Below are 46,721 nucleotides of genomic sequence, written 5' to 3'. Positions count from 1 at the left end.
GTGTTCTGCGGTGTGCTCTCCCTATCGGGGGTGGTCCCCGGGCCGGGGCTTCGGGGGGGCGGGGCGCGCGGTTCCCCGCGCCCCTCACGGGCGCGGGGAACCGCGCGTTCAGGCGTGCAGCCCGGGTGCCTCGGTGATGTCCAGGTACACCTGGTCCGCCTGCGGCCAGCGCTCGGTGATCCGCTCCCGGATGCGCACACAGGCCAGCTCGACGTCCTCGCTGTCGATCCCGGGCGCGAGGTCGACACGGACGGCCACGAGCACCGAGTCCATGCCGAGCCGCATCGTCAGCAGCGACGCCACGTTGTCGATCTCCGCCTCCGACTTCAGCAGGGCGTGGATCTCCTCGCTCAGCTCCGGGTCCACGGCCTCGCCGATCAGCCGGTCCCGGGCCTCCCGCGACAGCCGGTACGCCACGTACACCAGCAGCACCCCGATGCCGACGGACGCCGCCGCCTCCCACGCCACGTTTCCGGTGACCATGTGCAGGATCATCCCGACGCCGGCCAGCACCACACCCAGCACGGCCGTCGCGTCCTCGGCGATCACCGTGCGCAGCGCCGGGTCCGCGACCCGGCCCCGCTGCCGGTGCGCCTGGTACAGCGCCCGCACCAGGGACGTGCCCTCGGCCACCAGGGCGACACCGAGCACCACAAGACCGGCCACGTACCCCTGGTGCGAGTCCTTCGGCTCCGACCGGAGGGCGTGCAGCCCCTGGTAGACGGAGAAGCAGCCGCCCATCACGAAGATCCCCACCGCGGCGAGCAGCGCCCAGAAGTAGCGCTCCTTGCCGTAGCCGAACGGGTGCCGTGCGTCCGGCGGGCGCCGGCTGCGCCGCAGCGCGACCAGCAGGAACACCTCGTTCAGGCTGTCCGCGACCGAGTGCGCGGCCTCGGAGAGCAGTGCGGGGGACGCGGCCAGGAACCCGGCGGCCCCCTTGGCCGCCGCGATCACCAGATTGGCCGCCAGGGCGACCAGGACCGTGATCCGGGTCCTGCCGTCCCGGTCCTGCCCACCGCTTCCTGTCCGCTGTGCTGTCACACCTTCACCGTCCCCTCGTGCGATCCACTGCGCCTCCGGGTACCCGGCCGGGTGCGCCTTGCAACCGGGGCGGGACACCGTGTCACCCGGTGGTTTGTCCGGTGGGCGCGGGGGAAGCCGGTGGCCCGTGCGGTGCCCATCGGGTGTCTGCCGGGTGCTACGGCCCGGTTTGCGCGGATCTCCTCAGTGGTACCGCTGACCGGCGCGGCCCCGGGCCGCGCGGGCCGCGGACGTGGAACGACCGGAAGGCGGGGCGATGAGCGAGGACGTACCAGGCGCGGCGGGGGCCGGGACGGTGACGACCCGGGTGCCCGCGCGGCTCGACCGGCTGCCGTGGTCGCGGTGGCACTGGATGATCGTGATCGGCCTCGGCACGGTGTGGATCCTCGACGGCCTGGAGGTCACGGTCGTCGGCTCCATCGCCAGCCGGCTCTCCGAGGACGGCAGCGGACTGGCCGTCACCGACGCCCAGGTCACCGGGATCGCCGCCGCCCTGTACGTGGCGGGGGCCTGCTCCGGCGCGCTGTTCTTCGGCCGGCTCACCGACCGCTTCGGCCGCAAGAGGCTGTTCCTGGTCACGCTCGCCGTCTATCTGGCGGCGACCGCGCTGACCGCGGTGTCCTTCTCGGCCTGGTGGTTCTTCCTCTTCCGCTTCCTGACCGGCTTCGGCATCGGCGGTGAGTACGCGGCCATCAACTCCGCGATCGACGAACTGATCCCCAGCAGGTACCGGGGCCGCGTCGACCTCATCATCAACGGCAGCTACTGGCTGGGCGCGATGGGCGGCGCGCTGCTGTCCGTGCTCGCCCTGGACACCAGCATCTTCCCGGCGGACGTGGGCTGGCGCCTCTCCTTCGGTCTCGGTGTCGTCCTCGGCCTGGTGATCCTCCTGGTGCGGCGCCATGTGCCGGAGAGCCCGCGGTGGATGCTGATGCACGGCAGGTCCGAGGAGGCGGAACGGCTCGTCGACGACGTGGAGCACGAGGTCGAACGGGAGACCGGGCGCGGACTGCCCGACGCGCGGGGTGAGATGAGGATCCGGCAGCGCGGTTCCGTCGGTTTCGGCGAGATCGCCCGCACCGTCTTCCGCCGCTACCCGCGGCGCGCGACCCTCGGGTTCGCGCTCTTCATCGGGCAGGCGTTCCTCTACAACGCCATCACCTTCGGCTTCGGTTCGATCCTGGTGCGCTTCTTCGGGGTGTCCAGCGGCATGACCGGTTACTATTTCGCGGTCATCGCGGCCGGCAACTTCCTCGGCCCGCTGCTGCTCGGGCGCCTCTTCGACACCTGGGGACGCCGGCCGATGATCGCCGGCACCTACATCCTCTCGGCGCTGCTGCTGTTCGTCACCGCCGCGCTCTTCGGTGCCGGGGTCCTGAACGCGACCACCATGACGCTGTGCTGGTGCGTGGTGCTCTTCTTCGCCTCGGCGGGCGCCAGTTCGGCGTACCTGACGGTCAGCGAGATCTTCCCGATGGAGACCCGGGCCATGTCGATCGCCTTCTTCTACGCCATCGGCACGGCCGCGGGCGGCATCGCCGGTCCGCTCGTGTTCGCCGGACTGACCGAGAGCGGTGTCGTCTCGGACGCGGTGCTCGCCTTCTCCGTCGGCGCCGCCCTGATGCTGGCGGCCGGCCTGGTGGCGGTGTTCTTCGCGGTCGCGGCGGAGGGCCGCTCCCTGGAGGACATCGCCACCCCGCTGTCGGCGGAGGCTGCCACGGCAAAGGTCTGACCGGACGCGCCACCGGTCGCCTCGTGTCGCGACCGGAAACGGCCGCGACACGAGGAGGTGGGCTCAGTACTCGTAGGCGCCCACGTCGAATGGCGCGGACCGCTGCTTCCTGTCGGCGTCGATCGTCGGCGCGTTCCGGTCGGTGGCACCGCCGATCGCGGTGCTGCCCGCCTTCAGATGCAGGTCGCCCGCCTGGTAGTTCACGAAGTGGTTGGCGTAGGCGGTGCCGACCTCGATGTTGTTGGAGTGCTGGGCGTCGGCCGCGGCGGCGGTGTTGAACTTGTGCGCCAGGTTGTTGCGGACGACGTCGCCGGTCGGCGGGGTGCCGTCCTTCTGGTTGGTGAGGCGGATCTCGCTGTCCGCGGCCGGGTAGCGCGGCACGACGGTGTTGTTGACGATCCGGCTGTTGTTCATCCCGTACAGGCCCATGGCGAGGCCGACCTCGACCTGGACGACGTTGTTCTCGATGGTCCAGTTGTTGTACGGACCGTCGAAGGCGCTCAGGCCCTGGATGGTGTACTTGTCGTTGTACTGGAACGGGACCTTGGTGTAGCGCGTGCCCATGCGGCTGATGAAGACGTTGCCCCGCAGCACCACGTCGGAGACCGGTGTGAAGCTGCCGTCACCGCGGTAGCTCTGGAACATGTCCCGGTGCGGCGGGTCGCTCTCCGTGCCGGCGGGCACCACCGCGTAGCTGTTGACCGCGGTGTTGTACTCGATCAGACAGCCGCTCACCTTGCAGCGGTAGGCGTCCTCCCAGAAGTGCTCGACCTTGTTGCCCCTGACCACCGCCCCGGTGGCCCCGGCGCCCGCGGTCGACGTGCGCTCCAGCATCACACCGTTGCGGACGTTGCGGATCTGGTTGTCGAGCACCTGGTTGTTGGCGCCGACGACCAGGACCCCGGTGCCGCTGCGGTTCACCCAGTCGTTGTTGTACCAGGTGTCCGCCGCCGTATCGCTCGCCGCGCGGACCTGGGAGCCGCGCAGGACGTCGTTGGTGGCGCCGGAGTCGAACTGCACCAGGTTGCCCGTGGTGTAGGTGCCGTCCGCCTCCTGCGGCGAGACCAGCACGCCGTCCACCGTCCAGCGGGTGGCGCCGGACGCGAACCGCAGGGTCTTGAAGCGGGGTGTCGCGCCGGGCGCGGCCTTGATGGTCCGGCTGCCCGAGGAGATGCCGCCGGTGACGACGGCGTTGCCGTAGTTGCCGCTGAGCAGGTACACGACGTCGCCCGAGGCGTAGGTCCGGCCCTGGGCGAAGATGTCCTGGAAGGTCTTCCAGGGCTGCGCGGACGTACCGGGGTTGGCGGACGAACCGCCCACCGGGTCCACGTAGTAGTTGGTGGCGGCGGCCGCGTCGGGCGAGGCCCCGGCCGCGAGGGCCGAGTGGCCGCCCGGCAGGGCGAACAGGAGCAGGACGCAGACCAGGAGCGCCGGCAGGCGGACCCCTCTGCGGGTGACCAGGGGAACGGACACGACTGAACCTCGGCTCGGAGTGGGGGAGTTGGCGGGTCGTGCTGCGCTTCGCCGAGGAGTGTGGGCCCAAGTCATTCCTTGAGTCAACAGATTCATTGGAATGAATCATTGGATCCCGGCCCCGGGCGCGGCTGATGACGACCGGTAGGGTCGACCGTGTGACAGCGAACCCGGGGGACGTGACCGTGGCGGAGGCCGACGGGCCGCGGAGTCCCGCCGGTTCGGCGGCCAGGGGCCACAAGACCCGCCGGCTCGCGGACGAACTGCGCCGCGGCATCGCCGAGTTGCGCTGGCCCGCCGGAAAACTGCCCACCGAACAGGAGTTGGCGCGCGACCAGCAGGTCAGCCTCAACACCGTGCGCCGCGCCGTCGACCTCCTCGTCCAGGAGGGTCTGGTCTACCGGCGGCAGGGATCGGGGACGTACGTCTCGGAGCCGCGGACCACGGAGACCGGGTACGCGGTCGGGGTCGTCGTGCCGTCGCTGACGTACTACTACCCGAGGGTCGTCGCCGGCATCGAGCGGCGGCTCGCCCTGCGCGGCTCCCGGATGCTGCTGCGCAGCACCGACTGGGACCCGGGGCGCGAACAGGAGGCCGTGGAGGAGCTGATCCGCGCGGAGGCGTCCGGGCTGATTCTCGTCCCCTCGCTCCGCGACGGCGGTACACCCTTCTGGCCCGCGGAACCGGACCGGCTCGACGTGCCCGTCGTACTCGTCGAGCGCGGCCTCGAACTGCCCGCGACCCTCCACGAGTTCGTCTGCTCCCACCATGCGGCGGGCGCGCTGACGGCCCTCGAACACCTGCTGCGCCTCGGGCACACCCGGATCGGCTACATGGAGCGCACGAGCCCGCACACCGCCCCGCAGATCCGCGCGGGGCTGGCCGCGGGGCTGGAGCGGGCCGCGCAGGCCCCGGGCGGGGCCGTCACGGCGTCACTGCCGCGCTGGACGGCCCCGGACGCCGACGGGTTCCTCGACCGTGTGCTGGACCACGGTGTGACGGCCGTGCTGTGCTTCGCCGACCGTGAGGCGTCCCTCCTGATCCATGCCGCCCGGCGGCGCCGCCTCGACGTGCCCGGCGACCTCTCCGTGATCGGCTACGACGACGAGGTCGCCGATCTGTGCGAGGTGCCGCTCACCGCGGTGTCCCCGCCGAAGGCCGAGATCGGAGCGCGCGCGGTGGACGTCCTGGCCGCGCGGATCGCCGAGCCGGAGTCGCCGCGCCGCCAGGAGGCCCTGGTGCCCCGCCTGGTGGTGCGCGACTCCACGGGACCGGCACCCCGGCGCGGCTGAACGGGCGTCACCCCTCCCCGCCGGGCTCCGGCGCGAGCGGTCGGTCCTCCTCCGGGGGCAGCAGCCTGAGCGCGGACATCCACACGGTCAGCGGGTTCACCCGCTCCGGGTGGCGCCGGGTCATCTCGTCGAAGTACCCCCGCCGGGTCGGCCGCCCGGCGAGGACCTCCTCGGCGGCGTCGAGGTACGCCCGGGTCTCGGCGATGTCGGAGGGGGCGTCGGGCCGGGTCGGGTCGCGGTGGCCCGCCACGACACGGGCGGGGTCGAGGTCCGCGACGACGTCCAGGGCGTGCCGCCAGGCGTCGATCCCGCCGTCCGCCGCCTCGGCGAGGTACTGGTGCACGTTGTTGTAGACCACGTCGCCCGCCGCCACCAGCCCGATCGAGGGGGCGTACAGCACGGAGGTGTCGTCCATGTCGCTGTGCCCGGCCTCGACGGGCAGCAGCACGTGCCCGTCGACCTCGAAGCCCTCCTTCGGCGCGGTGTCGAGCTCGACGGGCGCCGCGGCGAGCTGCTCCGGGAACGCGGCCGGCCACAGCCCGGTCGCGTGCCCGTCCGGGGCGGCGGCCCTGATCGCGTCGATCGTGCCCCGGGTGGCGAGGACCCGTACCCCGGGGAAGCGCTCGACCAGCGGCCGGGTGCCGAGCCAGTGGTCACCGTGGCCGTGGGTGACGTAGATGAACGACAGCCGCTTGCCGAAGCCCTCCACCCAGTCACCGAGGGCCGCCGCCTGGGCCAGGGTGATCGGCGGGTCCACCAGGGCGGCCTCGGTCGGGCCGTGGATCAGCGTGTGCGCCAGCGGGGACCACGCCCCCGGTGTGCCGTCGGGCAGGCGGAGCGCGGCGGGTGCGACCGGCGTCATGCCCGACACATGGACGTCGTAGAGGAGAGTGCTCATGTCGATGACAGAAGCATAAGTTTTTTACTTATGTCAATCGGTGCACGGAGTGCTGCGACCGCGTTACGGTGAAAGAAGTAAGCCAATAACACCTACAAGGGGATCGATCATGACTACCTACACGGGAAGCGGGGACGAGAGCCTGCGGCGGACGGACTACCGTCCGTCCTGGCTCGACAGGCTGGCCGCCGACGTCACCATGGAGGCGTCCGTCCTGAACGGGATCGTCGAGGGCCCGGAGGCGGTGCGCGCCATCCTCGGGTTCGCCCGCACGCTGTACGACTACCAGGAGTTCCTGTACGTCGGCGAGTACGGCGAGCGCGGTTTCGTCGAGGACTACGTCTCGCGGGTGCGCGACGAGCCGATCGGCAGTGTGGTCGTGGTCCGGTACGACGACGCGGGCGAGGTCCGCCGCATCGTGATCAACCACCGTCCGCTGAAGGCGGTGCTCCTGTGGTCCCGTCTGATGGGCGAGCACTTCGCGGGCACCGAGTACGAGAAGTACTTCCTGACCCCCGAGCTGCTGAAGGAACTCCCCTGACGGCAGGGGGAGTCGGGGGCGGGGGCCGCAGACCGTCCGGCGGCCCCCGCGACGCGTCCGTATGTCACCAGCAGCCGTGGAGGGCCGGTCTGCGGGTGGCGAGGGTGACGACACGGCTCGCGCCGTGCGCGCCGGACACATCGGCCCGCAGGGTGACCGGGTGCCGGTCGGTCAGGTCGACCGCCGGATCGGTGTCGAGCGCGCGGACCGCCGTGGCGTCGAGCGTCACGGTGACGGAGGTGCCCGTCTGCGTCGGGTCGCTGACGGCGACCGTCAACGTGTCGCGCCGGGCGCGCACCAGGACCGAGCACGGGGCGTCCACGGTGACCGGGCCCGCGCTCCCCGCGTCGAAGAAGTTGGCGGCGAGGACGCGCTCGGACTCGTCCACCACCGCCTGGACCCGCGCGGTGTTGGCCAGGACGCGGGGCGCGCGATGACGTACGGCCGCGTCGTGGCCGGCGCCGGGCAGCAGGACGTAGCTGTAGCCGGCCCCCTCCGGGTCGGTGCCGTGGTCGAACCAGAGCGTGAGGTAGGGGCGGGTCACCTCCTCGGTGCTGCTGCCGGTGTTGATGTCGTGCCAGGTGCCGGTACGGGCCTCCCGAAGCGCGTGGACCGTGGCGCCCTCGGGGAAGAGATAGGCGCCGACGCCGTCGATCGCGACGGAGCGCGCCCGCGGGAACGCCCTGCTCCAGCCGGGCGTCGCAGGCTGGCGCCGGCCGTCCACGACGAGCGGCCGGGTGCCGGCCGCCCCCAGGTTGCGGTTGTCGACGATCGTCTCGATCGGCACCCCGTCGGTCGCCTCGATGCCCGCGCCCAGGCAGACGATCGAATCACCCAGGCAGAACCACGACTTTTTCGCCCTGAGGGTGCTCGACAGACCGCGCACGTCCTGGCCCAGGGAGGCGTACGTGCCGTCGGTGGCGCCGCCCGCCCAGGTCGCGGCGGGACGCGGCGCGCCCCAGGCGCCGCCCTCCCCGTCGGAGAGCCGCTTGGTGGACACGGTCGTGCCCGGCAGCCGGTACGGGTCGACGGTGGGCCAGAAACCGTCCGAGTACTGGTCGTTGTCGTGGCCGGCGCCCCACCAGTAGGTCATGCCGTTGCTGGTGTGCCAGCCTCGCAGGTTCTCCCCGTTGCCGTTCTCGTAGTACGTGGTGCGGGCCGAGCACATGCTGACGGCGGCGGCCCAGCCGGGGCGCCGGTGCACCGCCCGGTCCATGGCGAACAGCCGGTGCCCGACCGGCTCCGCCGCCGGTTCGACGGTCCTGTCGGCCAGCAGGGCCTGGGCGCGGGCGAGTTCGGGGACGCCGACACCCGGGTCCGACAGATAGGGGAGCGAGGTCAGTGACGCCTCGCGGGTGATCCAGCCCTTGACCGTCGCCTTCCACGCGGCCGACTGCGTGGCGCCGCCCATGCCGGAGGCGGCCAGGCGCAGGATGTCGGAGATGAGGGCGTGCCCGCGGGTGTGGTCGCTCTGCGCCACCGGGTTGCCGCCCTGGAGTCCGCGGCTGATGGCCCGGCCCGACACCCCGTCCATGGCGATGCCGTTGTAGACGAACGGCGCGTAGGCGCGGGTGACCGAGTCCAGGACGTTCGCCACCTGCGGGTCGGTGACCGCCCAGGGCGAGTCGGCGAACAGGGCGAACAGCCAGCTGAAGTCGCCCAGCATGACCTCGCCGTACGTACCCGTGTACGGGATGTCGGTGTGCTGGATGAACGAGCCGTCGGCGTAGAGCCCGTCCCCGGTGGTGACGTAGGGGAAGATCGGCGACAGGGCACCGGACGCCAGGGCGACCTTCGCGGCGTCCCTGCCCACCACACCCCGCAGGGCGATGACCTTGCACAGGTCCGCCCGGTTGGCCCCCGTGCTGTTGCCGCTGTACGACGCCACCGCCGAGTCGGGCACGAAGTGGTCGATCGCCGCGCAGTAGGCCGCCACCTGCGCCGCACTGAGGTGCGGGTACACCAGGACGCAGGCGTCCAGCAGGGACTTGGGGGCACCGATCTGCCAGTCCCACCAGTTGTCGTAGGTCGCGGTGGACGCCGTGTAGGCGTGGCCGCCCAGATGGTCGAGGCCGGCGGCCACCTGCGCGGCGAGCGTGGCGTCGGCGGTCACGCCGGTGCCGGGCTGGGCGTGGGCCAGCGCCATCGTCCTGAGCCGGACACAGCTCTGGGTGATGTTGTTGGAGACACGGCCGAGCGGGAGGTCCGGCCACAGGGAGGCGGCGTCCGGGGTCATCGTGCTCCGGAACTGCCGTGCCTGGGTGCCGAGTCGGGCGAGGGCGTCGGCGTAGGGTGCCGCCGTCGCGTCGAAGTCCCCTCCGGTGAGGAGCTGTTGCCAGCGGCCGCGCAGGATGTCGAAGTCGTCGTCGGCCGCGGCGGCCGTCCCCGCCGGGAGCGTCAGGCCCCCGGCGGTGGCGACGGCCGCCGCCGTGCCGAGTTGGAGCAGCCTGCGCCGGGACACCCCCGTGTTCCGTCGGTGGACCGATCCGGGCTCATGTCTGTCCGTGCTCATGGAACGCCTCCTTGCCGCGTCGGGTCCGGCTAGCGAGGAAGGTAAGCGGTTTCCATGGAGGGCGTCAATGGTTCACGCACGGCGGATGATTGCACGTCCGGAGCCCCCCAACATGCCATGTGAGCTGTGCTTTTGGGCATGCTGAAGGCGTTCACCGGCATCAGAACGAACGGAAAGCGATTACAAAGTGCGGCGCTCAACCGACCGACGCACCACGACATGGGTGCCCAGCACGACGTGCTGGGTCGGCCGGTCGGGGTCGTCGCGGTGCAGGGCGAGCCGCACCGCCGTACGGCCGAGTTCCTCGTGCGGGATGTGCACGGTCGTCAGCGCGGGGAAGACGTCCTCGGCGGGGCTGAGGTCGTCGTAGCCGATGACGGACACGTCGCCCGGCACGTCGAGCCCCGCCTCCCGCAGGGCGGCCACGGCACCCGCGGCCACCGGGTCGTCACAGGCGAAGATCGCGGTGAACTCGGCCCCGTCCTCGACGAGTTGCTTGGTCGCCCGGTACCCGAAGCCCCGGTCCAGCTGCCCCAGGACGACCAGCTCCGGGTCGAGTTCGAGTCCGTAGGAGGCCATGGCGCGGCGCAGCCCGCCGGTGCGCGCCTCCGTGGTGGTGTTGCCCTCCATGCCGCCCAGGAACACGATGCGTTCGTGCCCGGCCGACAGCAGATGGCTGGCCGCCGAGAAGGCACCGCCCTCGTTGTCGTACTCCACCACCGTGACCGGCAGGTCGTCGCCGGGCGAGGGCCGGCCGCACAGCACCAGACGCGACCCCGCGTCGTTGAGGGCGTGCGCCAACCGGGCCATGCGGTGCCGGTACTCGGGGGTGTCGGTGATCCCGCCGATGAGGAACACCGCGTCCGTGCGCTGCTCCCGCAGCATCGAGACGATGGCGAGCTCCCGGTCCGGATCGCCGTCGCTCGCGCAGATCAGGCACAGCCGCCCCTCCAGTGTCGCCTGCCGCTGGATGCCGCCCGCGATGGTGTTGAAGAACGGCGCGGTGACATCGCTCAGGATGATCGCCACCGTCTTGGTGTGACTGCCCGCCAGCGCACGGGCGTGCGCGTTCACCACGTAGTCGAGCTCGCGGATCGCCCGCATGACCTTGGTGCGCGTGGCGGCCGCGACGGGGTGGTTGCCGCTCAGCACCCGGGAGACGGTGGCGGGGGAGACCCCGGCACGCCTGGCCACGTCGCTCACGGTCGCCTTCGGGGTCCCCCCGTTCCGGCCGCTTCCGCGCGTCGTGCCACTGCGGGCCATCTGCCGTCCCCCTCGTCGTCGGTGCTGTCCGGCTGCCTGAGCCGACGCTAGCGGATCGGCCGGCCGGACGGGCCGCCACCTGCCTGTTCGTGCCCACCCGGCCCGGCACGCGGTCGCACGTCACGCGATCCGGGCGAGATCCCGGGCCTCGACGAGCCCCACCAGGGGACGGCCGGTGAGCCAGCGCTCGACCTCGTCCACGGCGAAGGCGCCCAGCCGCCGGATCTCACTGCCCAGCGCGCCCGCCACGTGCGGGGTGACGAAGACGTTGGGCAGCGCGAACAGGGGGTGGTGACGGGGGAGCGGTTCGGGATCGGTGACGTCGAGGACCGCGTCGATCCGGCCGTCGCGGCCGGGGAACCCGGTGCAGTGCCGCACCAGTGCCTCGGTGTCGACGAGTCCGCCGCGGCCGGTGTTGACCAGCACCGCCCCGGCGCGCATCAGCCCGAGCCTGCGGTCGTCGACGAGCCGGCGGGTCTCGGCGAGCAGCGGCGCGTGCAGGGTGACGACGTCGCTGCGCGCCATCAGGTCGTCCAGGCCGGTCGGTTCGGCACCGAGCAGCTTGGCGTCGGCCTCGGACAGGTAGGGGTCGGCGACCAGCAGCCGGAAGCCGTGCGCGGACAGCTGCTCCAGGACGAGACGGCCGATCCGGGAGGCGCCGACCACACCGACGGTCCGGTCGGCGTTGCCCGTGCCGGTGTCCGGCGGGCAGGACCGGAAGTCGCCCTCGGCCGCGCGGGCGGCGAGGTGGAAGGCCCGTTTGCCGGCCAGCAGGATCACCGCGAGCGTGTACTGCGCCACCGGCCAGGCGTTGGCCTCCGCCGCCGACGAGACCCGGATGCCGCGGTCCCAGACCTGCGGGCAGATCCCGCCCTCCTTCACGCTGCCCGCCGCGTGCACCACCACCCTCAGCCGGGGCGCGGCCTCCAGCGCCGCGGTGTCGAGCGGCGGTGCGCCCCAGCCGGTGACCAGCACCTCGGTGCCGGCCAGGAGGTCCTGGGCGCCGGGCCGGCCGTAGTCGGTCACGACCGGGTCGGCGAGATCCACCAGCTTGTCCAACCGGGCCAGCAGGTCCGGCGGGAAGAGCCGGTCGCGCAGGTCCGGATCGAGTGCGAGGAGTGCGCGCGGCCGTGCGGCGGGCGCTGTCGTGCGATCGAGCACGGGGGAGCCTCTCGATGCAGGGAGTGGAAAGCGATTTCAGAAATGGACGGTACGGTGCACCCATCTGCGCGTCAAGCAGCGGCTCTGCCTCGCAAACTCCATGGTAGAAGGCCCTGTTGGCTCCTCAGGGCTGTGCGCGAGGTGTTGACGGCGCATGGAAAGCGATTTAGCGTCTCCGCTCATCCGTAGCGCTCGCTCCGGCTGACGAACCCCCGACGAAGGGAGCTGAGGTGCCCGTCCTCCCCCGCACAAGAGGCCCGAGCGGTACGGGCGTTGCGGACCCCGCACCGCCGGGCCCGCCCGCCGCCGCCCGCTCGGGCACCCGGGCGCGGCAGCCCGCACCGCTCACCCGTGTCCGCCGTGACCGGGTGCTGCTCGCGCTGATGGTGCCCGGCGTGCTGTACTTCGTGGTCTTCCAGTACGGCGCCCTGATCGGCAACGTCATCGCGTTCAAGGACTACGTGCCGTTCGTCGGCATCAACGCCAGCGCGTGGGTGGGCTTCTCCAACTTCGGCCGGCTGTTCGCCGATCCGTCGTTCTGGCACGCCCTCGTGAACACGCTGTCACTGTCGGCGCTGCAACTGGTCTTCTTCTTCCCGGTGCCGCTGGCCCTGGCCCTGCTGCTCCACTCGCTGGTGAGCCGCCGGGCGCGGACCTTCGTGCAGTCGGTGCTCTACCTGCCGCACTTCATCTCCTGGGTCATCGCCGTCGCCCTGTTCCAGCAACTCCTCGGCTCCACCGGTGTGCTGAACGGCGTGCTGGGCGACGGCACCCATGTCGTCGACCTGATGAGCGACCCGGACCTCTTCAAGCCCATGATGATCGTCGAGCTGATCTGGAAGGACTGCGGCTGGGGCACCATCATCTTCCTCGCGGCCCTGGGAATGGTCGACGACCAGCTCTACGAGGCGTCCGCGCTGGACGGCGCCGGCCCCTGGCGCAGGCTGTGGCACGTCACCCTGCCCTCGCTGCGGCCGGTGATCGTCCTGCTGCTGATCATGCGCCTCGGCGACATCTTCAACGTCGGCTTCGACCAGGTGCTCAACCAGCGCAGCTCCTTCGGCCCCCAGGTCTCCGAAGTCCTCGACACCTTCGTCTACTACCACGGCGTCAGCCAGGGCGACTGGTCGCTCGGTGCCGCCGCCGGCATCTTCAAGGGCCTGATCGGGCTGCTCCTGGTGCTCGGCGCCAACAAGGTCGCGCACATGCTCGGCGAGCAAGGGGTGTACCAGTGACCGCCACCACCGCCACCACCGCCTCTGCGCCCGCCCCCTCCCGCACGGACCGGCGCCGCACCGCCACCAGGCCGCCCTGGCAGGGGGAGCCGAAGCGCGCCACCTCCGCCGGCAAGGCCGTCGCCCTCACCCTGGCCGTGCTCGCCGTGCTCGTCCCGTTCTGGGCGGTGCTCGCCACCAGCCTCTCACCGGACGCGCAGGTCATCCGCAACGGCGGCTGGTCGCTGTGGCCGGAGCACATCTCCCTGCACGCCTACCGGCAGATCCTGTCCGGCGGCACCGTCACCCACGCCATGCTCGTCTCCACCGGCGTGACCGTCGTGGGCACCGCGCTCTCCCTGCTGGCCACGACGACCCTCGCCTACGCGCTGGCCCGCCCCGGTGTCTTCGGCGGCAAGCCGGTGCTGCTCGGCTGCATGATCGCGTTCCTGTTCCCGCCCGGCATCATCCCGAGCTGGCTCCTCGTCCACGGCCTGCACCTGACCGACACGGACTGGGCGCTGATCCTGCCCGTGCTGATCTCCGTGTTCAACCTCGTCGTGATGCGCGGCTTCTTCCAGGGCATCCCCGGCGAACTCTACGAGGCCGCGCGGCTGGACGGCGCCGGCGAACTCCAGGTCCTCTTCCGGATCGTGCTGCCCCTGTCGAGGTCGATCGTCGCCGTCGTCGGCTTCTTCTACGCCGTCACGTACTGGAACAACTTCTTCAACGGCATGCTCTACATCGCGCCGTCCACCGGCAAGTGGCCGCTCCAGACGGTGCTCCAGCTCTACGTCTCCGCGGGCGCGAGCAGCGACGCCGCCGCGGGCAGCGAGGCCGCCGTCCACATGGCGCCGCAGACCCAGGAGATGGCGATGGTCGTCATCGCCGTCCTGCCCATCCTGATCGCCTTCCCCTTCCTCCAGCGCTTCTTCACGAAGGGCGTCCTCGTCGGCGCCGTCAAGAGCTGACCCCGCGGCCCCCACCCGCCTTCCCGGGCCCGCCCGCCCGATCCACTCCCAGACACCCAGGAAGAGCTTCGCCATGTCCTCATCGATGTCCCGCAGAACACTGCTGAAGCTGGCCGGCGGTGCGACCGCCGCCGCGGCGGGGGTTCCGCTGCTGGCCGCGTGCGACTCCGGCGGCGGAACCGCCGACGTTTCCAACTCCGGCAAGAAGCAGGCCCCCTGGCCCTCCTACATCCCGCGCACCGGAGCCGAGCCCGACCTGCCGGGCACGTCGGACGGGGTCCAGAACGCCTATCTGACGTACCCGTCCGACCTGTTCACCGCCACCCACGGCACCCCCGGCGACGGCTCGACCGTGACCATGATGTGCGACTCCTACGGCACGGTCACCCGCTTCGACGACTCCAACAAGCTGTTCCACGCGGTCGGTTCGGCGCTCGGGGTCAAGCTGGAGCTCAAGGTCGTCCCGGACGTCGGCACCAACTACACCACGACGTTCTCCACCATGATGGCCGGCAACGACATCCCCGACATGATGGCCTTCGAGGGCGGCTACATCGTGCCCAACGAGGCCCAGTTCATCGCCTCCCGCTGCGCCGACCTCACCCCGTACCTGTCCGGGGACGCCATCAAGGAGTACCCCAACCTCGCGAACATCCCGACGTACGCCTGGCAGGGCATGGGACGGATCGGCGGCAGGATCTACGGCGTGCCGATCGAGCGCCCGCGCATCGCCTACGGCATGTTCGCCAACGGCGACGAGGCGGGCCCGGCCGGGCTCACCGGCAAGCACCTGTCCACCGACGCGTTCACCTCCGGCCTGCTCGAACTCAAGAAGCTCAAGAAGAGGGGACGGCGCGGCTTCGCCCTCGGCGACTGCTCCACCCTGCCGTGCGGCTACCCGTACCACGCGGCCGCCGCCGGTGCGCCCAACCTCTGGCGCCTCGACGGCGAGGAGTTCGTCTCGACGTTCACCACGGACGAGTTCAGGCAGTCCCTGGAGACCATGCGCTCCTTCTGGTCGAAGGGCCTGTGGCACCCCGAGGCCGTGTCGATGCCGGCCACCCGGATGAAGACCCTGTTCGAGAACGGCACCACCTCCACCGTCGTGGACGGCTGGGCCGGTTTCGCCGGGTACGCCGGCATCGTCGGCGACGCCTGGCCCGTGAAGGTCGTCCGCACCTACGGCGACCGCCCCACCGCCTGGTTCGGCACCGGGGTGTTCGGCTTCACCAGCCTCAAGAAGGCATCCCCCGAACGCATCAAGATGCTCCTGCGCATCATGGACCACCTGGCCGCCCCCTTCGGCTCCAAGGAGTGGGAGCTCATCAACTACGGGCTGGAAGGTGTGCACTTCGAGCGGGGCGAGGACGGCGGTCCCTCGATCCCCACCGAGCTGGGCAAGACGGAGAACAAGACGAACATCCCCTTCGGGTACATCGCCTCGGCACCGCAGGTCATCTACAACCCCGGCCGCGCCGACGCCAGCAAGGAGGCATACGAGGCCGAGAAGGACATGATCTCCACCGGCGTCGCCAACCCCGCCGCGCCCTACGTCCTCGGCTCGGCCACCTACAGCGCCAAGTGGGCCACCCTCAACACCCAGATCGGGGACGCCGTCAGCGGCATCGTCTCCGGCAAGCAGCCGCTGTCCTCCTGGGACGGCGTCGTCAAACGGTTCCGCGACCAGGGCGGCGACCGGATCGCCCACGAACTCGCCACCCAGCACGCCGGCAGCAGGTAACCGCGCACAGGCGCCACGTACGGCCCCGGTCCCGCGTGCCGACCCGCGGGACCGGGCGCCCCCACCGCCCGGGGAGCCCATGTTCACCCTGACCCGACTGCGCACCGCACTGGAGCGCGCGGACGGCTCGCCCGCCCTCGCCCCCGAGGACTTCCGGGCGCTGCCCGCACGGCCGCACCTCGCCCCGCTCCTCGACCGCGTCCGCGCGGAGGCCGACCGGGCCGTCGTCGAGGGCCCGCAGCCGCTGCCGACCTGGTCGCTCCACCGGCGCTACGCGGACAACGGCGACCGACTCTCCTACGAGCGGCCCTACTTCGCCCGGCGCGGCAGGCTCTGCGCCCTGGCCGTCGCCGCCCTCGTGGACGGGGAACCGGTCGTCGTCACCGCGCTCGCCGACATGCTCTGGTCGGTGTGCGACGAGTACACCTGGGCCCTGCCCGCCCACGCCTGGTGCGCAGGGGCCATGGGCACGGGGATGGACCGGTGCGTGGACCTGTTCGCGAGCGAGACCGCCCACACCCTCGCCGAGCTCACCGCCCTGCTGCGCGGCGTCCTGCCCGGACCGGTGCTCGACCGGGTCGTGCACGAGGTCCGCCGTCGGGTGCTGACCCCCGTCTTCGCCGAGCCGCGGCCCCACCCCTGGGAGACGATGGCCAACAACTGGTCGGCGGTGTGCGCCGGTTCGGCGGGCATGGCCCTGCTCGCCGTCGAGGACGACCCTGCCGTTCTCGCCACGGGCCTGCGGCGGGTCCTCGGCGCCATGGACACCTTCCGCGGCGGCCTCACCCCCGACGGCGGCTGCCCCGAGGGAGCCGCCTACTGGGAGTACGGCGTCGGGTACTACGTCTACTTCGCCGAGGCCCTGCGCGCCCGCACCGGCCTCGACCTCCTGGCCGCCACCCCCGGCATGGCGGAGATCGCGGCCTTCCCCGCCGCCGTGCAGCTCGGCGGTGGCACCCCCGTCCCCTTCTCCGACTCCGCGGTCGCCCGGATGGGCGCCGTGGGGCTCCTCTCCCGGCTGCACCACCGCTTCGGCGCCCCCTGGCCCGACGTCAGCGACGTGCCCGACCTCGACGAGGACCACTGCCACCGCTGGGCCCATCTCTCCCGCACCCTCCTGTGGACGGACCCCGCGCTCCTCGGCAGGACCGTGCCCGCCGGCACCTCCTGGCTGCCGGACCCGGCCTGGCTGATCGACCGGGGCGAGCTCGACGGCGTACCCGTGGCGTTCGCCGCCAAGGGCGGGCACAACGACGAGCCGCACAACCACGACGACCTCGGCCACTTCGTGCTGGGCGTCGCCGGCGAACCGCTGCTCACGGACCTCGGCGCGGGCGAGTACACCGAGGAGTACTTCACCGACCGGCGGCCGACGCTGCTGCACCCCGGCGCCGAGGGCCACTCCGTCCCCGTGGTCGGCGGCCACCCGCAGCGCACGGGAGCCGGCGCCGTCGCCCGGACCCTCGACGTCCGGCTGCGGCCCGACGGGGCGGACCTGCGGCTCGACCTCACCGCCGGCTACCCGCACGGCCCGTCGCTGGTGCGCTCCTTCCGCTGGCACCGGGACACGGCCACCCTCGAACTGACCGACTCCTTCGGCCCCTCGCCCGCGGGCCCCGTCCCCGTCGAGGAACTGTTCGTCAGCCGGCTGCGCCCACGGCTGCTGCCGGGCGCGGTGCGGTGGACCTCGGCGAGCGGGACGGCGACCCTCACGTACGACGAGCACGTGTGGCGGCCGGTCGTGGAGGAGATCCGGACGACGGACCACTCGGGCGCCCCGGACACCGTCCACCGCCTCCGGCTGCACGGCCGTTCCGCGCCCGAGCACCGTTTTGTCCTCACCCTGAGCGCCACCGGAACGGCTTCGCCGACCGCCGGGTGACCCCCGGCATCCGGCCCTTCATCCCGTACATCGGGGCCTTCGTGGCCTTCCGTCATGGAATGTCGCCCCGGAGCGCGGCCGTGTCGCGGGGTTGATCGTCGGTGTAAGGTAAGGCTCGCCTTATTGTTCTGTTGTGAACTAATTCTGGGGGTCAGTCATGCCTTCTCGACGTAGCGGAGCCGTCGTCGCCCTCGCGGTCGCCGCCGCGCTCTCCCTCGCGGGCTGCGGCAGCGGTTCCTCCTCGGCCACCGGAACGAACTCCTCCGCCAAGGCCGCCGACGGTGCGGCCAAGGACTCCAAGTCGGTGGCGACGGGCGGCAAGGACTTCGCCGCTGCGGCCGAGCGGACCGCGAAGTTCGGCACCGATGCCAAGCCCGGCCAGTGGCCGCGCACCATCCGCCACGCCATGGGCGAGACCGTCATCGAGGCACAGCCCGAGCGGGTGGTCGTCCTGGACGTCGGTGAACTGGACAACGTTGTCTCCCTGGGCATCAAGCCCGTCGGTGTCGCCTACTCCGACGGCTCCCCCAAACTGCCCGCGTACCTGAAGGGCGCGGGCAGCCCCAAGAGCGTCGGTGTCTCCAGCACCCTCAACCTGGAGGCCATCGCGGCCCTCAAGCCCGACCTCATCCTCGGCAGCCAGCTGCGCGCCGCGGACTCCTACGACGAACTGTCGCAGATCGCGCCCACCGTCTTCTCCATCCGCCCCGGCTTCACCTGGAAGGAGAACTACCGCCTGAACGCCGCCGCGTTGGACAAGTCCGCCCGGGCCGAGGCCAATCTCGCCGCCTACCAGAAGCGGGTCACCGCGCTCAGCGACAAGCTCGGCCCCGACAAGCCCACGGTGTCGATGGTCCGTTACCGGCCCGAAGGCGTGATCCGGCTCTACGCCAACTACTCGTTCATCGGCACCATCCTCAAGGACCTCGGTGTGCCGCGTCCCAAGAACCAGGACGTCAACGAGCTGGCGGTCGAGATCAACGCCGAGAACATCGACAAGGCCGGCGCGGACTACATCTTCAGCGGTGTCTACGGCGACCCCGGTGCCACCTCCATGAGCAAGGCCCAGGGCAACCCGCTGTGGAAGAACCTGAAGGCGGTCAAGGAAGGCCGCGCGTACAACGTGTCCGACGAGACCTGGTACCTCGGTCTCGGCGTCACCGCGGCCGACTCGGTCCTGGACGACCTGGAGAAGTACCTCACCGCCTGACCGGGCGCCCCCGCGCGGGGCGACGTCGAAGAAGAACACGCCGAGAAGCACGTCGCAGAACCGAAAGAGAGAACGGGGAATGTCGCCACCCACCGGCCGCCGCGCGGCCTGGCTGTCGGCCGGCGCCGTCATGCTGCTCCTGGCCGTCCTGCTGAGCCTCGCGGTCGGCAGCCGGCAGATCGCCCCGACGGACGTGTACCAGGCCCTGGTGCACGGCGGCACCAGCGACGACGCCCAGGTGGTCCGGACGCTCAGGGTGCCCCGCACCGTCGTCGGACTGCTGGCGGGCGCCGCGCTGGCGCTCGCCGGCACGGTGATGCAGGGCATCACCCGCAACCCGATCGCCGAGCCGGGCATCCTCGGGGTCAGCCAGGGCGCGGCCGTCGGCGTGGTGTGCGCCATCGCCTTCTTCGGCGTGCACACCCTGAACGGCTACGTCTGGTTCGCGTTCCTGGGCGCCGCGCTCGCCGCGACCGGCGTCTACGTCATCGCCAGCGGCGGGCGCGGCGGGGCCTCGCCGGTCAGGCTCGCCCTCGCCGGCGCCGCGATGAACGCCTTCCTCGCCGCCATCGTGTCCGGCATCGTCACCACCAACGCCCGGGTCCTGGACGAGTTCCGGTTCTGGCAGGTGGGCTCGCTCAGCGGGCGCGACGGCGGCATCGCCCTGGAGACCGCCCCCTTCCTGGCCGTCGGCGCGGTCCTAGTCCTGGCCCTCTCCCGGGGCCTGGACGCCCTCGCGCTCGGGGACGAGGCCGCCAAGGGCCTCGGGCACAACGTCGCCCTGGTGCGCGCCCTCGGCGCGCTCGGCGCGACCGTACTGACCGGCGCGGCGGTCGCCATGGTCGGCCCGGTCGGCTTCACCGGCCTCGCCGTCCCGCACATCGCCCGCGCGCTGGTGGGCACCTCACACCGCTGGGTGCTGCCCCTGTCCGCGCTGCTCGGCCCCGTGATGGTCCTCGGCTCGGACGTCCTCGGCCGTATCGTCTTCCCGCCCTCGGAGGTGCCGGTGGCCGTCATGACCGCGCTCATCGGCGTGCCGTTCCTGATCGCGCTGGTCCGGCGGCGGGCGGTGGCCACCGCATGAGCCGCACCGCCTCCGACGCCCGCCCCGTCCCGGGCGCCGCCACGCCGCGGCCGACGGTCCCGCGGGGTGTCCGCCCGGCCGGCTACGGCGTGCTGCGCCCCGCGTCCGTCAGCTTCCTCGTGCACCGCCGGTCCGTCGCCGTGGCGCTGGTGCTCGCGGTGCTGCTCGCGGCCGCCGTGGTCCTCTCGCTGTGCGTCGGCGAGTCGTTCGTGCCGCCCGACCAGGTGGTCCGGGTGCTGCTCGGCAGGCCCAGCCCCGATCAACTCGTCGTCGGCACACTGCGGTTGCCGCGGCTGGTCGTGGGCCTGCTCAGCGGCACCGCGTTCGGTCTGGCGGGCGCCCTGATCCAGACCGTCGCACGCAACCCGCTGGCCAGCCCCGACGTCATCGGTGTCACCCAGGGCGCGGGCGCCGCCACCGTGGCCGCGATCAGCTTCGACCTGGTGGGCCACGACCAACTGCCCTACGCCTCCGTGGCCGGCGGCCTCGCCGCCGCCCTCCTGGTGTACGCCTTCGCCTGGCGGCGCGGGCTGAACGCCTCGCGCTTCGTCCTCGTGGGCATCGCGGTCTCGGTCGCGCTCGGCTCGGTGGTCCAGCTGCTGCTGACCAAGGGCGACATCCTGGCGGCCCAGCAGGCGAAGGTGTGGCTCACCGGCTCGCTCAACAGCCGCGGTTACGACCAGGCGAGCCCCCTGGCCCTCGTGCTGCTGCCGGCGGTCCCGGCCCTGCTGTGGGCGGCACGGGCCCAGCGCGCCGTCTCCTTCGACGACCAGACCGCGACCGCGCTCGGCGTACGGCTGAACCGGACCCGCGTCGGCCTCACCGCCCTCGGCGTGGTCCTCGCCTCCGTGGCCACCGGCGCCACCGGACCGATCGGGTTCGTCGCCCTGCTCGCCCCGCAACTGGCCCGCAGACTCACCCGCGCGCCTCAGACCCCGCTGCTCTCCTCGGCGCTGACCGGCGCCCTGGTCGTGGTGGTCGCCGACCTGCTGGCCCGTCGGCTGTTCTCCCCGGTCGAGCTGCCGGTGGGTGTCCTCACCGCCGTCGTCGGAGCCCCGTATCTGATGTGGCTCATCTCCCGCTCCCGCAACCGCGGCCGTTCCGGAGGCACTTCGTGACCACCACCGCTCCCGCAGCCCGCCTCACGGCCAGGAACCTCACCCTGGCCTACGAGGGCCGCACCGTCATCGAGGGCCTCGACCTGGACGTGCCGGACGGGCGGGTCACCGTGGTCGTCGGACCCAACGCGTGCGGCAAGTCCACGCTGCTCAAGGCGCTCGGCCGGCTGCTGAAGCCGCGTGCGGGCGAGGTCCTGCTGGACGGCACGGACCTCGCCCGACTGCCCGGCCGGCAGGTGGCCCGCACCGTCGGCGTACTGCCGCAGACGCCCGTGGCGCCCGACGGCATCACCGTCGCCGACCTCGTCGCACGGGGCCGCCAGCCGCACCAGCGGTGGTGGCAGCAGTGGTCGGAGGCCGACGAACGGGCGGTCACCGAGGCCCTGGAGCGCACCGCCACCCTGGACCTGGCCGAGCGGCCGCTGGACGAGCTGTCCGGCGGCCAGCGCCAGCGCGTCTGGATCGCCATGGCGATGGCGCAGGACACCGATCTGCTGCTCCTGGACGAGCCGACGACCTATCTCGACATCGCGCACCAGGTCGAGGTCCTGGACCTGATGCGGCAGCTCAACCACGAGCGCGGGCGCACCGTGGTCGCGGTGCTGCACGACCTCAACCAGGCCGCCCGGTACGCCGATCACCTCGTCGCCATGAAGGCCGGGCGGATCGTGGCGCAGGGCCCGCCGGGGGAGGTCGTGACGGCCGAACTCGTGGCGGACGTCTTCGGGTTGTCCTCGGTCGTCGTTCCCGATCCGGTGACGGGCGGACCGCTGGTGGTCCCCGGCCGAACCTGGCAGGCGTCCCTGAACTCGCCTGTTGCATAAGGAAGTTACGGAGGACGGCAGGTCAACTGCGGGACTTTGCCCACCTGTTGCGGGTGAGGCGGCCATGCCAAGATGGGTCGAATGGCCTGGACCACGTGGAGTGCGGTCCGGATCGCCATGAGTTCGTCTGCCTGGCCCCCACCTACAGACAGGAACCGCAGAGTTGAGAACAGGACGCACGAGACCCGCCGCGACCGCCGCCACCGCGGCACTCGCCCTCGCGGCCGCCCTGACGACCGGGCTGGCCGGCGGCCCGCCCGCCGCGGCCGACGACGGTCCGGCCCCGGCCGCCCGTCCGGCGCAGGCCGCCCCCGCCGGGACGGCCGTGCGCACCGTCACCCTGATCACGGGCGACCGCGTCCTGCTCGGCCCGGACGGCGACGTCCTCGGCGTGACCCCCGCCGAGGGACGCCGCTCCGTGCCGGTGCAGATCAGCGAGTCCGGCGGGCACCACTACGTCGTCCCCGCCGACGCCGAACCGCTGCTCGCCGCCGGCCGCCTGGACCGGACCCTGTTCGACACGACGGAACTGGCCAGGCCCGAGTACCGGGACCTGGCCGACGGCGGTGTGCCCGTCATCGTCGAGTACGCCGACGACGACGCGGCCGTGCGCGGCCGGCTGCGCGAGCGGGCCCGCGGCACGGTCCGCGACCTCGCGGCGGTGGACGGCGACGCCCTGGTCCTCCCGGCCGGGGACGCCGGCCGCGCCTGGTCCGCGCTCACCCGGCCCTCCGGTGGCGCGCTCCGCCTGGCCCCGGGCGTGGACTCCGTCGTCCTCGACCGGGCGGTGCGCGCCGCGCTGGACGTGAGCGTGCCCCAGATCGGTGCCCCCGAGGTGTGGCGGAAGGGCTTCGACGGCACCGGCGTCAAGATCGCCGTCCTCGACACCGGCATCGACGCCGGCCACCCCGACGTGGGCGGCAAGATCGTCGCCCGGCAGGACTTCACCGGCGAGGGCGACACCCAGGACCACAACGGCCACGGCACCCATGTGGCCTCCATCGCGGCCGGAACCGGCGCCGCCTCCGACGGCAAGTACCGCGGTGTGGCCCCCGGCGCCTCCCTGCTCATCGGCAAGGTGCTCGACACCGGCGGCTCCGGACTCACCTCCGACATCATGGCCGGCATGCAGTGGGCGGTCGACCAGGGCGCCGACATCGTGAACATGTCCCTCGGCGCGCCCGACCAGTTGGGCACCGACCCGCTGGAGGAGACCGTCGACGCGCTCTCCGACCGCGCCCTGTTCGTCGTCGCCGCGGGCAACTCGGGCCCCGGCGCCACCACCCTCGGGTCCCCCGGGGTGGCCGAGGGCGCGCTGACCGTGGGCGCCGTCGACAAGCAGGACGTCCTCGCGGACTTCTCCTCCCGGGGACCCCGCCTGGAGGACGGCGGTGTCAAGCCCGACCTCACCGCGCCCGGCGTCGACATCACGGCCGCCTCCGCCGAGGGCACCCGGCTCGACTACCCGCACCCCGCTCCCGGCTACGTGACGATGAGCGGCACCTCCATGGCCACCCCGCACGTGACGGGCGCCGCGGCCCTGCTCGCCCAGCAGCACCCCGACTGGAGCGGCCGGCAGATCAAGGCGGCGCTCGTCGGTTCGGCCGCCCCCGGCGACCAGGGCGTCCAGGAACAGGGCACCGGCCGGGTCGACCTCGTACGGGCGAGCGGGCAGACCGTCGTGGCCGAACCGGTGTCGCTGAACTTCGGCAGCGTGGCCTGGCCGCACACCGACGACGAGCCGCTGACCCGGACCGTCACCTACCGCAACGACGGTGACACCGCCGTCGACCTGACCCTGACCGCCGGTGCCACAGGACCCTCCGGCGAACCCGCCCCCGAGGGCTTCCTCACCCTGGGCGCCGACCACGTCACCGTGCCCGCGGGCGGCACCGCCGGTGTCACCGTGACCGTGGACACCAGGACCGGCGGCGAGACCACCGGTGCCTACGCCTTCTCGATGACGGCGACCGGCGGCGGGCAGACGATCCGCGGCGCCGGCGGTGTGAACCGCGCCGCCCACACCTTCGACGTCACCTTCAAGGCCGTCGGCCGCGACGGCTCCATCCCCGGCCCCTACGAGTGGGCCGCGTATCTGACCGGCATCGGCACCGACGTCTTCGAACTGGTCGCGGGGGAGGACGGCACCGGATCGGTGCGCGTGCCCGCCGGTGACTACACGATCGTCGGCAAGACCTTCAGCGAGGACAACGGCGGCCTGGGGCTGGACTATCTGGTCGCACCCGAGATGACCGTGGACCGCGACATGACCATCGAGGTCGACGCCCGCCGCGCCAAGCCCATCGACGTCACCCTGCCGGACCCCGCCGCCGAGGGCTACTCGTCCTTCCTGACCACCACCGTGCACCGGCCGGGCGGCGACACCACGACGTCCGTCGGCCTCGGCGCGGGACCCGAGCGGGCACGCTCGGCCCAGCTCGGTGACGCGCCGGAACCCGGCGAGGTGACCTCGCACTTCGTGTCCCACTGGGACAACGGCGACGACGAGTACCACATCGTCGACACCCTGAAGGACGCCTTCTACACCGGACACACCCAGCACGTGGCGGCGAAGGACCTCGCGAGGCTGACGATCCGTCAGGGCAGCCCGGTGAAGGGCGCGGTGGGACTGAACTGGTCCGCGCCCCTCGACGTCCCCGTGGGCGCGGTCGGGTTCTACACCGACCTGCCGAACATCCGCACGGTGTACGTGCAGGGCGGCTACCGCTGGGGCGAGTACTCCCAGCAACTCGACGCGAACTACAAGGCGGTGGCCGAGTACCGCCTGCCCGACCGGCTCTACCGCGCGGGCAGCAGCCACACGGACACGGTGAACACCGGTGTGTTCGGACCGGCGCTCGGTACGAAGGGCTCCGGCCTGGTGCGCGACGGCGACACCCTCACCGGCCGCATCACACCGTTCGCCGACGGCGCGGGACACACCGGCACCAGCGTGTACGACGCCGGGTCCGCGTCCACGACGGTCTACCGCGACGGCAGGAAGCTCGCCACCGCGGACGACGTGCTGGACGCGACCGGGTTCCGGCTGCCGCCGGGCAAGGCCCGCTACCGCGTGGTGACGACCGTCGGCCGCGCCACGACCGGTGTGTCGACGGTGAGTTCCACGGTGACCTGGCAGGCGGAGTTCACCTCCGCCCGTACGGCGAAGGCCGTCGCCCTCCCGGCGAGCGTGGTCCGCTACGGCCCCGCACTCGCCCCGGACTCCACGGCCCCGGCCGGTGTGCGGCAGTCGGTGCCCGTCACCGTCCAGGGCACGGCGCCCGCCACGCTCAAGGTGTCCGTCTCCTACGACGGCGGCGACACCTGGCACCGGCTCGACGTGCGCGGCGGCAGGGTGAGCGTGCACAACCCGCCGGCCGGCGGCTCCGTCTCCTTCAGGTCCCAGGTGACGGACCGCGGCGGCGACACGTTCTCCCAGACGGTCATCGACGCCTACCGCACCAGGTGAACCGAGGCGCCCGCACGGCTGTGAGGCCGGTCGTGCGGGCCGCTTCGGCCGACCGGGACGGGCCGGCCGCGGCGAGGGCGGATCAGTCCTCGGCGTCGGCAGCGTCCTCCTCGAGTTGCCGGGGGACCCCGCCGGCGGGCACCGACGTGTAGAACACCGACTTGCCCTGCTTGGAACGCTCGGCGAGACCCTTGGCGACCAGGTTCTCCAACGTGGTGCGCACGACCGTGGTCTTGGTGGTGCGATCCGGGCGGGCCTGGCCGAGCAGCACACCGATCTCCGCGGCGGACCGCGGCTCGGTCTGCTCCGCGAGCAGTCCGCTGATGACCTGGACGAGGCTCGGCTGCGCCGAACCGGCGTCCTTGGCCGGGGATTTCTTTGCCGCGGCTTTGGACTTGTCGGCCGTGGCCGCCGCCTTCTTGCGGCGGGGCGCGGCCGGTGTCCGGCGCGGCGCGGGCACGGCCGCGGCCTCGGCGGGCGCCGGCTCCTCGGCGGGTGCCGTCTCCTCGACCGGTGTCCCGCTCCTGCTCCCCAACGCCTCCTGCACACCGACGAGTACGGTCCGGTCCTGCTGAAGGGCGCTCAACTGCTCCTGGAGCGCGGTGATTTCGGCACTGATGCGCTCCTGCTCCTTGGTGTTCTGCTCCAGGTCGGCGGTCACGCGTTCGGCGTACTGGGCCTGGATTCCTGCTGCGTGTGACTGGACTTCGGCCATGGCGGTCACCTCTCGTCGGCCTACACGTAATGCTTGGGGGCGGATCGTACCCTTTGTGTTTGTCGCTTTCCCAGGATGCGTCAACTCCCATGGACGCCGCCCGCATGTACATACGTTGCCCCGGCGCCCCCGTTCAGGTGCCGTCGAACCTCAGGGGCGTGTAGTGCTCAGGCCGTCGAGTGTCAGGTCGAGCAGACGTTCCGCCTGTGCGCGCTGTCCGGGTCCGCCCGCTGCGAGGGCGACACCGGTCAGCGCGGCGAGGAGGTCGGCCGGCGTGATGTCGGCGCGCACCGTGCCGGCTCCGGCTCCGGCGTCCAGCAGCGAGGCCAGGGCGGACAGCATCATGTCCTGGCTGTGCGCGTACGGCGTACCGCCCGAGGCGACGACCGCGCGCAGGGCCTCGGCCATGCCGAGCTTGGCGGTCGCGTAGTCCAGGAAGCGCCCCATCCAGGCGCGCAGCGCGTCCCGCGGGGCCAGCTCCGCCAGCAGGTCGGGGGCCGCGTCGCACAGCCGGGTCAGCTCGTTGCGGTACGCGGCCTCGATGAGGATCTCGCGGGTGGGGAAGTTGCGGTACAGCGTGCCGGTGCCCACGCCGGCCTCCTTGGCGATGCGCTCGAAATGGGCGTCCAGCCCCTCCTCGGCGAACACACGCACCGCCGTGGAGAGGATCTTCTCCCGGTTGCGCCTGGCGTCGGCCCGCAGCGGGCGCCCCTCGCTCATCGTCGTCCGTCCCTCCCTGGAAAGGTTGCTAAGTGGCGGAGCCTCCACTTAGTCTCATGGAAGTGGCGGCGCCTCCACTTCCACACTGTGCCACACACCGCGTCATCCCACCGGAAAGGGTCACCATGCCTTCGCACACCACTTCCGTCACCGGCGAACGGGCCGTGGAGAACCTCGTCGCGCGTTATGCCTTCCTGGTCGACGACGGGGACTTCGCCGGCCTGGGCGAGCTGCTCGCCGACGCCGAGTTCTCCCTCAACGGCGACACCGTCACCGGTGGCGCCCGGGCGGTCGAGGACTTCGCCCACCACACCCTCCAGGTCCACGCGGACGGCACTCCGCGCACCCGGCACGTCACCACCAACCTCCTCGTCGAGGTCGACGAGGAGGCGGGCACGGCCCTCTCGCGCTCGTACTTCACGGTCTTCCAGGCCCTCGACGGCTTCCCCCTCCAGCCCGTCGCCGCCGGGCGCTACCGGGACCGCTTCGAGCGGCGCGAGGGGGAGTGGCGGTTCACCTTCCGGCAGGTCGAGACCGACATGCTCGGGGACGTCAGCCACCACGTGCGCGCCCACGCGGGCCGCTAGGGCCCTGGACCGGGGGCGGGTGTCCGCCCCGTGGTCGATGGAGCCGCCCCGGACGGTACAGGTGTGCCGTCCGGGGCACTCGTGCGCTTCCGGGCCCGGCGTCCGCGGTCGTGGCCGCCCAGGCCCGAGGGTCCGAGTTGTGTACCGCCCGACCCGGATCTAGACTGAACGTACAGTTCATTTGAAGGAGCGATCATGAGTGAAGCCCCCGCCCGCGCCAGCGGCACGTTCCCCCTCGGCGACCTCACGCCCACCCGCCTCGGGTTCGGCTCGATGCAGCTCACCGGCCCCGGAGTGTGGGGAGACCCCAAGGACCCCGACGAGGCGGTCCGGGTGCTGCGCCGTGCCGTCGAACTCGGTGTGAACTTCATCGACACGGCCGACTCCTACGGCCCGTTCACCGCGGAACTCCTCATCAAGAAGGCCCTGCACCCCTACGCCGACGACCTGGTCATCGCCACCAAGGCCGGTCTGACCCGGCAGGGCCCCGACATCTGGACGGCCGTCGGCCGGCCCGAGTACCTGCGCCAGCAGGCCGAGCTCAGCCTGCGCCACCTCGGCCTCGACCGCATCGACCTCTTCCAGCTCCACCGCGTCGACCCCGCCGTCCCGCTGGAGGACCAGGTGGGCGAGCTGAAGAAGCTCCAGGACGAGGGCAAGATCCGCCACATCGGCCTCAGCGAGGTCACCGTGGAGCAGCTGCGCGCCGCACAGCAGGTGGCCGAGATCGTCACCGTGCAGAACCTCTACAACCTCGCCAACCGCGCCGCCGAGGACCTGCTCGACTACTCCACCGAGCAGGGCATCGGCTTCATCCCCTGGTTCCCGCTGGCGACCGGCGCCCTGGCCGGCCCCGAGGGACCGCTCGCCACCCTGTCCAAGCAGTACGGCGCCTCCCCGTCCCAGCTCGCGCTGGCCTGGCTGCTCAGGCGCTCGCCGGTCATGCTCCCCATCCCGGGCACCTCCAGCGTCGCCCACCTGGAGGACAACATCGGCGCCGCGGCCATCGAGCTGGACGACGCGGCGTACGAGACACTCTCCGCGGCCGTCTGAGCCACCGACCCGGACCACCCACGGGCGGCGCACACCGTCGTGCGCCGCCCTCGCCGAGGAGCGTGACGATGTCACCACGCAGGACCACGGACCCCGCACCACCGGACGACGCGACGGCCGAGGGCATCCTCGCGCACCCCACGGGGCCGCGCAGCCGGCGCATCCACGAGGAGGTGCTGGCCGCGACCCAGGAACTCCTCACGGAGGGCGGGCTGCCGGCCGCGACCGTGGACGCCATCGCCGCCCGCTCCGGCGTCAGCAAGGCCACCATCTACAAGCACTGGCCCTCGCGGACGGCGGTCGCCGCCAAGGCGTTCGGGCTGATGATGGCCGAGGCCCTGCCCCTGCCGGACACCGGCTCCGCCGTCGGCGACCTCACCGAACAGGTGGTCCGCGTCAGCGCCTTCTACGCGGGCGAACGCGGCCAGGTCTTCGCCCAGTTGCTCGCCGCCTGCGTCGAGGACGCCGCGGGTGCCCCGTACTTCCGCACCTACTTCCTGACCGGCCGCCGCGAAGCCATCGCCGAACTGTGGCAGCGCGCCCTCGACCGCGGCGAGGCCGATCCGTCCGTCGCCGTGGACGACGTCATCGACATCCTCTTCGGCCCCCTCGTCTTCCGCCGTTTGACCGGCCACTACGACCTCACCGAGGACCACGCGCGCGCCCTCGCCGAAACCGCGCTGCGCGGACTGCTCGGCCGGCCCGGTCCCGCCGCGACCCCCTCAGCAACCGCAGAAAGCCCAGGAAACTGACATGTCGAAGACCTTCTTGATCACCGGTGTGAGCACCGGACTCGGCCGCGCTTTCGCGGTCGCGGCGCTCGACGCCGGGCACACCGTCGTGGGCACCCTGCGCGACGCCGACCGGGCCGGGGAGTTCGAGGCCCTCGCCCCCGGCCGGGCCCACGCCCGGATCCTCGACGTCACCGACCACGACCAGGTCCGCGCCGTCGTCGACGAGGTCACCCGCACCGTCGCGCCCGTGGACGTCCTCGTCAACAACGCCGGGTACGGCGTGGAGGGCACCCTGGAGGAGGCGAGCCTCGACGACGCGCGCGCCCAGTTCGAGGTGAACGTGTTCGGGGTCCTCGCCGTCACCAAGGCGGTGCTCCCCTCCATGCGGGAACGCCGCTCGGGCGCCGTCGTCTTCATCACCTCCATGGGCGGTCTGCGCGCCTTCGCCGGGCTGTCGCTCTACCACGGCAGCAAGTACGCCGTCGAAGGCGTCGCCGACAGCCTGCGCGCCGAGCTGGCCCCCTTCGGCATCCACGTCATGAGCGTCGAACCGGGCTCCTTCCGCACCGACTGGGCGGGCCGCTCCATGAGCCGGATCGAGCGCAGCGAACCGGACTACGACGAGGTGTTCGGCCCGATCCGCGACAACCGCCTCGCCCTCAGCGGGAACCAGCTCGGCGACCCGGCCCGTGCCGGCCGGGCGCTCCTGGAGGCCCTGGACGCGCCGACCCCGCCGGGACACCTGCTGCTCGGCAGCGACGCCGTCCGCCTGGTCACCGAGGCCCGGTCGGCGGTGGACAAGGAGTTCGAGCTGTGGCGCGACCTCTCGGTCTCCACCGACTTCCCCGACGGCAGGTCCATCGCCTGACCTCCGCCCCGGCCGGGGCGAGCGCCCCGCTCGACCCCGGCCGGCCACGCGCGGATGACGGTCAGGCGTCGAACGTCAGCCGCAGCACCCCGCCCGCGGGCACCGCGAAGACCGCGAGGCCGTCCAGGACCACGGTGCCCTCGGACACGACGTCGCCCGCGCAGCCCGTGATGCCGAACCGTGCCGTGCGCGGCTCGTCCGAGCGCACCACGATCTCGTCGTCATGGGCGTTGGCCACGATCCAGCGGCCGGTGTCCGCGGGCACCGGCGAGATCGCCGGCGCGTACTGCGCGGTGACCGTCACCCCGTCCCGGCGGGCCTCCACCGTGGTGTAGCTGCCGGTGATCCCGGTGACCCGCAGCTCACCGTGGAGCAGGACCTCCCGGTGCTCCCGCCACAGCCGCAACCAGGTCCGCAGCGTAGCCAGTTGGGCCTCCGACTGGCGGGCGAGGGCCACCGAGACCTGCGGCACCCCGAACAGGCTGCTGTGCAGGTGCTGCGCGACCCGTTCGGGGCTGTCGGACTCGCCCCACATGACGGGGTCGCTGTGGACGGCGACGCCCCGAGTCGTCAGCCGCAGGTCCACGATGCCCACCCGGTTGTCCACCGGGCTCATCGGGCAGTCCGCCACCCGCAGCATGGTGGCCCGCCCGACGGTCTCGGCGGACACGTACGGCTCCCGGAACTCCACGGCGGGGTGCGGCACATGACGGGCGAGCGCCGTGTGGATCTCGTCCAGGAGACTGAGCGCCGCACGGGGGACCGACGGGTGCACCGCGTCCTCGGGCGGCGCCACCGGGGAGTCGAGGGCGTACCGCTCCAGGAAGTCGACCTTCAGCCCGGCCGCTCCGGTGTCGCGCACGAGCGCGGTGAGCCGGTCGACGAGATGACGGCGGGCGCGCGCGGACCGGGGGTCGAACACGGCGGCCTCCATGGCCGGTTCGTCGTACAGGACCGGAAGTCCCTCGGCGTGGGCGCGTGAGCGGTGGCCGAGGAACGGTGTGCCGATCCACCACAGGGTGCGCAGGCCGAGCCCGGCCGCCGTCTCGACGAGCCGCGCCGGATCGGGCAGCTTCGCCGGGTGGACCTCCCAGTCCCCGCAGGAGCCGTAGCCGCGGTCGCAGTCCGCGGTCTGCCAGCCGTCGTCCACGATCAGTGTGCCGAACCCGAGTCCGGCGGCGATGCGGATGTCCGCGGGCAGCCGTTCGCCGCCGAGCGCCTGGTGGAAGGCGTACCAGGTGCACAGCACGGGCTCGTACTCGGCCTCGGGCACCGGGGGGCGGGTCAGTCCGAGGGCGCGGCCCACGGTGGCCACGGACGCCTCGAAGCGGCGGTCGGTCAGGTCGAGGACGACCTCCAGGGCGCCCTCGGTGAGATCGGCCTCGAAGGTGAGCAGCAGTTCGGCGGTCTCCTCCACGATCCCGGCGCGCATCCGCACCCGGCCGTCGGCCGCGCGGGCGCCGAAGGTGATGACGGGTCTGTCGCCCCGGCCCAGCAGACTGCCGAGCGCCGTACCGGTGAACGGGGTGAGGAGGGTGTCGTCCGTCCAGGACGGCGGCAGGGAGGACTGGCCGCGCGAACTGCCGGGCCGCCACAGGGCGACGGCGTCCGGCGCCGGGACGAGGACGACCGCCGTCGCCCGGTCCGTGCCGCTCAGCCGGACACGCAGGGTCGAGTCGCCCTCCTCGGTCCAGGACTCGGTGACGACGTCGGACGTCTCGTCGGTGGCGACGTGGGCGCGCAGCACCCGCGGGACGTCCTCGGGAAGCGGGATGGGGCGGGTGGTGCGGTGCCGGGGGATTCCAGGGAGCCAGGGAGTGCCTTCGGCGGGGAGCGTGCTGGTCATTTGGATCCTGTGAAGGAGATGCCGCCGATGATGTGCCGCTGCGCAGCGAAGAAGATGACGATGCAGGGCAGCACGACGACGATCGACGTGGCGAGCAGGAGCGGGGTGTTGGTGCCGTTGACCGAGGTGAACCCGGCCAGCGCCAGGGGCAGCGTCTTCAGGTCGTCGTTGGAGACGTAGATCGCCGGGGCGAGGAAGTTGTTCCACGACGCCATGAACTGGAGGACGGCGGACGCGATGAGGATGGGCTTGGACAGCGGGAGGTAGATCGACCACCAGGTGCGCAGCCAGCCGGCCCCGTCGACGATGGCCGCGTCCGTGAGGGAGCCGGGCAGCCGCAGGTAGAACTGCCGGAACAGGAAGATGAAGAACGGCGACCCGAACACGTACGGCAGGATCAGCGGATAGAGGGTGTTCATCATCCCGAGTTCCCGGAACAGGATGAACTGCGGTACGAGGGTGACCTCGCCCGGCAGCAGCATCGTGCCGAGGACCACCGCGAACACGACGCCCCGGCCCCGGGCGGGGATCCGGGCGAACGCGAACCCGGCGAGGGACGACACCAGCACGGTCCCGGCGACCGGGATCAGCGTGGTGACCAGGCTGTTGCCGAGGTAGCGCCAGAACGGGAACGAGCCCAGACCGTCGGCGTAGTTGCCGAACGCCCACTGCACCGGCCACAGGGACACCCCGCCCGAGGCCACGCCCCGGCGGGTGCGCAGCGAGGTGGCGATCATCCAGAGGAACGGGTACGCGAACACGAAGGACCCGACGACCAGCGCGGCGAACGAGGCGATCCGTCCGGCGGACGACTGCGCGCGCACCGGAGAGGTCCGCGGCCGGCGCGGTTCCCTGGCACGGCGCGGCCGTTCGGGCCGGGGCGCGGGCGCCGTCCGGGAGATCTCATGAACGGACACGTGACCTCCTGGAGCGCGGGGACGCCGACTCGTAGTAGACCCAGAAGGCGCTGCCGCGGAACACCAGCGCGGTCAGGGCGAGGATCATGACCAGCAGGATCCAGGCGAGGGCCGACGCATAGCCCATGCGGAAGAACTGGAAGCCGTTCTGATAGAGGTAGTACACGTAGAACAGCAGGGAGTTGGAGGGGGCGCCGCCGGCCTGCCGGACGACGTAGCCCTGGGTGAACGTCTGCATCGCGGCGATGAGTCCCGTCACCACGTTGAAGAAGATCACGGGGCTGATCTGGGGCAGGGTGATGTGCCAGAGCTGCCGCACCCGGCCCGCGCCGTCCAGCGCGGCGGCCTCGTAGAGGTCGTTGGGCACGTCCTGGAGCCCCGCCAGATAGATGATCATGTTGCCGCCGACGCTCCACAGGCTCATCAGGACGGCCGCGGGCAGGGCCCAGTCCGGGTCCTGGAACCACGCGGGTCCCTTGATCCCGATGTCCGCCAGCAGCCCGTTGACCAGCCCGTACTCGGGGTTGAACACCCACAGGAAGAGCACGGTCTGCGCCACCCCGGTCACCAGGCTCGGCAGGTACCAGATGGTGCGGAACACATGGATGCCCCTGACCTGGGTGTTCATCAGCAGTGCCACCGCCAGCGACAGCAGCGTCTGGAGGGGCACGCTCAGCACGGCGTACACCAGGGTCACCTTCACCGCCTGCCGCAGCAGCGGATCGTGCACCGCGCTCTCGTAGTTGGCGGTACCGGCGAAGGTCGGCGGGTCGATCAGGTTCCAGTGCAGGAACGACAGCCACAGGGAGTAGGCCATCGGGCCGAGTGTGAACAGGGCGAACCCGAACACCCAGGGGAACACGAACAGCCAGAACGCCGCCGTGGAACGGCTGGTCCAGCGGCGCCGCACGGCGAGGGCCAGCGTTCCGGCGACCACGGCGAGGACCACGGCCAGGAGGATCAGGAAGGCCACGAGCGACCGCAGTTCGGGTATGAGCCCCAGCCGGCCGAGCAGATCCGTCAGGCTCTGGACGACCGGGTTCACTGTCCCGCGCCCGCGCTGTCGAGGGTCTGCTGGCACTTCTTCTGCAACTGCGGCAGGACGACGGCCGGGGCCTCGTGGCCCGAGCCCATCGCGGTGCGCGAGAACATGTCGTTGTTGAACGTGCTCTGGGCCTGGGTGTCCTGCTTGGGTGTCGCCGTCACCACGGACTGGTCGACCGCGTCCACGAAGACCTTGAGGTCCAGGTCGGGCGCCGCCGCCTCGAACGAGGGCAGCGCCGCCTCGACGACGGGCAGGCCGAGGGAGGACGCCTTCGTGGTGAGCAGCTTCTGGGCCCCCGGGTCGGTCGCCATGAACCGCACGAACTTCTGCGCCGCGTCCGCCTGCGCTCCGCCGGCCGACCTGGAGATGCCGAGGCCGTCGACCTCCATGGGTTCGCCGCGGCCCGGCACGGGCACCAGGGCGTAGTCGGCGCTGTTGGACAGCGCGGTGAGCTGGGCGATGTTCCAGGGGCCGAAGTCGGGCTGCATGGCGAGCCGGCCGATGCTCAGCCAGTCGAACATGTCCTGTCCCTGTGCGCCGAGGTAGCTGGGGGTGAAGCCCTTGGGGGACTGGGCGTCGATGATGTACTCGGCGGTCTTCACCGCCGTCGGCGAGCCGCTGGCGCAGCGGGTGCCGTCGGCGTTGTAGAAGGAGCCGCCCTCCACGCTCAGCCAGCCCTGGAACCACAGCGGGGCCGAGCCGAACACCCGGGACTTGCCGGAGCCGGAGGTGAGCTTGGCCGCGTTCGCGGCGAACTGCTCCGGTGTCATGGGGGAGTTCGCGGACGGGACGGTCAGGCCCGCCTTCCGGTAGAGCTTCTTGTTGACCGCCATCGCCTTGGTCTTCACGGTGAAGGGCGTGGCGGCGTACGCACCGCCGACCGACATGCTCCGCGAGATGTTCGGCGAGTAGTAGTCGGACGGCTGGACCTCGGCCTTGCGGAAGGCACTGGCGAACGCGGGGAGGGAGGTGTGGGAGATCGCGGCGACCGTGGGGGCCGAACCGCCCGCGATGGACGTCTGGAGCTTCTGCTCGTAGTCGCTCTGGACCCAGTTCGACCGCACGGTGATGTCGGGGTGCGCCTTCTCGAAGAGGGCGACCATCGCCTTGAGCGTGGCGTTCTCCTGGTTGTTGCCCCAGTGGGCGAAGGAGATCGTGACCTTCCCGTCGGAGGACGCGCCGGTACTGCTGCCACTGGTGCAACCGGAGAGCATCAGCGCCGCCGTCGCGGCGGCGGTGAGGACCACAGAGCGTTTTTTCATCGCATGTCCCTTGCGTGTTCGAGTGGTGGTGCGGTTTCGGGGCGGGTGCGGCTCACGCCCCGACGGTGGTGCTCCGGCCCGGCTCGACGAGCCGTGAGACCGTACGGCCGCCCACGTGGGCGACCCAGCGCAGCGGTTCGGTGCCGGACTCCACCGTGAGCGTGGTGCTCTCACGGCCGTCGTGCCTGACCGAGATCCGCGCGGAGCGGTAGGGCAGTCCCGTCACCTCGACCTGGCCGTCGGCCAGGTGCGAGCGGGTCTCCAGGGCCCCGTCGGGACGGGGGCGGACACCGGTCAGACCGGTGCACAGATGGGAGACGACGGTGAACGGCACCTCCGGGTAGTCCGACCGCGAGTCGATCAGGTGTCTGATCCAGCGGACGGCCGTCGTGTCGTGGTCGTAGGCGAGGAACGCCTCCGGGAGGTAGGTGAACGCCTCGATGTTGACCGGGGGACGGCGCTCCAGGGAGGCGTCGAGGAAGGCGAGGTGCGCCTCGGCGCGCTCGCCCCGGGGGAGCAGGCCCTTGACGGCCGGGAACCAGGACGGCTCGAACGCGAACTCGGTGTACGCGCGGTCGGCGGAGACTCCGGTCAGATAGCGCCCGTGGGCCTCGTCCCACCAGCCGTCCGCGAAGTGCGCGCGCAGCCGGTCCGCGCTCTCCCGCGCCTCCTCGGCGAGTGCGGGGTCGGGGACGACGGCGGCGATCGCGGTCATGGCGGCCCACTGGCTGGCGATGCCGTCACCGGCCACCTGCATCCCCGCCGCGTCGGACGCCTCGTTGTAGGTGGGGCTGCCGGCGAAGATGTCGCGGGTGTCCCGTTCCCCCGCCACCCCCGTGCCGAGGATGTCATGGCGCGGCACGAACTCCCGTACGAGATTGCGGTAGTAGTCCAGGAACACCGGATCGGTCAGATACCGGTCGTCGCCCGTCCACAGATACTGCTCGATGCTCTTCTCGGCGATCTCGAAGGCGGCCGGGGTCTCCCGCACGAACCGTGTGTCGTCCACGTAGTCGATGGCCGCGGGCGCGCCGTCGAAGGTGAACGCCCACAGCGGGTAGTACGCGCGGGCGGCCGTCGCCGAGGCGGCGAAGTGCCTGAGCATGGAGTGGTTCTCCCGGTCGAGCCCGAGCAGATGGGCGCCCAGTGCCTGGTGGGAGACGTCACGCGAGTAGAACATCGGGCGGTCGGTGAGACCGGCCCAGTACGACGGGATCGCGCCAGGGTCGTCGGACCTGACACGGCTCAAGGACTGTGACACAGCCCAGTCGAAGCACTGCTCAAGAGGGGTGTCGGAGCAGTGGAAGCGAAGGTCCGGGAGCGGCCCCGGATGGCTCGATGCGCTCACGCCGAGGACGGTAACCTTCTGTCGTGTTGAGTGCAAGAACTTGCACTCATCAATCATGGAGAAGCGCGGACGCACGGCCGTGGCGGTGCATAATCGCCGCGCGGACGAAGGCGAAGAGGGTTCGGAGGGGCTGGATGACGAGGATCGGCATTGCGGACGTGGCGCAGGCGGCGGGCGTCAGCGAGGCGACGGTGAGCAGGGTCGTCAACAACCGCGGCACGGTGGCGGCCGCCACCCGCAAGGCCGTCGAGGAGGCCATGCGCACGGTCGGCTACGTGCGCGCCCACGCCGGCAGCCTCGTCATGCTCGTCACGCCCGGCCTGTTCGATCCGTTCTTCGCGCAGATGGCGGACCGGATCGTCGCCGGGCTCGGACTGCACGGACTGCGCGGGGTGATCTGTTCCGCCCCGGCGGGCGGCGCGCAGGAACTCGACTTCGGCTCCGCGGTGATCGAGGCGGGGGCCGTCGGCGCGATCTTCGTGTCCGCGAGCAACACCCTGGAGAACGCCGACCCCGGTGTCTACCGGCTGCTGGAGAGCAGGTCGGTGCCGTACGTGTGCATCAACGGGGCGGCCGGCGGCAGTCACGGACCGGTGCTGTCCACGGACGACCGGCTGGCCGCCGAGATGTCCGTCGACCACCTGTGGCGGCTGGGGCACCGCAGGATCGGGCTGATCGCGGGCCCGCGCGGCAACCGCCCCAGCGACCGCCGTGTGGACGGCTTCCGTGCGGCGATGAAGGCGCGCGGCGCCGGCACCGAGGACGCCCCTGTCGCCCGTCACGAGTACAGCATCGAGGGCGGTGTCTCGGCCGCCTCGCGGCTGTGCGAGGACCCGGCGCTCACCGCGATCGTGGCGGCCAGCGACGAGATGGCCCTCGGCGCCGTCCGCTCCGCGCGCTGGGCGGGTCTCCAGGTCCCCGCCGACCTCTCGGTGGTGGGGTACGACGACGCCCTGCCGCTGGAGTTCTTCGACCCGCCGCTCACCAGTGTCCGGCAGCCCACCGAGCGCATCGCCGCCGCCGTGGTGCAGATGCTGATCGGGCTCATCAGGGGGCGGCAGGTGGACGAGACGGAACTCTTCTTCTCGCCCGAGCTGATCGTGCGCTCGTCCACCGGACCGGTGCCGACGGCAGACCGTTGACGGATCTCTGCGCGTTTCTTGCAGGAAATCGGTCAGCTCAGTAACTTGTGCCCATGGTCATGGGCACAACGGCAGATCTCTTCTTCGACCCGCGCCGGGTTCCCTTCAGCAGGAGGGGCGCCTGGTTCAACCTCTCCCCGGTCGTCGCACCGCACACCGTCGCCGACCATCTGCACCTGGTCGCGCACCAGCACCGGATGACCCCGGTGCTGGAGCTGGTGCCCCTCGACGCGCGGGGGGTGCCCGTCACGACCCGCGTGACGGGCACCCCGTCCCTGCTGCGGTGGGAGGCCGACGCGGGACACGTCGAGGCCGTGTACGAGTCGGCGCGGACCCTGCGCCTGCGCGGCGAAGGACTCGGGTTCGCACTCCGGGACGGTGTCCCCGAGGCACCCTTCGCCGGCTCGCACTTCTTCACCGACCCCGTCGACGGGGCGTACGTCTTCAGCTCCCACGAGACCGGCGTGCGCTTCCGCGTCACCGTCCTGCGCGGTACGGCGACCACGGGTGAGGCACCCGGCAGCCGTACGGGAGTGCTGCTGTCCGCCGCCGGTCCCTGGGAGGTGGCCGTGGAGGAACTCGGCACCGCCCGCCGCCCCTACCGCCCCGAGCACGACTTCGACACCGCCGAACGGCACACGGCCGCCGAGTTCCGCGCCTTCGCCGACGCGGTGGCCGGCTGGCGCACCGACGGGACCCCCGCCGCCGAAGCGGCCGCCCACGTGCTGTGGTCCGCCATGGTCCGCCCGGACGGCTTCGTCACCCGTGAGGCCGCGCTGATGTCGAAGCACTGGATGGACCGCGTCTGGAGCTGGGACAACTGCTTCAACGCCCTGGCCCTCGCCCCCGGACTGCCCGGGACCGCGCTCGACCAGCTGCGCCTGCTCTTCGACCACCAGGACGAGTCCGGGGCCCTTCCCGACCTCGTCGGACACTCCCTGGTCTCCCGCGCCTACGTCAAACCACCCGTGCACGGCTGGGCCTTCGCCCGGCTGCGGGCCCTGCTGCCGCCGCTCACCCGGGACGAACTCGGCTACTTCCACGAGCGACTGGCACGGCTCACCGACTTCTGGCTGACCTCGCGCCGGGTGCCCGGCCACCGGCTCGCCCACTACCAGCACGGCAACGACAGCGGCTGGGACAACGCGACCGTGTTCGCGGACGGCGCCGCCATGGAGACCCCCGACCTCGCCACCCTGCTCGTGCTTCAACTGCGGGTGCTGCACGGGCTGGCGGTGGAGCTGGACGACGACCGCGCCGGGAGATGGGCCGCGGAAGCACGGGACATGACCGACGCCCTGCTGACCGACCTGTGGGACGGGGCGGACTTCACCTCCCTGCGCGCGGACGACGGGACACGGCACACCTCGCGCAGCCTGCTCCGGCTCCTCCCCGTCGTCGCCGGCGACGTCCTCGGACCGGAGGTCACCGCAAGGCTGGCCCACCTCGTCGCCGGGCATCTGACCCCGCACGGCCTCGCCACCGAGCACACCGGCTCACCGGCCTACGAGGCCGACGGCTACTGGCGCGGACCCGTCTGGGGGCCGCCCACCGTCCTCGTCGAACAGGGGCTGCGCACCGCGGGGTTCACCGAGCGCGCCGACACGCTCAGCGCCTCCTTCCGGCGGCTGTGCGAGACCTCGGGGTTCGCCGAGAACTTCGACGCCCTCACCGGCGAGGGACTCAGGGACCGGGCCTACACCTGGACGGCCGCCTGCTACCTCCTGCTCGCCCGTGAACACGTCGAACGCGAACGCTCCGCCCACGCCGCCCACGCCGCCCACGGCACCCACGCCGACGCCGCACCGGCGTGACGGCCCTACCGGTGTGACGTCCGCACCGGTGTGAGGGCCGGCCCCACGGCGTCGCCGCCGCGGGACCGGCGCCCCTCAGTCCTCCGCCCCTCGGTCCTCCGCCACCCGCACCAGGTGGATCGCCGTGCTCGACCAGTCACCGGCCGGCAGGGCGAGCCGCAGCCCGTACTCCGTCAGCAGCGTGGCGTGGTGCACCTCGCCGGTCGCGGCGTCCCGGTAGCGGGCGCCCGGGGTGAGTCCCGGCAGCCGTACCGGAATCCTCGGGGTGCCGTGGCGCGGGGCGCGCTGCCAGGCCAGCACCAGTGCCTCGCCGGCGTCCTCGGTGACGTACTGCACGACCGCGGGACCCTCGCCGAGCGGGCCCGACAGCCGGAACTGCGCACCGTGCTGCACCAGGTGCCGCACCTTCTTGTAGTCGGCCACCAGCTCGGCGGCCTCGGCGAGTTCGTCCTCCGACCACCTCGTCAGGTCGCCGCCGATCCCCAGCAGACCGGACATGGCGACATGGAAGCGGAACCGCAGCGGCACCGTGCGCGAGGTCAGCCCGTTGGGCACGTCGGTCACCCACGCGGACATCGCCCGCGCCGGATAGACCTGGCTGAAGCCGTGCTGGATGGCCAGCCGGTCGACGGCGTCGGTGTTGTCCGACACCCACGTCTGGTCGGTCCGCGCCAGGATGCCGAGGTCGATACGGCCGCCGCCCCCGCTGCACGTCTCGACGCGCAGCGTCGGATGGTCCGCGCGCAGCCGGTCCAGGACGCCGTAGAGGTTGGTCACGTACCCGGTCCACAGACGGTTGTCGCCGTCCTTCCCGTCGGGCCAGCCCGCCTCGCTGAACGCCCGGTTCATGTCCCACTTCAGGAAGTCGACGCCGTTGTCGGCGACCAGCCGGGTCAGCCAGCCGTACGCCCAGTCGGCGACGTCGTCGCGCGCGAAGTTGAGGACGAGCTGATTGCGCAGCTCGCTGCGGGCGCGGCCGGGGAAGTGCAGGACCCAGTCGGGGTGTGCGCGGTACAGGTCGCTGTCCGGGTTGACCATCTCGGGCTCCACCCACAGGCCGAACCGCATGCCGAGACCGTGGACCGCCTCGGCCAGCGGGCGCAGCCCGTTCGGGAACCGCTCCGGTGTCGGCGTCCAGTCGCCCAGCCCCGCGTCGTCGTTGCGGCGCGCGCCGAACCAGCCGTCGTCGACGACGTACAGCTCGACGCCCAGCCGGGCCGCCCGCTCGGCGAGCGCCCGCTGGCTGACCTCGTCGACGTCGAAGCCGGTGGCCTCCCACGAGTTGTAGACCACGGGCGCGATCTCGTCCGCGTGCGGCATCACGTGGTCGCGGGTGTACGCGTGCCAGGCCCGGCTCACCGCCCCGAACCCGCCGTCGCCGAACAGCCCCGCGAACACGGGGGTGGTGAACTCCTCGCCCGGCGCCAGCGGCACGGCCGTGCCCTCGTGCCCCACGCCCCCGGTGAAGCCGGCGACGCCGTCCGGGGTGCGCTGCACCGTGACGCGCCAGCTGCCGCTCCACGCCAGGGCGGCGCTCCACACCCGCCCGTGCTCCTCGCCGGCGTCCCCGGCGTCCAGCGCGACCCACGGGTTGGCGTGGTGGCTGGTGATGCCCCGCCTGCTGGTCAGCACCGTCTCGCCGTGCGGCAGCCGTTCGCGGCGCAGCTGGGACTCGGCGGACCACTGGCCGGTGACATGGCTGAGCCGGTAGTCGGGCAGCGTCGGCAGGCACCAGGCGGCGGAGTCGGCGCGCAGCAGATCGATGTGCTGGTCGCCGGAGTTGCGCAGGGTGACCCGGCGTTCGATCACATCGGTGTCCGCGCGCACCCGGTAGTGCAGGGCGACGTGCAGCGGATAGAGCCGGTCGCGGAACTCCAGGACCAGCTCCGCGCCGTCCGCGCCGGTGTCCTCCACGACGCGCTGTCCCGTCGGCTCCCACTCGAACGCGCGGGAGCCGTCCGCGTACCGGACCTGCAACGACGGCGGGCCGAACCGGGTGCCGCCGTCGACCGGCAGCTCCTCGCCGACCGGGGCGAGCCCCTCGAAGCTGCTCGGCATGTCTCCCGCCGGCACCGCCAGTGCCTCCGCCTCGCGCAGGGTCAGCCGCGGGCCCCAGGCGAGGTGCCGGGGCGAGCCCGTTCCGTCGATGTGCAGGGCGTACGACGTGTGCGGGGTGGTCAGCAGCCAGACCCCGGTGTCCGGGGCACAGGAGATCGTCGGCATCGGGCCTCACGTTCGGGAGTCAAGGTGAGCGGCGGGTGCCGCGCTGGGGGGTCTACAGAGTGGTGAGCTGAGTATGAGTGACGTCCGAAAGCCAAGCGTGACCATCGATCCCATGTCAACTCCCTGCTTGAATCAAATGTTTAAAGGTTGAGGTGGGGTCATCATCGACCTTCGGGCGATTTCTGTTTCTTTCATTGACATCAGAAAATAAGAGCCATAGGTTCCCGGCCATGCGCTCGCCCTCACCCGTTGAGACGTTTCCGGCCAACACCCCGGCCGCGTCCCAGATCTTCACGACCGTGCTCTCCCAGGGGCCGCTCACCCGGCTTGAGTTGGCCCGGCGAGCCGCGCTGTCCCCGGCCGCGGTCACCAAGGCGGTCCGGCCCCTGATCGAGGCCGGCTACCTGGCGGAGGACGTCGACGAGGAGACCCGCGCGGGACTCGGGCGCCCCGCGAGTCTGCTCCGGGTGGAGGGCGGACGGGCGCTGTTCATCGGCATCAAGATGACCGGCGACCAACTGTTCGGCGTACTCACCGATCTGTGCTGCCGCATCCTGCTCGCCCGGCAGGTCCCGCTGGCCGACCGGGCCGCCAAGGCGGTGCTCGCCGCCACCGCGGACCTCGTCCATGAACTGCTCATCGAGGCCGACGGCTTCGGTGTGCGCGTCATGGGCCTCGGCATCGCCGTCTCCGGGGACGTGGAACGCGCCGAGGGCGTCGTGCGCTACTCGCCCTTCCTGGACTGGCGGGACGTCCCGCTCGCCGAACTCGCCGCCGCGACGACCGGGTTGCCCGTCACCGTCGACAACGACGTGCGCGCGCTGACCGTCGCCGAGCAGTGGTTCGGCGCCGGCGTCGGACTCTCCGACTTCGCCGTGGTCACCGTCGGCGCCGGCATCGGCTGCGGCCTCGTCGTCCACGGGCGGGTCGTCGCCGGCGCGCACGGTGTCGCGGGCGAGATCGGACATGTGACCGTCGACCCGGCGGGACCGCTGTGCCACTGCGGCAACCGGGGCTGTGTGGAGGCGATCGCGGGCGACGCCGCCATCGTCGCCCGCATCCGCGAGGCCACCGGCACGGACGTCTCCGACACCACCGACGCGCTCGGCCTCGCCCGCCAGGGGGACGCGGGCGCCCGGGAGGCGTACGCCCGCGCCGGTGAGGCGATCGGCCGCGGCATCGCGACCGTGGCCAACCTCTTCGGACCCGAACGCGTGATCATCTCCGGCGAGGGCCTGGCCGCCTACGACCTGTTCGCCGAGCAGATCCGCGACTCCTTCGCCGCGGCCGTCTTCGGCTCCGCCGCCCAGTGCGACGTACAGACCCGCCCGCTCCCCTTCGAGGAGTGGGCCCGCGGGGCCGCGGCCACCGCGATCCAGTCCTTCATCACCGACGCGAACTAACAGTACGAGGAGCAGCAATGACGCAGCAGAGCCGCAACCCCCTGGCTGCGAGCGGTCCCGGCCGGCGCAGAGTCGTCGGGGGCCTCTTCGGCCTCGGAGCCGCCGCCCTGGCCGCCCCCGTCCTCACGGCGTGCGGTGGTGGGGGAGCGGGCGCCGACCCGAAGACGGTCACCTTCGGCTCCAACGGCGCCGACGCGACGCCGAAGTCCGCCTACGCCGCGGTGACCAAGGCGTTCACCAAGGAGTCCGGTCTCACGGTCAAGACGAACACCGTCGACCACGACACCTTCCAGAAGAGCATCACCAGCTACCTCCAGGGCACCCCGGACGACGTGTTCACCTGGTTCGCCGGCTACCGCATGCAGTACTTCGCGAAGAAGGGCCTCGCGAGCCCCCTCGACGACGTGTGGGACAAGATCGGCGGCGGCTTCAACGACGCCACCAAGCAGCTCAGCAAGGGCGAGGACGGCAAGTACTACTTCGTGCCGCTGTACAACTACCCGTGGGCCGTCTTCTACCGCAAGAGCCTCTTCCAGGAGCGCGGTTACCAGGTCCCCCAGAAGTGGGACGAGTTCATCGCCCTGGCCAAGCGCATGCAGAAGGACGGCCTCTCGCCCGTCACCGCCGGCTACGGCGGCGGCGACAACTGGTCGATCCTCGGCGCCTTCGACTACCTGAACCTGCGCGCCAACGGCTACGACTTCCACATGTCGCTGCTGCGCGGCCAGACCTCCTGGACCGACAAGCGCACCGCCCGCGTCCTCGACCTGTGGCGCGAACTCACCCCGTACTACCAGAAGAGCGGTGGCGGCCGGTCCTGGCAGGACGCGGCGCAGACCCTGCTCGACAAGAAGTCCGGCATGGCGGTCATCGGTCTCTTCCTCGGCCAGCAGATCACCGACGAGAAGATCCGCGCCGACATCGACTTCTTCCCCTTCCCGGAGATCGAGGCCGCCAACGGCCAGGACGCCGTCGAGGCGCCCACCGACGGCTTCATGCTCAGCCGCAAGCCCCGCAACGAGGACGGCGCGAAGAAGTTCCTGGAGTTCCTGGGCGGCGCCGCCGCCGAACAGGCATACGGGGGCGTCGACCCCAGCAACCTCGCCGTCAACGAACAGGCGTCGACCGGCTCCTACAACGCCCTCCAGAAGAAGTCGGCCGAACTCATCGCCTCCGCCAAGCACATCAGCCAGTTCGCCGACCGCGACAGCGACCCCGGCTTCATCTCCACCGTCGTCCTGCCCGGCCTGACCGAGTGGCTCGGCCACCCCGACGACGGGGCCGCCACCCTCAAGAAGATCGAGTCGCAGCGCTCGCGCTTCTTCACGGCCTGAACAGGACCGGAAAGGCTCGACCGTGCCCCCCGCGACCTCCTCCCCGTCCCGCCTCGGCCGTGGCGACCGCCTCTTCCTGGCGGCCGTCATCGGCCTGCCCCTGATCGCCCTGCTGGTCTTCGTCTGGCTGCCCGCGCTCGCCTCGGTCGCCCTGTCGTTCACCACCTGGGACGGCATCGACCTGTCGGACATCCACTGGACCGGCATCGAGAACTACACCCAGATCCTCACCAACTACCCGCCGTTCTGGCCGGCGGTGGAACACAACGTCGTCTGGCTCCTGTTCACGGCGCTGCTGCCCACCCCGTTCGGCGTGTTCCTCGCCTACCAGCTGGACCAGAAGATCCGGTTCACCCGCGTCTACCAGACCGCGATCTTCCTGCCGATGGTGCTGTCCCTGGCCGTCGTCGGGTTCATCTGGGAGATCATCTACAACCCGGACACCGGTCTGCTCAACAGCGTGCTGGGCGCGGTCGGTTCGGGCCACCACATCGACTGGCTCGGCAACCCCGACCTCAACCTGTGGGCCGTGCTCGTCGCCTCCAGCTGGCGGCACACCGGGTACATCATGATCCTCTACCTGGCCGGCCTGAAGGGCTTCGACCCCGCCCTCAAGGAAGCCGCCTCCCTCGACGGCGCCAACGGACGGCAGACCTTCTTCCGCGTCGTCCTGCCGGCGCTCAAACCGGTGAACGTCATCATCATCGTCGTCACCGTCATGGAGTCGCTGCGCGCCTTCGACATCGTGTACGTCCTCGGCGGCGGCACCGGCAGCAAACCCGGCATGGAACTCCTGTCCCTGCTCATCACCGACAACATCATCGGCGAGTCCGGCCACATCGGATACGGCTCCGCGCTCGCCGTCGTACTGCTGCTGGTCTCCCTGGCCGCGATCGGCGCGTTCCTCGTGCAGACCTTCCGCAAGGAGGACGCGTGACGACGACGGCACCCCGGGCGGACCTCGACGCCCGCTCCGCCCACCGGCCGGGCCCCACCGCGGCCCGCAGCAGGCCGCCCCGCAACACCGGCCGCCACCTGCTGCTCGGCACGGTCTCCGTGCTCTGGCTCGTCCCGCTGCTGTGGGCCGTCTACACCTCGCTGAGGTCGTACGGCGACACCGCCAAGAACGGCTACTTCTCGCTGCCGCACAGCTTCGGGTTCGGGAACTTCAAGGACGCCTGGACCCAGTCCGGCATGCCGCACTTCTTCTGGAACTCCGTCCTGATCACCGTGCCGGCGGTCCTGGGCACCCTGCTGTTCTCCGCGGCGGTCGCGTTCTTCGTGACGCGCTTCGACTTCCGGCTCAACCTCGCCCTGCTGATGCTGTTCACGGCGGGCAACCTGCTGCCGGCCCAGGTCCTCATCACCCCCCTGTACCGGCTCTACCTCCTGCTCCCGCTGCCGGCGTGGATGAGCGACTCCCTGCTGCTCTACAACTCGGCATGGGGCATCATCGCCATCCACATCGCCTACCAGTGCGGCTTCTGCACCTTCGTCCTCAGCAACTACATGAAGACGATCCCCAAGGAGATCTCCGAGGCCGCGCTCGTCGACGGCGCCCAGGTCTGGCGGCAGTTCTTCCAGATCATCCTGCCGCTGTGCCGCCCGGCCTTCGCCGCGCTGGCCACGCTGGAGTCCATCTGGATCTACAACGACTTCTTCTGGCCGCTCACCCTCATCGAGACGGGTGACAAGCGCCCCATCACCTCGGCCCTGGCCAACCTCCAGGGCCAGTACTTCACCAATCCGAACCTGATCGCGGCCGGTGCCCTCATGACCGCGATCCCCACCCTGCTGGTGTACTTCGCCCTCCAGCGCCAGTTCATCAGCGGACTCACCATCGGCTCGGGCAAGGGCTGAGCCGCCCCGGATCCACCCCCCCCGCCGAAACCCACCTCCAGGAGGCACGACCCATGCGGTCATCCTCGTATTCCGTCCTGTCCGTACGCGGGCTCAGAGCCGCCGTGGTCTTCGCCCTCACGGCGGGCCTGGCCACCGCCGTCCCGGCGGCCGCGCACGCCGAGAGCGCGACGGCGGCCAAGCCGGCCACGTCGGCCAAGGCGCCCGTCGCGGCCAAGCCGTACATGGGCTGGTCGAGTTGGAGTATGCAGTCGTCGAAGTATCCGGGTCTGAACCCGGACGGCGACTACAGCTACCTCACTGAGGCGAATGTTCTGAAGCAGACGGACGCGTTGGCGTCGAAGCTGAAGAGGTTCGGCTACGAGTACGTCAACATCGATGCCGGCTGGTGGCGTGACAACGCCTGGAAGCCGGAGTTCGACCA

36 protein-coding genes and 1 pseudogene are annotated in these 46,721 nt (G+C 71.7%); 23 read left to right on the top strand and 14 right to left on the bottom strand.

The genetic code is table 11. The annotated features are described in order from the left end of the window. Window positions 1–108 precede the first annotated feature (108 nt). Window positions 109–1,041 carry a cation diffusion facilitator family transporter gene (locus tag AB0F77_RS39120; RefSeq protein ID WP_361958343.1) on the bottom strand — a complete coding sequence of 311 codons (933 nt, stop codon included), beginning with the start codon at window positions 1,039–1,041 and terminating at the stop codon, window positions 109–111. 256 nt (window positions 1,042–1,297) lie between these two features. On the opposite strand from AB0F77_RS39120, the gene AB0F77_RS39115 reads away from it, so the two are divergent. Then, window positions 1,298–2,773, top strand: a complete 1,476-nt coding sequence (locus AB0F77_RS39115; RefSeq protein WP_361958341.1) for an MFS transporter — start codon at window positions 1,298–1,300, stop codon at window positions 2,771–2,773. A 63-nt stretch (window positions 2,774–2,836) separates the two neighbouring features. Here AB0F77_RS39115 and AB0F77_RS39110 read toward each other — a convergent pair whose 3' ends face one another. Then, complete coding sequence (locus tag AB0F77_RS39110) at window positions 2,837–4,246, bottom strand: hypothetical protein (RefSeq protein WP_361958338.1); 1,410 nt, start codon at window positions 4,244–4,246, stop codon at window positions 2,837–2,839. Window positions 4,247–4,404: 158 nt separating this feature from the next. On the opposite strand from AB0F77_RS39110, the gene AB0F77_RS39105 reads away from it, so the two are divergent. Beyond that, complete coding sequence (locus AB0F77_RS39105) at window positions 4,405–5,538, top strand: GntR family transcriptional regulator (RefSeq protein WP_361958335.1); 1,134 nt, start codon at window positions 4,405–4,407, stop codon at window positions 5,536–5,538. 7 nt (window positions 5,539–5,545) lie between these two features. Here the strand turns inward: AB0F77_RS39105 and AB0F77_RS39100 are convergent, their stop codons facing one another. Then, window positions 5,546–6,436, bottom strand: coding sequence for an MBL fold metallo-hydrolase (locus AB0F77_RS39100; protein ID WP_361958332.1), 891 nt, complete (start codon window positions 6,434–6,436; stop codon window positions 5,546–5,548). Between the two features lie 109 nt (window positions 6,437–6,545). Between AB0F77_RS39100 and AB0F77_RS39095 the strand changes: the two genes are divergently transcribed. Then, entirely contained in the window at window positions 6,546–6,977 is a 432-nt protein-coding gene (locus tag AB0F77_RS39095) for a hypothetical protein (RefSeq protein ID WP_361958329.1), read from the top strand. A gap of 64 nt (window positions 6,978–7,041) precedes the next feature. Here the strand turns inward: AB0F77_RS39095 and AB0F77_RS39090 are convergent, their stop codons facing one another. The 3 genes from AB0F77_RS39090 to AB0F77_RS39080 all read right to left on the bottom strand — a co-directional run bounded on the left by AB0F77_RS39090 (window position 7,042) and on the right by AB0F77_RS39080 (window position 11,913). Further along, window positions 7,042–9,489 carry a polysaccharide lyase 8 family protein gene (locus AB0F77_RS39090; RefSeq protein WP_361958326.1) on the bottom strand — a complete coding sequence of 816 codons (2,448 nt, stop codon included), beginning with the start codon at window positions 9,487–9,489 and terminating at the stop codon, window positions 7,042–7,044. A gap of 180 nt (window positions 9,490–9,669) precedes the next feature. Beyond that, on the bottom strand, window positions 9,670–10,683 hold the full coding sequence (locus tag AB0F77_RS39085; protein ID WP_361958323.1) for a LacI family DNA-binding transcriptional regulator: 1,014 nt from the start codon (window positions 10,681–10,683) through the stop codon (window positions 9,670–9,672). Between the two features lie 189 nt (window positions 10,684–10,872). Beyond that, on the bottom strand, window positions 10,873–11,913 hold the full coding sequence (locus tag AB0F77_RS39080) for a hydroxyacid dehydrogenase (RefSeq protein WP_361958320.1): 1,041 nt from the start codon (window positions 11,911–11,913) through the stop codon (window positions 10,873–10,875). A gap of 383 nt (window positions 11,914–12,296) precedes the next feature. Between AB0F77_RS39080 and AB0F77_RS39075 the strand changes: the two genes are divergently transcribed. From AB0F77_RS39075 to AB0F77_RS39035, 9 genes are all read left to right on the top strand, one after another. Further along, window positions 12,297–13,148 carry an ABC transporter permease subunit gene (locus AB0F77_RS39075; RefSeq protein WP_361958349.1) on the top strand — a complete coding sequence of 284 codons (852 nt, stop codon included), beginning with the start codon at window positions 12,297–12,299 and terminating at the stop codon, window positions 13,146–13,148. Next, entirely contained in the window at window positions 13,145–14,098 is a 954-nt protein-coding gene (locus tag AB0F77_RS39070) for a carbohydrate ABC transporter permease (RefSeq protein WP_361958317.1), read from the top strand. Before AB0F77_RS39075 ends, AB0F77_RS39070 begins: the two co-directional genes overlap by 4 nt. A gap of 73 nt (window positions 14,099–14,171) precedes the next feature. Continuing rightward, complete coding sequence (locus tag AB0F77_RS39065) at window positions 14,172–15,839, top strand: sugar ABC transporter substrate-binding protein (RefSeq protein ID WP_361958314.1); 1,668 nt, start codon at window positions 14,172–14,174, stop codon at window positions 15,837–15,839. Between the two features lie 79 nt (window positions 15,840–15,918). Next, window positions 15,919–17,721 carry a heparinase II/III family protein gene (locus tag AB0F77_RS39060; protein WP_361958311.1) on the top strand — a complete coding sequence of 601 codons (1,803 nt, stop codon included), beginning with the start codon at window positions 15,919–15,921 and terminating at the stop codon, window positions 17,719–17,721. Between the two features lie 157 nt (window positions 17,722–17,878). Beyond that, the gene (locus tag AB0F77_RS39055) at window positions 17,879–18,931 is read left to right on the top strand and encodes an iron-siderophore ABC transporter substrate-binding protein (RefSeq protein WP_361958308.1); all 1,053 of its coding nucleotides are present in this window, start codon (window positions 17,879–17,881) and stop codon (window positions 18,929–18,931) included. 79 nt (window positions 18,932–19,010) lie between these two features. Next, window positions 19,011–20,015, top strand: a complete 1,005-nt coding sequence (locus AB0F77_RS39050; RefSeq protein ID WP_361958305.1) for an iron ABC transporter permease — start codon at window positions 19,011–19,013, stop codon at window positions 20,013–20,015. Further along, complete coding sequence (locus AB0F77_RS39045) at window positions 20,012–21,133, top strand: iron ABC transporter permease (RefSeq protein WP_361958302.1); 1,122 nt, start codon at window positions 20,012–20,014, stop codon at window positions 21,131–21,133. The genes AB0F77_RS39050 and AB0F77_RS39045 overlap by 4 nt, the downstream gene beginning before the upstream one ends. Then, entirely contained in the window at window positions 21,130–21,957 is an 828-nt protein-coding gene (locus tag AB0F77_RS39040) for an ABC transporter ATP-binding protein (protein WP_361958299.1), read from the top strand. The genes AB0F77_RS39045 and AB0F77_RS39040 overlap by 4 nt, the downstream gene beginning before the upstream one ends. A gap of 163 nt (window positions 21,958–22,120) precedes the next feature. After that, window positions 22,121–25,426 carry a S8 family serine peptidase gene (locus AB0F77_RS39035; protein ID WP_361958296.1) on the top strand — a complete coding sequence of 1,102 codons (3,306 nt, stop codon included), beginning with the start codon at window positions 22,121–22,123 and terminating at the stop codon, window positions 25,424–25,426. Window positions 25,427–25,508: 82 nt separating this feature from the next. Here AB0F77_RS39035 and AB0F77_RS39030 read toward each other — a convergent pair whose 3' ends face one another. Continuing rightward, window positions 25,509–26,141 (bottom strand): hypothetical protein, encoded by a 633-nt coding sequence (locus AB0F77_RS39030; protein ID WP_361958293.1) that lies wholly within the window; start codon window positions 26,139–26,141, stop codon window positions 25,509–25,511. Between the two features lie 150 nt (window positions 26,142–26,291). After that, window positions 26,292–26,861, bottom strand: coding sequence for a helix-turn-helix domain-containing protein (locus tag AB0F77_RS39025; RefSeq protein ID WP_361958291.1), 570 nt, complete (start codon window positions 26,859–26,861; stop codon window positions 26,292–26,294). Window positions 26,862–26,986: 125 nt separating this feature from the next. On the opposite strand from AB0F77_RS39025, the gene AB0F77_RS39020 reads away from it, so the two are divergent. The 4 genes from AB0F77_RS39020 (at window position 26,987) to AB0F77_RS39005 (ending at window position 30,103) form a co-directional block, all read left to right on the top strand. After that, a complete protein-coding gene (locus tag AB0F77_RS39020) occupies window positions 26,987–27,448 on the top strand; it encodes a nuclear transport factor 2 family protein (RefSeq protein WP_361958288.1) in 462 nt (153 codons plus the stop codon). Window positions 27,449–27,643: 195 nt separating this feature from the next. Beyond that, window positions 27,644–28,501, top strand: coding sequence for an aldo/keto reductase (locus AB0F77_RS39015; RefSeq protein ID WP_361958285.1), 858 nt, complete (start codon window positions 27,644–27,646; stop codon window positions 28,499–28,501). Between the two features lie 68 nt (window positions 28,502–28,569). Continuing rightward, window positions 28,570–29,253: a TetR/AcrR family transcriptional regulator gene (locus tag AB0F77_RS39010; RefSeq protein WP_361958282.1), complete on the top strand. Its 684-nt coding sequence runs from the start codon at window positions 28,570–28,572 to the stop codon at window positions 29,251–29,253. A gap of 1 nt (window position 29,254) precedes the next feature. Beyond that, a complete protein-coding gene (locus AB0F77_RS39005) occupies window positions 29,255–30,103 on the top strand; it encodes an oxidoreductase (protein ID WP_361958279.1) in 849 nt (282 codons plus the stop codon). Between the two features lie 61 nt (window positions 30,104–30,164). Here AB0F77_RS39005 and AB0F77_RS39000 read toward each other — a convergent pair whose 3' ends face one another. Genes AB0F77_RS39000 through AB0F77_RS38980 form a run of 5 tightly spaced genes read right to left on the bottom strand, consistent with a single transcriptional unit; the run spans window position 30,165 to window position 36,422 of the window. Further along, window positions 30,165–31,949 (bottom strand): hypothetical protein, encoded by a 1,785-nt coding sequence (locus AB0F77_RS39000; protein ID WP_361958276.1) that lies wholly within the window; start codon window positions 31,947–31,949, stop codon window positions 30,165–30,167. Then, complete coding sequence (locus AB0F77_RS38995; RefSeq protein ID WP_361958273.1) at window positions 31,946–32,866, bottom strand: carbohydrate ABC transporter permease; 921 nt, start codon at window positions 32,864–32,866, stop codon at window positions 31,946–31,948. The genes AB0F77_RS39000 and AB0F77_RS38995 overlap by 4 nt, the downstream gene beginning before the upstream one ends. Beyond that, the gene (locus AB0F77_RS38990) at window positions 32,853–33,911 is read right to left on the bottom strand and encodes a sugar ABC transporter permease (RefSeq protein ID WP_361958270.1); all 1,059 of its coding nucleotides are present in this window, start codon (window positions 33,909–33,911) and stop codon (window positions 32,853–32,855) included. Before AB0F77_RS38990 ends, AB0F77_RS38995 begins: the two co-directional genes overlap by 14 nt. After that, window positions 33,908–35,173 (bottom strand): extracellular solute-binding protein, encoded by a 1,266-nt coding sequence (locus AB0F77_RS38985; protein WP_361958267.1) that lies wholly within the window; start codon window positions 35,171–35,173, stop codon window positions 33,908–33,910. The genes AB0F77_RS38990 and AB0F77_RS38985 overlap by 4 nt, the downstream gene beginning before the upstream one ends. 52 nt (window positions 35,174–35,225) lie before the next feature. Further along, window positions 35,226–36,422 (bottom strand): hypothetical protein, encoded by a 1,197-nt coding sequence (locus AB0F77_RS38980; RefSeq protein WP_361958264.1) that lies wholly within the window; start codon window positions 36,420–36,422, stop codon window positions 35,226–35,228. Between the two features lie 233 nt (window positions 36,423–36,655). Between AB0F77_RS38980 and AB0F77_RS38975 the strand changes: the two genes are divergently transcribed. Together AB0F77_RS38975 and AB0F77_RS38970 are read left to right on the top strand one after the other, a co-directional pair. Next, on the top strand, window positions 36,656–37,663 hold the full coding sequence (locus tag AB0F77_RS38975; protein ID WP_361958261.1) for a LacI family DNA-binding transcriptional regulator: 1,008 nt from the start codon (window positions 36,656–36,658) through the stop codon (window positions 37,661–37,663). A 53-nt stretch (window positions 37,664–37,716) separates the two neighbouring features. Then, a complete protein-coding gene (locus AB0F77_RS38970; protein ID WP_361958258.1) occupies window positions 37,717–39,477 on the top strand; it encodes a glycogen debranching protein in 1,761 nt (586 codons plus the stop codon). A gap of 75 nt (window positions 39,478–39,552) precedes the next feature. Here the strand turns inward: AB0F77_RS38970 and AB0F77_RS38965 are convergent, their stop codons facing one another. Further along, window positions 39,553–41,700 (bottom strand): alpha-galactosidase, encoded by a 2,148-nt coding sequence (locus AB0F77_RS38965; protein WP_361958255.1) that lies wholly within the window; start codon window positions 41,698–41,700, stop codon window positions 39,553–39,555. A gap of 230 nt (window positions 41,701–41,930) precedes the next feature. On the opposite strand from AB0F77_RS38965, the gene AB0F77_RS38960 reads away from it, so the two are divergent. The 5 genes and pseudogenes from AB0F77_RS38960 to AB0F77_RS38940 all read left to right on the top strand — a co-directional run. Further along, the gene (locus tag AB0F77_RS38960) at window positions 41,931–43,103 is read left to right on the top strand and encodes an ROK family transcriptional regulator (protein WP_361958252.1); all 1,173 of its coding nucleotides are present in this window, start codon (window positions 41,931–41,933) and stop codon (window positions 43,101–43,103) included. Window positions 43,104–43,120: 17 nt separating this feature from the next. Next, a complete protein-coding gene (locus AB0F77_RS38955; protein ID WP_361958249.1) occupies window positions 43,121–44,437 on the top strand; it encodes an ABC transporter substrate-binding protein in 1,317 nt (438 codons plus the stop codon). Between the two features lie 22 nt (window positions 44,438–44,459). After that, a complete protein-coding gene (locus AB0F77_RS38950; protein WP_361958246.1) occupies window positions 44,460–45,374 on the top strand; it encodes a sugar ABC transporter permease in 915 nt (304 codons plus the stop codon). Window positions 45,375–45,475: 101 nt separating this feature from the next. Further along, window positions 45,476–46,297 carry a carbohydrate ABC transporter permease gene (locus AB0F77_RS38945; protein ID WP_361958346.1) on the top strand — a complete coding sequence of 274 codons (822 nt, stop codon included), beginning with the start codon at window positions 45,476–45,478 and terminating at the stop codon, window positions 46,295–46,297. 53 nt (window positions 46,298–46,350) lie between these two features. Further along, a pseudogene (locus AB0F77_RS38940) lies at window positions 46,351–46,721 on the top strand (carbohydrate-binding protein); the annotation flags it as partial.

This window comes from Streptomyces sp. NPDC026672, assembly GCF_040638185.1.
Classification (GTDB): Bacteria; Actinomycetota; Actinomycetes; order Streptomycetales; family Streptomycetaceae; genus Streptomyces.
Note: the sequence above shows the minus strand (reverse complement) of the source record. Positions and strands in the feature narration are given on the sequence as shown.

Bases quoted from the DNA above. Each gene is read 5' to 3' on its own strand.
- AB0F77_RS39030 (WP_361958293.1), bottom strand. From the start codon at position 26,141: ATGGCCGAAGTCCAGTCACACGCAGCAGGAATCCAGGCCCAGTACGCC.
- AB0F77_RS39115 (WP_361958341.1), top strand. From the start codon at position 1,298: ATGAGCGAGGACGTACCAGGCGCGGCGGGGGCCGGGACGGTGACGACC.
- AB0F77_RS38955 (WP_361958249.1), top strand. From the start codon at position 43,121: ATGACGCAGCAGAGCCGCAACCCCCTGGCTGCGAGCGGTCCCGGCCGG.
- AB0F77_RS38985 (WP_361958267.1), bottom strand. From the start codon at position 35,173: ATGAAAAAACGCTCTGTGGTCCTCACCGCCGCCGCGACGGCGGCGCTG.
- AB0F77_RS39000 (WP_361958276.1), bottom strand. From the start codon at position 31,949: ATGACCAGCACGCTCCCCGCCGAAGGCACTCCCTGGCTCCCTGGAATC.
- AB0F77_RS38965 (WP_361958255.1), bottom strand. From the start codon at position 41,700: ATGCCGACGATCTCCTGTGCCCCGGACACCGGGGTCTGGCTGCTGACC.
- AB0F77_RS38975 (WP_361958261.1), top strand. From the start codon at position 36,656: ATGACGAGGATCGGCATTGCGGACGTGGCGCAGGCGGCGGGCGTCAGC.
- AB0F77_RS39100 (WP_361958332.1), bottom strand. From the start codon at position 6,436: ATGAGCACTCTCCTCTACGACGTCCATGTGTCGGGCATGACGCCGGTC.
- AB0F77_RS39060 (WP_361958311.1), top strand. From the start codon at position 15,919: ATGTTCACCCTGACCCGACTGCGCACCGCACTGGAGCGCGCGGACGGC.
- AB0F77_RS39090 (WP_361958326.1), bottom strand. From the start codon at position 9,489: ATGAGCACGGACAGACATGAGCCCGGATCGGTCCACCGACGGAACACG.
- AB0F77_RS39025 (WP_361958291.1), bottom strand. From the start codon at position 26,861: ATGAGCGAGGGGCGCCCGCTGCGGGCCGACGCCAGGCGCAACCGGGAG.
- AB0F77_RS39020 (WP_361958288.1), top strand. From the start codon at position 26,987: ATGCCTTCGCACACCACTTCCGTCACCGGCGAACGGGCCGTGGAGAAC.
- AB0F77_RS39065 (WP_361958314.1), top strand. From the start codon at position 14,172: ATGTCCTCATCGATGTCCCGCAGAACACTGCTGAAGCTGGCCGGCGGT.
- AB0F77_RS39045 (WP_361958302.1), top strand. From the start codon at position 20,012: ATGAGCCGCACCGCCTCCGACGCCCGCCCCGTCCCGGGCGCCGCCACG.
- AB0F77_RS39055 (WP_361958308.1), top strand. From the start codon at position 17,879: ATGCCTTCTCGACGTAGCGGAGCCGTCGTCGCCCTCGCGGTCGCCGCC.
- AB0F77_RS39095 (WP_361958329.1), top strand. From the start codon at position 6,546: ATGACTACCTACACGGGAAGCGGGGACGAGAGCCTGCGGCGGACGGAC.
- AB0F77_RS39050 (WP_361958305.1), top strand. From the start codon at position 19,011: ATGTCGCCACCCACCGGCCGCCGCGCGGCCTGGCTGTCGGCCGGCGCC.
- AB0F77_RS38960 (WP_361958252.1), top strand. From the start codon at position 41,931: ATGCGCTCGCCCTCACCCGTTGAGACGTTTCCGGCCAACACCCCGGCC.
- AB0F77_RS39005 (WP_361958279.1), top strand. From the start codon at position 29,255: ATGTCGAAGACCTTCTTGATCACCGGTGTGAGCACCGGACTCGGCCGC.
- AB0F77_RS39075 (WP_361958349.1), top strand. From the start codon at position 12,297: ATGGTGCCCGGCGTGCTGTACTTCGTGGTCTTCCAGTACGGCGCCCTG.
- AB0F77_RS39010 (WP_361958282.1), top strand. From the start codon at position 28,570: ATGTCACCACGCAGGACCACGGACCCCGCACCACCGGACGACGCGACG.
- AB0F77_RS39015 (WP_361958285.1), top strand. From the start codon at position 27,644: ATGAGTGAAGCCCCCGCCCGCGCCAGCGGCACGTTCCCCCTCGGCGAC.
- AB0F77_RS38970 (WP_361958258.1), top strand. From the start codon at position 37,717: ATGGTCATGGGCACAACGGCAGATCTCTTCTTCGACCCGCGCCGGGTT.